Annotated in this window: 56 protein-coding genes, 1 tRNA gene and 2 pseudogenes (1 of these 59 only partly in view); 25 read left to right on the top strand and 34 right to left on the bottom strand. The window is 69.1% G+C overall.

Annotated features, from left to right (window positions below; all coding sequences use genetic code 11):
* From ON30_RS08890 to cobC, 6 genes are all read right to left on the bottom strand, one after another.
* Positions 1–263 carry the start of a bifunctional RNase H/acid phosphatase gene (locus ON30_RS08890; RefSeq protein ID WP_040705708.1) on the bottom strand. It extends 1021 nt beyond the left edge of the window, so only the first 263 of its 1284 coding nucleotides appear in the window; the start codon lies at positions 261–263; the stop codon falls past the left edge of the window.
* Positions 264–288: 25 nt separating this feature from the next.
* Entirely contained in the window at positions 289–1026 is a 738-nt protein-coding gene (locus tag ON30_RS08885) for a zinc ribbon domain-containing protein (RefSeq protein WP_040705707.1), read from the bottom strand.
* A 96-nt stretch (positions 1027–1122) separates the two neighbouring features.
* Positions 1123–1767, bottom strand: coding sequence for a hypothetical protein (locus ON30_RS08880; RefSeq protein WP_040705753.1), 645 nt, complete (start codon positions 1765–1767; stop codon positions 1123–1125).
* Positions 1768–1853: 86 nt separating this feature from the next.
* On the bottom strand, positions 1854–2420 hold the full coding sequence (locus ON30_RS08875; RefSeq protein WP_051029101.1) for a hypothetical protein: 567 nt from the start codon (positions 2418–2420) through the stop codon (positions 1854–1856).
* A 70-nt stretch (positions 2421–2490) separates the two neighbouring features.
* Positions 2491–3615, bottom strand: coding sequence for a Nif3-like dinuclear metal center hexameric protein (locus ON30_RS08870; RefSeq protein ID WP_040705706.1), 1125 nt, complete (start codon positions 3613–3615; stop codon positions 2491–2493).
* Positions 3616–3748: 133 nt separating this feature from the next.
* Entirely contained in the window at positions 3749–4783 is a 1035-nt protein-coding gene (cobC, locus tag ON30_RS08865) for an Rv2231c family histidinol phosphate aminotransferase CobC (RefSeq protein WP_040705705.1), read from the bottom strand.
* 340 nt (positions 4784–5123) lie between these two features.
* Here cobC and ON30_RS08860 point away from each other — a divergent pair, with 340 nt between their 5' ends.
* The gene (locus tag ON30_RS08860) at positions 5124–5615 is read left to right on the top strand and encodes a low molecular weight protein-tyrosine-phosphatase (RefSeq protein ID WP_040705704.1); all 492 of its coding nucleotides are present in this window, start codon (positions 5124–5126) and stop codon (positions 5613–5615) included.
* Positions 5615–6478, top strand: a complete 864-nt coding sequence (locus tag ON30_RS08855; RefSeq protein ID WP_040705703.1) for an SURF1 family cytochrome oxidase biogenesis protein — start codon at positions 5615–5617, stop codon at positions 6476–6478. The genes ON30_RS08860 and ON30_RS08855 overlap by 1 nt, the downstream gene beginning before the upstream one ends.
* A gap of 91 nt (positions 6479–6569) precedes the next feature.
* On the opposite strand, the gene ON30_RS08850 is transcribed toward ON30_RS08855, so the two are convergent.
* Positions 6570–7481 (bottom strand): cobalamin biosynthesis protein, encoded by a 912-nt coding sequence (locus ON30_RS08850; protein WP_051029100.1) that lies wholly within the window; start codon positions 7479–7481, stop codon positions 6570–6572.
* A 230-nt stretch (positions 7482–7711) separates the two neighbouring features.
* Here ON30_RS08850 and sigJ point away from each other — a divergent pair, with 230 nt between their 5' ends.
* Complete coding sequence (sigJ, locus tag ON30_RS08845; RefSeq protein ID WP_051029106.1) at positions 7712–8656, top strand: RNA polymerase sigma factor SigJ; 945 nt, start codon at positions 7712–7714, stop codon at positions 8654–8656.
* A 164-nt stretch (positions 8657–8820) separates the two neighbouring features.
* Here the strand turns inward: sigJ and ald are convergent, their stop codons facing one another.
* Complete coding sequence (gene ald, locus ON30_RS08840; protein ID WP_040705750.1) at positions 8821–9924, bottom strand: alanine dehydrogenase; 1104 nt, start codon at positions 9922–9924, stop codon at positions 8821–8823.
* Between the two features lie 159 nt (positions 9925–10083).
* Between ald and ON30_RS08835 the strand changes: the two genes are divergently transcribed.
* The 3 genes from ON30_RS08835 (at position 10084) to ON30_RS37250 (ending at position 11769) form a co-directional block, all read left to right on the top strand.
* Positions 10084–10599 carry a gamma carbonic anhydrase family protein gene (locus ON30_RS08835; protein WP_040705701.1) on the top strand — a complete coding sequence of 172 codons (516 nt, stop codon included), beginning with the start codon at positions 10084–10086 and terminating at the stop codon, positions 10597–10599.
* A gap of 206 nt (positions 10600–10805) precedes the next feature.
* Positions 10806–10970: a hypothetical protein gene (locus ON30_RS08830; RefSeq protein WP_245553979.1), complete on the top strand. Its 165-nt coding sequence runs from the start codon at positions 10806–10808 to the stop codon at positions 10968–10970.
* A gap of 175 nt (positions 10971–11145) precedes the next feature.
* The gene (locus ON30_RS37250) at positions 11146–11769 is read left to right on the top strand and encodes a TetR/AcrR family transcriptional regulator (protein WP_169334894.1); all 624 of its coding nucleotides are present in this window, start codon (positions 11146–11148) and stop codon (positions 11767–11769) included.
* A gap of 1053 nt (positions 11770–12822) precedes the next feature.
* Here the strand turns inward: ON30_RS37250 and ON30_RS42230 are convergent.
* Positions 12823–13443 (bottom strand): annotated as a pseudogene (locus tag ON30_RS42230) (Eco57I restriction-modification methylase domain-containing protein); the annotation flags it as partial.
* Positions 13444–13623: 180 nt separating this feature from the next.
* Between ON30_RS42230 and ON30_RS08815 the strand changes: the two are divergent.
* Positions 13624–14307, top strand: a complete 684-nt coding sequence (locus ON30_RS08815; RefSeq protein ID WP_040705698.1) for a nitroreductase — start codon at positions 13624–13626, stop codon at positions 14305–14307.
* Between the two features lie 10 nt (positions 14308–14317).
* On the opposite strand, the gene ON30_RS08810 is transcribed toward ON30_RS08815, so the two are convergent.
* The 7 genes from ON30_RS08810 to aceE form a co-directional block, all read right to left on the bottom strand.
* Positions 14318–14782 (bottom strand): winged helix-turn-helix transcriptional regulator, encoded by a 465-nt coding sequence (locus tag ON30_RS08810; RefSeq protein WP_040705697.1) that lies wholly within the window; start codon positions 14780–14782, stop codon positions 14318–14320.
* Between the two features lie 74 nt (positions 14783–14856).
* On the bottom strand, positions 14857–16290 hold the full coding sequence (locus tag ON30_RS08805) for an acyl-CoA carboxylase subunit beta (RefSeq protein ID WP_040705696.1): 1434 nt from the start codon (positions 16288–16290) through the stop codon (positions 14857–14859).
* Positions 16291–16401: 111 nt separating this feature from the next.
* Positions 16402–17652, bottom strand: coding sequence for a KasA/KasB family beta-ketoacyl-ACP synthase (locus tag ON30_RS08800; RefSeq protein ID WP_040705695.1), 1251 nt, complete (start codon positions 17650–17652; stop codon positions 16402–16404).
* 10 nt (positions 17653–17662) lie between these two features.
* A complete protein-coding gene (gene acpM / locus ON30_RS08795) occupies positions 17663–17962 on the bottom strand; it encodes a meromycolate extension acyl carrier protein AcpM (protein ID WP_040705694.1) in 300 nt (99 codons plus the stop codon).
* A gap of 119 nt (positions 17963–18081) precedes the next feature.
* Positions 18082–18996 carry an ACP S-malonyltransferase gene (locus ON30_RS08790; RefSeq protein WP_040705693.1) on the bottom strand — a complete coding sequence of 305 codons (915 nt, stop codon included), beginning with the start codon at positions 18994–18996 and terminating at the stop codon, positions 18082–18084.
* 128 nt (positions 18997–19124) lie between these two features.
* Complete coding sequence (locus tag ON30_RS08785) at positions 19125–20459, bottom strand: PucR family transcriptional regulator (RefSeq protein WP_051029099.1); 1335 nt, start codon at positions 20457–20459, stop codon at positions 19125–19127.
* A gap of 11 nt (positions 20460–20470) precedes the next feature.
* Entirely contained in the window at positions 20471–23272 is a 2802-nt protein-coding gene (gene aceE, locus ON30_RS08780) for a pyruvate dehydrogenase (acetyl-transferring), homodimeric type (protein ID WP_444543691.1), read from the bottom strand.
* Positions 23273–23576: 304 nt separating this feature from the next.
* On the opposite strand from aceE, the gene ON30_RS08775 reads away from it, so the two are divergent.
* The 4 genes from ON30_RS08775 to ON30_RS08760 all read left to right on the top strand — a co-directional run bounded on the left by ON30_RS08775 (position 23577) and on the right by ON30_RS08760 (position 25318).
* Positions 23577–24134 (top strand): Rv2240c family protein, encoded by a 558-nt coding sequence (locus tag ON30_RS08775; RefSeq protein ID WP_040705690.1) that lies wholly within the window; start codon positions 23577–23579, stop codon positions 24132–24134.
* Positions 24135–24252: 118 nt separating this feature from the next.
* Positions 24253–24675, top strand: coding sequence for a DUF3052 domain-containing protein (locus tag ON30_RS08770; RefSeq protein WP_040705689.1), 423 nt, complete (start codon positions 24253–24255; stop codon positions 24673–24675).
* 73 nt (positions 24676–24748) lie between these two features.
* A complete protein-coding gene (locus tag ON30_RS08765) occupies positions 24749–25213 on the top strand; it encodes a peroxiredoxin (protein WP_040705748.1) in 465 nt (154 codons plus the stop codon).
* A 33-nt stretch (positions 25214–25246) separates the two neighbouring features.
* Positions 25247–25318 (top strand) — tRNA-Val (locus tag ON30_RS08760).
* Between the two features lie 120 nt (positions 25319–25438).
* On the opposite strand, the gene ON30_RS08755 is transcribed toward ON30_RS08760, so the two are convergent.
* The gene (locus ON30_RS08755; protein ID WP_083911249.1) at positions 25439–26686 is read right to left on the bottom strand and encodes a tyrosine-type recombinase/integrase; all 1248 of its coding nucleotides are present in this window, start codon (positions 26684–26686) and stop codon (positions 25439–25441) included.
* 232 nt (positions 26687–26918) lie between these two features.
* Here ON30_RS08755 and ON30_RS08750 point away from each other — a divergent pair, with 232 nt between their 5' ends.
* The 6 genes from ON30_RS08750 (at position 26919) to ON30_RS38945 (ending at position 31130) form a co-directional block, all read left to right on the top strand.
* Positions 26919–27137: a helix-turn-helix transcriptional regulator gene (locus ON30_RS08750; protein WP_051029098.1), complete on the top strand. Its 219-nt coding sequence runs from the start codon at positions 26919–26921 to the stop codon at positions 27135–27137.
* 146 nt (positions 27138–27283) lie between these two features.
* Positions 27284–28231, top strand: a complete 948-nt coding sequence (locus tag ON30_RS36005; protein ID WP_051029097.1) for a bifunctional DNA primase/polymerase — start codon at positions 27284–27286, stop codon at positions 28229–28231.
* Positions 28232–28242: 11 nt separating this feature from the next.
* Positions 28243–28914, top strand: a complete 672-nt coding sequence (locus ON30_RS08740) for an AAA family ATPase (RefSeq protein WP_157183668.1) — start codon at positions 28243–28245, stop codon at positions 28912–28914.
* Positions 28915–28951: 37 nt separating this feature from the next.
* The gene (locus ON30_RS08735) at positions 28952–29275 is read left to right on the top strand and encodes a hypothetical protein (protein WP_040705686.1); all 324 of its coding nucleotides are present in this window, start codon (positions 28952–28954) and stop codon (positions 29273–29275) included.
* 263 nt (positions 29276–29538) lie between these two features.
* On the top strand, positions 29539–30585 hold the full coding sequence (locus tag ON30_RS08730; protein WP_157183667.1) for a hypothetical protein: 1047 nt from the start codon (positions 29539–29541) through the stop codon (positions 30583–30585).
* A gap of 383 nt (positions 30586–30968) precedes the next feature.
* Positions 30969–31130, top strand: a complete 162-nt coding sequence (locus ON30_RS38945; protein WP_157183666.1) for a hypothetical protein — start codon at positions 30969–30971, stop codon at positions 31128–31130.
* A gap of 332 nt (positions 31131–31462) precedes the next feature.
* On the opposite strand, the gene ON30_RS08725 is transcribed toward ON30_RS38945, so the two are convergent.
* Positions 31463–31768, bottom strand: coding sequence for a hypothetical protein (locus tag ON30_RS08725; protein ID WP_040705684.1), 306 nt, complete (start codon positions 31766–31768; stop codon positions 31463–31465).
* Positions 31769–31907: 139 nt separating this feature from the next.
* Between ON30_RS08725 and ON30_RS08720 the strand changes: the two genes are divergently transcribed.
* The 6 genes from ON30_RS08720 to ON30_RS08690 all read left to right on the top strand — a co-directional run bounded on the left by ON30_RS08720 (position 31908) and on the right by ON30_RS08690 (position 36345).
* Positions 31908–32177, top strand: coding sequence for a helix-turn-helix domain-containing protein (locus ON30_RS08720; RefSeq protein WP_063719848.1), 270 nt, complete (start codon positions 31908–31910; stop codon positions 32175–32177).
* A gap of 63 nt (positions 32178–32240) precedes the next feature.
* Positions 32241–32645 carry a hypothetical protein gene (locus tag ON30_RS08715; RefSeq protein WP_040705683.1) on the top strand — a complete coding sequence of 135 codons (405 nt, stop codon included), beginning with the start codon at positions 32241–32243 and terminating at the stop codon, positions 32643–32645.
* Positions 32645–33043 carry a hypothetical protein gene (locus ON30_RS08710; protein ID WP_040705682.1) on the top strand — a complete coding sequence of 133 codons (399 nt, stop codon included), beginning with the start codon at positions 32645–32647 and terminating at the stop codon, positions 33041–33043. Before ON30_RS08715 ends, ON30_RS08710 begins: the two co-directional genes overlap by 1 nt.
* A gap of 1283 nt (positions 33044–34326) precedes the next feature.
* Complete coding sequence (locus tag ON30_RS08700; RefSeq protein WP_040705681.1) at positions 34327–34854, top strand: DUF6879 family protein; 528 nt, start codon at positions 34327–34329, stop codon at positions 34852–34854.
* Positions 34851–35687 carry a helix-turn-helix domain-containing protein gene (locus ON30_RS08695; protein ID WP_040705680.1) on the top strand — a complete coding sequence of 279 codons (837 nt, stop codon included), beginning with the start codon at positions 34851–34853 and terminating at the stop codon, positions 35685–35687. The genes ON30_RS08700 and ON30_RS08695 overlap by 4 nt, the downstream gene beginning before the upstream one ends.
* A gap of 166 nt (positions 35688–35853) precedes the next feature.
* Positions 35854–36345, top strand: coding sequence for a preprotein translocase subunit YajC (locus tag ON30_RS08690; RefSeq protein WP_040705679.1), 492 nt, complete (start codon positions 35854–35856; stop codon positions 36343–36345).
* Positions 36346–36467: 122 nt separating this feature from the next.
* Here ON30_RS08690 and ON30_RS08685 read toward each other — a convergent pair.
* Positions 36468–37674: pseudogene (locus ON30_RS08685) on the bottom strand (epoxide hydrolase family protein).
* Positions 37675–37739: 65 nt separating this feature from the next.
* Here ON30_RS08685 and ON30_RS08680 point away from each other — a divergent pair.
* Positions 37740–38306 carry a CGNR zinc finger domain-containing protein gene (locus ON30_RS08680; RefSeq protein ID WP_040705678.1) on the top strand — a complete coding sequence of 189 codons (567 nt, stop codon included), beginning with the start codon at positions 37740–37742 and terminating at the stop codon, positions 38304–38306.
* A 102-nt stretch (positions 38307–38408) separates the two neighbouring features.
* Here the strand turns inward: ON30_RS08680 and ON30_RS08675 are convergent, their stop codons facing one another.
* Genes ON30_RS08675 through ON30_RS38940 form a run of 4 tightly spaced genes read right to left on the bottom strand, consistent with a single transcriptional unit; the run spans position 38409 to position 40694 of the window.
* On the bottom strand, positions 38409–39131 hold the full coding sequence (locus ON30_RS08675) for a hypothetical protein (RefSeq protein WP_040705677.1): 723 nt from the start codon (positions 39129–39131) through the stop codon (positions 38409–38411).
* Positions 39128–39637: a hypothetical protein gene (locus ON30_RS35995; protein ID WP_051029095.1), complete on the bottom strand. Its 510-nt coding sequence runs from the start codon at positions 39635–39637 to the stop codon at positions 39128–39130. The genes ON30_RS08675 and ON30_RS35995 overlap by 4 nt, the downstream gene beginning before the upstream one ends.
* Positions 39634–40374: a hypothetical protein gene (locus tag ON30_RS08665; RefSeq protein WP_040705675.1), complete on the bottom strand. Its 741-nt coding sequence runs from the start codon at positions 40372–40374 to the stop codon at positions 39634–39636. The genes ON30_RS35995 and ON30_RS08665 overlap by 4 nt, the downstream gene beginning before the upstream one ends.
* Entirely contained in the window at positions 40371–40694 is a 324-nt protein-coding gene (locus ON30_RS38940) for a type VII secretion target (RefSeq protein WP_157183665.1), read from the bottom strand. The genes ON30_RS08665 and ON30_RS38940 overlap by 4 nt, the downstream gene beginning before the upstream one ends.
* Positions 40695–41072: 378 nt before the next feature.
* Here ON30_RS38940 and ON30_RS38935 point away from each other — a divergent pair, with 378 nt between their 5' ends.
* A complete protein-coding gene (locus ON30_RS38935; RefSeq protein ID WP_157183664.1) occupies positions 41073–41231 on the top strand; it encodes a hypothetical protein in 159 nt (52 codons plus the stop codon).
* A 134-nt stretch (positions 41232–41365) separates the two neighbouring features.
* Here the strand turns inward: ON30_RS38935 and ON30_RS08655 are convergent, their stop codons facing one another.
* The 11 genes from ON30_RS08655 to ON30_RS08605 all read right to left on the bottom strand — a co-directional run bounded on the left by ON30_RS08655 (position 41366) and on the right by ON30_RS08605 (position 56503).
* Positions 41366–41983: a vWA domain-containing protein gene (locus tag ON30_RS08655; RefSeq protein ID WP_040705672.1), complete on the bottom strand. Its 618-nt coding sequence runs from the start codon at positions 41981–41983 to the stop codon at positions 41366–41368.
* A gap of 52 nt (positions 41984–42035) precedes the next feature.
* Positions 42036–43619 (bottom strand): Hsp70 family protein, encoded by a 1584-nt coding sequence (locus ON30_RS08650; RefSeq protein ID WP_040705669.1) that lies wholly within the window; start codon positions 43617–43619, stop codon positions 42036–42038.
* A gap of 28 nt (positions 43620–43647) precedes the next feature.
* On the bottom strand, positions 43648–43851 hold the full coding sequence (locus ON30_RS08645) for a hypothetical protein (protein WP_040705667.1): 204 nt from the start codon (positions 43849–43851) through the stop codon (positions 43648–43650).
* Positions 43852–43860: 9 nt separating this feature from the next.
* A complete protein-coding gene (locus ON30_RS08640; RefSeq protein WP_040705665.1) occupies positions 43861–45525 on the bottom strand; it encodes a TRAFAC clade GTPase domain-containing protein in 1665 nt (554 codons plus the stop codon).
* Positions 45525–47942, bottom strand: a complete 2418-nt coding sequence (locus tag ON30_RS08635; protein ID WP_040705664.1) for a GAP1-N2 domain-containing protein — start codon at positions 47940–47942, stop codon at positions 45525–45527. The genes ON30_RS08640 and ON30_RS08635 overlap by 1 nt, the downstream gene beginning before the upstream one ends.
* A 1-nt stretch (position 47943) precedes the next feature.
* The gene (locus ON30_RS08630; RefSeq protein ID WP_040705662.1) at positions 47944–49143 is read right to left on the bottom strand and encodes a TRAFAC clade GTPase domain-containing protein; all 1200 of its coding nucleotides are present in this window, start codon (positions 49141–49143) and stop codon (positions 47944–47946) included.
* Positions 49143–51884 (bottom strand): fibronectin type III domain-containing protein, encoded by a 2742-nt coding sequence (locus ON30_RS08625; RefSeq protein WP_040705660.1) that lies wholly within the window; start codon positions 51882–51884, stop codon positions 49143–49145. The genes ON30_RS08630 and ON30_RS08625 overlap by 1 nt, the downstream gene beginning before the upstream one ends.
* Before the next feature lies 1 nt (position 51885).
* On the bottom strand, positions 51886–53487 hold the full coding sequence (locus ON30_RS08620; RefSeq protein WP_040705659.1) for an Hsp70 family protein: 1602 nt from the start codon (positions 53485–53487) through the stop codon (positions 51886–51888).
* 40 nt (positions 53488–53527) lie between these two features.
* The gene (gene grpE, locus ON30_RS38930; protein ID WP_157183663.1) at positions 53528–54172 is read right to left on the bottom strand and encodes a nucleotide exchange factor GrpE; all 645 of its coding nucleotides are present in this window, start codon (positions 54170–54172) and stop codon (positions 53528–53530) included.
* An 865-nt stretch (positions 54173–55037) separates the two neighbouring features.
* Positions 55038–55574, bottom strand: a complete 537-nt coding sequence (locus ON30_RS08610; protein ID WP_040705743.1) for a DUF3145 domain-containing protein — start codon at positions 55572–55574, stop codon at positions 55038–55040.
* Positions 55575–55693: 119 nt separating this feature from the next.
* Positions 55694–56503, bottom strand: a complete 810-nt coding sequence (locus tag ON30_RS08605; protein ID WP_040705655.1) for a serine hydrolase domain-containing protein — start codon at positions 56501–56503, stop codon at positions 55694–55696.
* Positions 56504–56622 lie beyond the last annotated feature (119 nt).

The raw sequence follows: 56622 nt of genomic DNA, 5'->3' as shown, positions 1-56622 counted from the left end.
CAGCGGCCCGACATCTGCTCGACGACCAGCTTGGAATCCATCCGGACCGCCACCGTGCGCGCGCCGAGTTCGGCGGCGGCCTCCAGACCGGCGATCAGGCCGCGGTATTCGGCGACGTTGTTGGTCGCGACGCCGAGGAATTCGCGCCGTTCGGCCAGCACGGCGGTGTGGTCGTCGGCGAAGACGACCGCACCGTACCCGGCGGGCCCCGGATTGCCGCGCGAACCGCCGTCGGCTTCGACGATGACGTGCTCGACTCCCATGCGCCCGCTCAGTTCCGCGAACCGGTCACAGGCCCGACTCCTTGGTGCGCACCAGGATCGCACCGCATTCGGGACAGCGGACGACCGCGTCGGGCGCGGTCTTGGCGATCCGGGCGATCTCGCCGCGATCGAGTTCGATCCGGCACGCGCCGCAGCGGCGGGCCTGCAACAGCGCCGCGCCGACACCGTGCGCGGCGCGCTGACGGTCGTAGACGGCCAGCAGTTCGCCGGGGAACAGCTCGAGCAGTTTCGCGCGGTCGGTGTCGCAGCGGTTCTGCGCGACGTCCAGATCGGCGACCGCCTCACCGCGCAGGCGTTCGGCGTCGGCCAGTTCCCGTTCGGTGTTGCTGAGCAGGGCGCCCGCCCGGTCGTAGTCGGCCGCGCCCGCCTCGCGGCGTTCCATCACCTCGAGCAGTTCGTCCTCGAGCACCGCGCGCCGCCGCTCCAGACTGCCGAGTTCGTGTTGCAGTTCGGTGAGCTGCTTGGCGTTGACCGTCCCCGCGGTGAGCATCCCCCGGTCGCGCTCCTCGCGTTTGCGGACCGCGTCGACCTCGCCCTCGAGTTTCTTGATGTCGCGATCGAGGTCGTCGAGCTGGATCTGCACGCCCACCGCGGCGTCCTTGTGCGCGTTGCGCTCGGCCTCGAGCCGCGCGACCTCCTGCTGTTCGGGAAGTACGGTGCGGCGATGCGCGATCCGCGTCAGCTCGGCGTCGACGCCGGCGAGCTGGAGCAGCTTGGCCTGGATCGGTGGTTCGACATTCAACGCGGGGAGACTCCTGAACGCTGTGGACGGATGGGCAGGCCGCACCGCGAAGGGCGCGGACACCGGCCATCGAGCCTACCCCGCGACCGTGCCGGACTAGCCGCCCGCCGCCCGCGTCTTGATGGCGTCGCGGGAGATGAAGACGTCGTATTCACCGGGGGTGGAGATGACGGCGTTGCCGTAGGCGGAGCGGACGAACGGTTCGGTGAACCAGCGGCCCTCGCGCATGTCGTCGAAGAAGTCGCGGTCCTCGCCGTTGACGAAGATGTGGTTCTGGGTGGTCGCGACGCCGTCCAGGCGCTGCCCATACAGGCGGGTGACCCGGTAGCCGGAGTGGAACCCGAGCGCGTTCACCCACGGTTCCAGTTCGACGATATTGGCCTGCAACACCCACAGATCGCCTTGGACCTGGTAGTTCTTCTTGCTCTCCACGCCGCCTTCGTCGTCGAAGAGGGTGAGTTCGGCCTCGAGTTGGTGATCCTGCCCGCCGACCTCGCGGACCACGACGTGGGCCGCCTTGATCTCCCCGCTCAGGCCCAGGTAGGTCTGCATCAGGGTGGCGATCCACAGCAGTCCGATCGCCACGATCAGCAGGACCAGACCACCCGCCCCGCGGCCGATCAGGACACGCGGTCCCACTTTGCGTACCTTCACCAGCGCCGAGATCAGCAGCGCCACCGCGATCAGGATCAGCAGAATCAGACCGATCTGCACGAACCCGAAGCTCACCGGGTAGTTCATGGGGTAGTTGTACCCGGTTCGCCCGATTCGATTCGACTCGAAATCGCGACACACCGGCAACACGCGCGACGAAACCGATTCCGCGGCTAGAACTTCACCATCGGGGCAGGCCGCAGCGGATGCCGCAGCAGATTCCGGGACGCGACCCGCACCAGCGTCCGATGGAAACCGGCCTCCGGGAACTCGCGGCGCAACGCGCGGTACTCGCGGCGCGGCAGACCGAAACTCACCGCGCCGACGCTGAAGTCGACCGCGTCGGCCTTGCGGAACAGTTCCACCGCCGAGAGCGGGTCACCGGCCGAGCGCAGCTTGTGGTGCTCGTCGATCATGGTGGTGACCAGCGGGATCCGTTCCTCGTGGCCGGTGTCGACCAGCCACTGCCGCGCGCGGGCGACCGAGGGCGGCAGGTAGTCCCAGGTGCCGTCGCTCCAGATGCCCAGGTCGTGGAAGGCCGCGGCCACCACGAACTCCGGGCGGCCGCTGGGCAGATCCTCGTCCGCGCCGCCCGCGCGCAGGTGCAGCAGGTCGGCGACGCGCACCACTCGGATCGCGTGGTGCAGGTAGCCGGTGTGGTCGCCGGCGAGTTGCCCGGACCACTGGTTCAGGATCGCGGCGATACCCGTCGCCGCGTCGTCGTGTGCCGTCGGATCCATCTGGTCCCGCCTTCCCGGAGTGTGGCCACCATCTTCGACCGCCCGGGCCCGCCGCGCGCGTCGGACGCGCTCACCCGAGTCCGCCGAGCGTCCACGGATCGGTGCGCAGCGTCGACACCCTGGTGTCCAGTCCGGGCAGGGCGCGGCGCACCAGCGCCTCGGCCTGACGGCACCACGGGTATTCGGTGGCCCAGTGCGCCGCGTCGATGAGTGCCGGACCGCCCGCGCGCAGGTGTTCGTCGACGGGGTGATGGCGCAGATCCGAGGTGACGTAGGCGTCCACCCCCAGGCGCGCGACCGCGCCCAGATACGAATCGCCCGCGCCGCCGCAGACCGCCACCGTCTCGATCATCCGGTTCGCCTCGCCCGCCGCCCGCACGCCCCACGCGGTGCGGGGCAGGGCCTCGCGCACCCGGACGGTGAACTCGCGCAACGTCTCCGGCCGCGCCAGCGTCCCGACCCGGCCGAGGCCGAGCCCGGACGGCAGCGGCGCGCGCTCGCTGACGTGATAGGCGGGGACCTCGTACGGGTGTGCGGCCAGCAGCGCCGCCCGCACCGCCGTGCGCGCCGAGGGCGGGGCGACGACCTCGATCCGGTCCTCCTCGACGCTGGTCAGGTCACCGACCGTGCCGATCGCCGGCGTCGCGCCGGGCACCGGCCGGAACTGGCCGACGGCGGGAATCCGCAGCGCGCAGTCGCGGTAGTGCCGGTCCGCGCCCGCGCCCGCGGCGAACAGCGCGGCCAGGACCTGCTCGGTGTGCGTCCGCGGCACTTGGACACTCCAGTTGTCCACCGCGGCCGTCGGTTTCGGGTCGATCGGCCCCGTCACGGTGAGACCCAACTCCCCGGCCAGCGCGTCCGACACCCCGGGATCGGCCGAATCGGCGTTGGTGTGCGCCGTGAACAGCGCGCAGCCCGAGCGGATCAACCGGTGCACCAACGCGCCCTTGGGCGTATCCGCCGCCACCGAATCCACCCCGCGCAACAACAGCGGATGGTGCACGACCAGGGCCTGCGCCCGCCAGTCGATCGCCTCCTCGACCACCCGCGCCGTCGCGTCGACGGCGAACAGCACCCGGCTCACCTCGTCGTCCGGATCCCCGCAGACCAGACCCACCGAATCCCACGACTCCGCCAGCTTCGGTGGATAGGCCGCGTCCAGCACCTCGATCACTTCCGCCAGCGACGTCACCATTCGCCTCTCCCTCGCTCCGCACACCCCCACCCGATCCTCCCGCATCAGGCCCCGTGCCGCGTGCGAGGGCTCGACGCGGTGGGCATCGGACCGCGCGCGGCAATCCTGTCGAGGCAGTCGTGTGAGTCGATGCCTACCGGCAGGCGCGCAGCGCGGCGACCAACTGATCGACCTCGGCCTGGCCGCGCACCGCGACGCGTAGGTGGTCGGGGCTCAGACCGGGGAAGGTGTCGGCGCGGCGCACGGCGACCCCGTCGGCGGCCAACTTCGCGCGCACGGTCTCACCGTCGGCCACCCGCAGCAGCAGGAACGGGCCGTGCGCGGGGGTGTGAACCTCGACGCCGATCGCGGTCAGACGCTCGATCATGGCGGTCCGGTCGGCGGCGATCGCGACGGCGCGGGCACGGGATTCGGCGACCGCCGCCGGACTCGCCGTCGCGGCGACGGCTTCCACTTGCAGCGCGCCCAGCGGCCAGTGCGGGCGGCCGTGCGCGAGGCGCGCGAGCAGGTCAGGAGCACCCAGCGCGTATCCGCAGCGCAGTCCGGCCAACGCCCAGGTCTTGGTGAGGCTGCGCAGCACCAGCACGTCGTCGGCGGTGTCGGCGGCCACCGATTCGGGTTCGTCCACGGTGGCGTCGGCGAAGGCTTCGTCGACCACCACGATCCGGCCCGGGCGGCGCAACGCCCGCACGGTCTCCGCAGGGTGCAGCACCGACGTCGGATTCGTCGGATTGCCGAGGACCACCAGATCGGCGGTGTCGGGAACAGCGGACGGGTCGAGCGCGTACGGCGGTTCCAGCACGACCCGCGTGACCGGCACCCCCGCCTCCCGCAACGCCAACTCCGGTTCGGTGAAGGACGGATGGATCACCGCCGCCGCGCGCGAACCCAGCCGAGGCAGCATCGCGAACCCTTCGGCGGCCCCTGCCAGCAACAGCACCTCCTCGGGGGCACGTCCGTGCCGGGCCGCCACCGCCTCGCGCGCGTCCCGTTCCGCCTCGGCCGCCGGATACCGCCCCAACGAGTCCAGGCACGCCGCCAACCGCGCCCGCAACCACGCGGGCGGCCCGTCCCCCTGCACGTTCACCGCGAAATCCAGCATCCCCGCCCCCACCTCCACGTCACCGTGATGGCGCAAGGCGGCGAGGTCGACGGTCTCCGGGAACACGATCGACCACCCTACGGGGCGATACGACGCACTGCCTCCACGGCTCAACCCTGCACAGCCCGGCCCTCCACAGCTCAACCCTGCACAGCTCAACCCTGCACAGCCCAGCCCTGCACAGCCCAGCCCTCCACGGCCCAGCCCTCCACGGCCCAGCCTTCACGGCCCTGCACAGCCCAGCACAGCCCAGCGAGCGTCCGCCCTCACACGCGCACGGCGCTCGCATGCCCTCCCGAGACCGAACGCCCGATTGCGCACCGCGGCACGGACAGCGACGGCGGAGCCCGCGACGCGGCGGGGAAGGTGCACCCGATGTGACGGTGCGAAGGACCGACCGGCCAGAATGGCTGTCGTGGGTGAGCTGCACATATCGTTCGTCTGTACCGGCAACATCTGCCGATCGCCGATGGCCGAGAAGATCTTCGCGCACCGACTCGACGAGGAGGGCCTCGCCGAGCGGGTGCGGGTGAGCAGCGCGGGCACCGGTGACTGGCACGTCGGCTCGGACGCCGACCCGCGCACCACCGCCACCCTGCGCCGCTACGGCTATCCCGTCGGTCACGTCGCCGCCGTCGTCGGACCCGACCACCACGCCGCCGATCTGCTGATCGCGCTGGACCGGGGCCACGACCGCGAACTGGCGAGCCTGGGCGTGCCCGCCGAGCGCAGGCGTTTGCTGCGCAGTTTCGACCCTGCCGCGGACGGCCCGGACGTCCCCGACCCCTACTACGGCGACAGCACCGATTTCGAGCGGGTCCGCGCCCAGATCGAGGCGTCGATGCCGGGCCTGCTGGACTGGGTCCGCGACGCCCTGGCCGTGCGGGGAGCGCGCTGATGCGTCGACTCGGCTTCCTGCTGCGCCCGAGCTGGCTGATCCTGGCCGCGGTGGTGATCGCGTTCGCCTACCTGTGTTTCACGGTGCTGGCCCCCTGGCAGTTGGGCAAGAACAACCGCACCGAGCACCGCAACCAGGCGATCGCCGATTCCGTGCGCGCCGAACCGGTCGACATCCTGAGCGTGCTGAACGGCTCGGACCGCGAGACCGAGTGGCGTCGGGTCACCGCCGAGGGCACTTACGTGCCGAACTCGACCTTGCTGGTCCGGTTGCGTCACCTCGACGGCGCTCCGGGGTACGCGGTCCTGGCCGCGTTCAAGACCGCCGACGGGCACATCCTGCTGGTCGACCGCGGCATGGTCGCCGGCGTCGAGGGCACCGCGCGCCCGCCCGCCGTCGCCGACCCGCCCGGGGGCACGCAACGCCTCGAAGGCCGCGTCCGGATGTCCGAAGGCGTCACGCCCGGCCGCGAACCGGTGAACGAGGACGGCTTCCGGCAGGTCTACTCGATCGACACCACCCAGGCCATGACCGTCCTCGGCATCCCGCTCACCAGCATCCCCGTGGGCGACGGCGGCGGCTACCTGCAACTCGCCGAAGGCCAACCCGGCGCGTTCACCCCCACCCCGCTCCCCCAACTCGACGCGGGCCCCTACCTGTCCTACGGCCTGCAATGGCTCGCGTTCGGCGTCATGGCCCCACTCGGCCTGGGTTACTTCGTCTTCGCCGAACTCCGCGAACGCCGCCGCGAGCGGACCACGGCCGAACCCGGCGCCACGGGCGAACCCCGAGACCCGGCCACGACTCCCCCCGCCACCCCCGAATCCCGACTGGCCGACCGCTACGGCCGCGACCGCTCCTGACGAGCCCCCAGCGAAGCGACCGCTCCGCTACGGAGACTCCGCACTCGACAGCGGCGGAACTGCCGCCGGGACACGCACCGGCACCGCTGTCTCAGCGCCGCCTGATAACGAGGGCCGCGAGCGCGGTGACCAGTACCGCCGCCGCTTGGACGGCCTCCGACAGGCGCACCGCGCGGCGGAGATCGGGGACGGTCGGGGCGGGGCCCTCACCGAGGACGGGTCGCATCTCGACGCCGTGCCGGTAGTCGGTGCGCCCGCCGAGTCGAACCCCGAGCGCCCCGGCCATGCTCGCTTCGACCACGCCCGCATTGGGGCTGGGGTGGGCGGCGGCGTCGCGTCGCCAGGCCCGCAGCGCGTCGGCGGGGCTGCCGCCGACCAGCGGCGCGAGAGCCACGGTCAGCGAACCGGTGAGGCGGGCGGGGAGCAGGTTGGCGACGTCGTCGGTGCGGGCGGCGGCCCAACCGAAGCGCTCGTAGCGTTCGTTCCGGTAGCCGATCATCGCGTCGAGGGTGTTGATCGCGCGGTAGCCGAGCAGCCCCGGCACGCCGGCGAGAGCGCCCCACACCAGCGGCGCGACGGTGGCGTCGGAGGTGTTCTCGGCGAGGGATTCGAGGGCGGCGCGGGCGAGTCCGTCGGCGTCTAGCACCTCCGGGTCGCGACCGCACAGCGACGGCAGCAGCGCGCGGGCGGCGTCCACGTCACCGGCTTCGAGCGCGTCGGCCATCCGCCTGCCGACCTCGGCCAGGGTGTGGCCGCCCAGAACCGTCCAGGTCGCCGCCGCGACGGCGATCGTCCCGCCGCGCCGCGCGAGCATCCCCACCGCGACCACCGAACCCACCGCGAGCACCTCGTGCGCGACCCCGGCACCACGCCGGTCGGCGTAGGTCCGCCGCTCCAGCGCGAGGGCGGCCGACCCGAACCCGGCCACCGGATGACCTCGCCGCGGATCGCCCAGCACCCGGTCGAGCGCGAAGCCGAGCAACAGTCCGACCGCGGTCGACATCCCCTTCGTCACCGGGCGAGAGTAGCGAACGCACCACCCCTGCCCGCACAGACGACCGCCCGTCGACAGACCTCGTCTCGGCCCCGGCGATCACGCCGGGAATGTGCACGGGTGACCGGCGGTAGTACCTGACGAGCCGATGTCACAGTCGACGAACCCGCGTCGTCTACCGTGCGACGACCGAAACCAAGCGGCCCCGGCGCGGGCGGCACGACCGAACGGTGAACGCCATGACCTCCGACCGGCCCGCGGACTCCCCCGACACCGCCGACCTGGCCCGCCGCTTCGAGGAGCACCGCCCCTACCTGCGCCGTCTCGCCTACAGCACGCTCGGCAGTCTCGCCGACGCCGACGACGTCGTGCAGGACGCGTGGCTGCGTCTGGACCGCATGCGCGAACAGGGCCGGGCCGGGGAGATCGACAACCTGCGCGCCTGGCTGACCACCGTGACCGGCAGGCTCGCGCTGGATTCGCTGGGCTCGGCGCGCGCCCGCCGCGAACAGTACGTCGGCGAGTGGCTACCGGAACCGGAGGTGAGTTCGGCCGAGGATCCGGCCGATCGGGTCACCCAGGACGAGCGGGTCACCACGGCGTTGCTGGTGGTGCTGGAATCGCTTTCGCCCGCCGAACGCACCGCCTTCGTGCTCCAGGACGTGTTCGGCATGAGCGGACCCGAGGTCGCCGAAGTCGTCGGCCGCACCCCGGCGGCGGTGCGCCAACTGGCCTCGCGCGCCCGCAAGCGCGTCGAGGACGGCACCCCGCGTTTCCCCGCTTCCCCGGACGAGCAGTCGAAGGTGGTCTCGGCCTTCGCCTTGGCCTGGCGTTCGGGTGATCTGGGCGCGCTACTGAACGTCCTGGACGCCGATGTGGTGTTCACCGCCGACGGCGGCGGCAAGGTTCCCGCGGTGCGCAGGCCGATGCGCGGCGCGGAACTCATCGCCAAGGTCCTGCTCGGCTGGTACGGGACGCCCACGGCGCGCACCGGGTGGGGGCGCGCGGTGCTGGTCAACGGCAGGCCGGGCCTGATCGTGTTCGACGGCGTGCACGCGGGCGTGTTCGATTTCACGGTCGACGCGGGCCGCATCGTCGCGATCAACGTCGTCCGCAATCCGGACAAGCTCCGCGACCTGCCGATCGAGGGCGAGCCGGACTGGTACCTCAACGGCGAATCCTGACCGCCCGGCACCCCTTCCGCCGCCGGATCGACGCCCTCCCGAGCACCTCGGGAGGGCACGGCCTGGTCATGTCTCATCGGGCCATCGGTCGTGCACGGCGCGGACGCTGACCTCACGGCTCCGGCGAATCGGCGTTGGCGTCAAGCATGGCCCGAGCGGCCCCCTCACTCCGCCGCCGCGACCTCCAGACCGTGCGCGGCGGCGACCTGCGCCGACAGCAACCGCCCCGCGTCGGCGGTGAGCCCGTGCGCGAGGTCGGGGTGGCGCGCGCAGGCCGCCCGCCACCCGTCCGCGGCGATGGCGAGCACGTAGGGCAGCGTCGCGCTGGTCAACGCGAGGGTGGAGGTGTGCGGGACCGCGCCGGGCATGTTCGCCACGCAGTAGTACAGCGAATTCGCCACGGGGAAGGTGGGTTCGGCGTGCGTGGTGGGATGGGAGCCCTCGAAGCAGCCGCCTTGGTCGATGGCGATGTCGACCAGCACCGATCCCGGCCGCATCCGTTCGACCAGGTCCAGGGAGACCAGTTTCGGGGCGCGCGCGCCGGGGACCAGTACCGATCCGATGACGAGATCGGCGGCGGTGACGGCGCGCTCGATCTCGGCGGCGGTGGAGGTCAGGGTCACCAGGCGTCCTCGGTAGCGGGCGTCGAGTTCGCGCAGGCGCTGCGGATCGGTGTCGAGCACGGTGACGCGCGCGCCCATGCCGACAGCGACGGTGGCGGCGCTGGCGCCCGCGACTCCGCCGCCGAGGACGACCACGTCGGCGGGTCGCACTCCCGGCACGCCGCCGAGCAGCACACCGCCGCCGCCGAGTGGCGCCATCAGGTGGTAGGCCCCGACCTGGGGGCCGAGCTTGCCCGCGACCTCGCTCATCGGCGCGAGCAGCGGCAGCGATCCGTCGGCGGCGCGCACGGTCTCGTAGGCGATGGCGGTGATGCCCGAGTCGAGTACGGCCTCGGTGCAGGCGCGCGAGGCGGCCAAGTGCAGGTAGGTGAACAGCACCTGCCCGGCGCGCATCCGGTGATATTCGGCGGCGACGGGTTCCTTGACCTTGAGCACCAGGTCGGCCTCGGCCCAGACCTGGTCGGCGAGCGGGACGAGTCGCGCGCCCGCGGCCGCGTAGTCGTCGTCGGCGAACGCAGAGCCCCGGCCCGCGTCGACCTCCACCAGCACTTCGTGTCCGCGCCGCACCAGTTCCCCCGCGCCCGCGGGAGTGAGCGCGACCCGGAACTCCTGCTCTTTGACCTCCCGTGGAACTCCGATCCTCATACCGCCATCGTCGTCCACCCCGGCGGCGTTCGCCACGACGGCGCGCCCGCCCGAGGCATCGGGGCGCGGGCTGAGTCGGCGCACATGACGCAGGGCCGAGTCGGCGCACATGACGCAGGGCTAAGTCGGCGCACATGACGCAGGGCTAAGTTGGTGCCCATGATGATCGAGATCGGCGGAGTCGCGCCGCAAGTCGCCGAGAGCGCATGGATCGCCCCCACGGCCACCGTGATCGGGCGCGCGAGTCTGGGCGAGGAGGTCGGCATCTGGTACGGCGCGGTGGTGCGCGCCGATATCGAGAACATCGTGATCGGCGCGCGGACCAACATCCAGGACGGTTGTGTGCTGCACGCCGATCCGGGCAAACCGTTGACGGTGGGCACGGGTGTCTCGGTGGGACACAACGCGATTCTGCACGGCTGCACCATCGGTGACGATGTGCTGGTCGGCATGGGCGCCACGGTGCTCAACGGCGCGGTGATCGGCGCGGGCAGCCTGATCGCGGCCAACGCGCTGATTCCCGAGGGGGCGCAGATCCCGCCGGGTTCGCTGGTGGCGGGTGTTCCGGGCAAGGTGCGTCGGGAGTTGGGCGAGGCGGAGGTGGACGGAATCCGCTTGAACGCGGCGGTCTACGTGCACAGCCTGTCGGTGCACCGGGACGCCACAGCCGTGTGATACACAGCACACTGAACAAACGTCCAGGTAAGCGGGCTGATACGATTTCGCCTGCGTGCCCGGCGTCCCGGAGGCTCTTGCCGAGACGTTATCGTCCAGCGCTCGCGTTGCCTCGGCAGCGTTCGTGCCGCGGCGAGCCCGTCCCGGGGGTGGCGTGGCGTTGCGCGCAGGCAGGAGGTACCACGGTGTCGTACAGGAATTCGAGTATGCACCGGCCCACGCGGCGGCTCAGCGTGGCGGATATCGCGGCCCAGCCCGGCGGTATCGAGGCGCTGCGGCGTCGCGTCCACGAATTGCGTTCCCGCGGGGTGGATTTCGCGGCCAACGCGATCGAGCGGGAAATGGCCGATCTGGATCTTCCCCACCGGTAGTTCCCCATTCCCTCGGCGATACGCACCCCGCCGGGGGCCGACAAAGTGAGAAGGTTCATACGCCTTTCACTCATCGAATCAGCGGACCGGGGCCGGAACGGCGTTCGGCGATGGAATAATGGCTTCTCACGATCCATCCCACGAACGCAGGCCCACCCGACCGACTGGAGACCCGATGCCCACCGTCCCGTCCATGCTCCAGCGGATCCTGGACAATCCCGTCAGCGACGGTGAGAAGAAACTCCTCGAGAGCGCCCTGTCGGCGTTCCTGGACTTCGGCATCAAGCGCACCAGCATGGGCGAGATCGCGCGCCGCGCCGGCATCAGCCCCGCCACCCTGTACCGACGCTTCGAGTCCAAGAACGATCTGGTCGAGGCGGTCAGCCTGCGGGAGGCCCAGCGCTTCGTCGCCGAGATCGACAAGCGGGTGCAGACCCACGAGAGCACCGAGGATCAACTGGTCGAGATCTTCGTCGCCTTCATCGCCTCGATGGCGAGCAACGAACTGCTGCGCAGACTGCTGCGCACCGAACCCGACCTGATCCTGCCGCGCCTGACCACCGAGGCGGGGCCGATCCTGGCCGTCGGCCGCACCTACCTCGCCGAGAAACTACGCGAACTGCGCGCCGAGGACGACACCTTCGACGCCGATCTGGTCGCCGAGGTCATGGCCCGTCTGGCGATGTCGCTGGCGCTGACCCCCGATGGGCTCATCCCCTTGGACGACGTCGCCGCCGGTCGCGAATTCGCCCGCAACATCCTGCTGCCCATGGTCGCGGTCCGCGACGGGGTGCGCTGACACGGGTTGCACCCCGAACGCGGCGGCCACCAGGTCGTCGAGTTCGGCGGCGGTCGCCGCGTCCGGCGCGCGCCCTTCCATCACTTCGGCCACCAGGGCGACGATCCGGGCCGCGGCGGGCGTGCTCGGATCGGGCAGCGGTAGTCGCGACACGTACTGGGTGATCCACCGCCGTCGCCCCGCGTAGAGGCGGTTGCCGCAGACCGCGTCGTAATAGCGCAGTCCCAGCGCCGAATTCGCCACCCCCATCAGCAGGTGGGCCAAGCGGTCGCCGTCCAGGTCGGCTAGCGAGATCCAATAGCAGTCGCCGTTGACCACCGCCCCGGACCGGTCCAGCGCGAAACGCGGACGTTCGCTGATGTCCGGGAACACCAGTTTGGGCGCCCGCCACAGGTGCGGGCGCTGCGGCACCCAGATCTCGAACCAGTCCCGACCGCTGTCCAGGACGTAGCGTCGCCCTTCCAGCGTCGGCCGGTGCTCGTCCAGATAGGCTGCCGCGCCGGGGAATTCGGCCAGGTCGACGGGTTTGCGCCGGATCGCGCCGGTGTCGTAGGGATAGAGCACCCTGGTGTCGCGGGCGCGGGTGATCCGCCACGGCGCGAGATCGTGATGGGTGATCAGGTCCAGCAGCAGTTCGGGTTCCGGGCTCGGGCGCATCTGGTCCCAGCGGTCGGAGATGAAGACCCGGTCGGCGGTCGTCTTGATCCCCACGCGGATGCGCGCGACGTCGCCGAAGGTCCGCCAAGTGCCCGCCGCCACCCCGGCCAACCATGTGTCGACCGTCGGATTGGACATCCGCCAGGTGTCCTCGGACCGGCGCGGCACGCTCGCGCCCGCGCTCCAGAGCCTGCCGACCTCGACGGCGAAGATCCGCCCGTTGTGCGCGACCCGCCTCTCCGTCGCGCCGGTGAGGGCCTCGAACAGGTCACCGCCGGGAACCTCCGCCGCCGCGCCGGGGATCTCGTAGGCGGAGACGAATCGGCACTCCGGTCGGGCGTCGGTGCGCGTGGCGATGGTGATCGCGGGCAGCACCGCCGCCTCGAACAGGCGGGTGTCGCCGAGATCGTAGAGTTCGACGGGGGCGAGTTCGTCGTGCAGGATGGCGCGGATGTTCGCGCCGGCGCGGGTGGTGAGAAAGCGGTTGGCGCACAGCAGGCCGAGTGTGCCGCCGGGGCGCAGCAACCGCGGCGCGACGGCTACGAAAGGGTGCGTCAGATCGATCCGGCCACGCAGACCGAACTGTTCGGCGAGCAGTCGGGCCGTGGCCCCGCCCAACTGTTGGGTGCGGACGTAGGGCGGGTTGGTGATGATGGCGTCGAAACCGTTGTCGGGCAACGATCGCGCTTCGGCCAGGAAATCCCCCGCGTGCCAGTCCACCTCGATCCCCGCCTGTTCGGCCCGGCCACGCGCCACCGCGAGGGCGGTCTCGTCGAGGTCGAATCCGGTCGGTTCCACCCGCACTCCCGGGAAGCGGGCGCTCACCTCGCGATGCAGGGACAACAGCAACTCACCGTCGCCGCAGGCGGGATCCAGGACACGCAGGGTGCCGGATAAGTCCGGTCGCGGCAGTTGCGCCAACAGGCGTCGCGCGAGGAAACGGGCGAGCACCGGCGGCGTGTAGTGCCTGCCGTGTCGCTTGCGGGCCGCGCGCAGCACCTGGGTCGGGGACCCCATGGCTCGGATTCTGCCGGCCCGCCGACCCGCCCACGGGCTTTTGCGTTTCGCCGCGCGCCCGCGATTCCGGGGTCGGACGACGCTCGCGCGGGACCGCCGTTCTCGCGTCGGTGGTTCCGCGACGGCACCGCCGCGGCTAGTATTCGGTCTCGAAATAGAACCGAACTCGAAGGGCGAACGATGAGCAGCACCGAGACCGCGCAAACCCTGGACGACCTGCTCGACCAGCGCTGGACCTGCCGACAGTTCACCCCCGACCAGGTGCCGCGCGCGACCATCGAGACCCTGTTGCGCCTGGCCCAGCGCACCCCCTCCTGGTGCAACACCCAGCCCTGGCAGGTCGCGATCACCGAAGGCGCGGGCACCGACCGGTTCCGCAAAGCGCTGCTCGACCACGTTCCCACCGCCACCCCCGCCCCGGACTACCCCTTCCCGGCCCGCTACGACGGCGTCTTCCGCGACCGCCGCCGCGAATGCGGGCTGCAACTCTACGATTCCGTCGGCATCGTCAAAGGCGACAACGCGGGCACCATGCGTCAGGCGCTGCGCAATTTCGAGTTGTTCGACGCACCGCACGTCGCGATCGTCACCAGCGAAGCCGACCTCGGCGTCTACGGCGCGGTCGACTGCGGCCTCTACATCGGTACCTTCCTGCTGGCCGCGCAGAGCCTGGGACTCGGCGCGGCGCCGCAGGCCGCACTGGCCTCCTACGCCCCGTTCCTGCGCGACTGGTTCGGCCTGCCCGAACAGCGCAAGGTCGTGGCCGCCATCTCCTTCGGCTACCCCGACACCGACCACCCGGTCAACGGATTCCGCACCGCGCGTGCCGAACTCGACCAGGTCGCCACCTGGCACGTCGACTGAATCGGGCGGGCTAGGAGACCGACTCGCGCGCGAGTAACCCCGGCCCCGGTCGGGGCTCCACCTCGCGCGCGGTCAATTCCGCGCCGCAGCAGTCACAGTCCAGGCGCGCACGCGCCGAACCCGCGCAGTCCCGATGCCGGTACTCCACGGGCGGCCCCTCGGGAGCCATGTAGGCGTCGCCCCACTCCCGGATCGCCATCAGGATCGGATACAGGTCGTGGCCCTTGCGGGTCAGCCGATACTCCTCGTGCGCGCCGACCGCGGCCTTCTGCTTCACCAGGATGCCGTGCTCGATCAACCGATCCAGCCGGTCCTGCAATCGGCCGCGCGAGATCCCCAGCACGTGCTGGAAGGCGTTGAACCGCCGCACCCCCGCGAAGCAGTACTTCAGGATCACCAACGTCCAGCGGTCCCCCAGGATCACCAACGGACGCGTGATCGAACACGGCTCGTCGGCTAGATCCTCGTAACGCATCCCCCGATGCTACCCAGCCACGCGACCGGGCCCCGGGCGAATTCCGCCCGGGGCCCGGCACCGCGGAACTCAGTTCACAGCGGGATGTTCTTGTGGTGGCTGGGCCGCGACGGGGCCGCCGCCAGCGCGGCCGCGATCGTGCTGCGGGTCTTGGCCGGGTCGATCACCTGATCGACCACACCGATCGCCACCGCGCGCTCCACGCCGCCCGCGATCTTCTCGTGCTCGACGGTCAACCGCTCGTGCAACGCCTCGCGCTCGTGTTCCGGCGCCGCCGCGAGCGCCTTCTTGTGCAGGATGCCGACGGCCGCCTTCGCACCCATCACCGCGACCTCGGAACCGGGCCACGCGAACACCGCGGTCGCGCCCAGCGACCTGGCGTTCATCGCGATGTAGGCGCCGCCGTAGATCTTCCTGGTCACCAGGGTCACCCGCGGCACCCTGGCCTCGGCGAAAGCGTGCAGCAGTTTCGCGCCACGCCGCACCACGCCGTCCCACTCCTGACCCACGCCGGGCAGGTAACCGGGCACGTCGGTGACCACGATGAGCGGGATACCGAACGCGTCGCACAACCGCACGAAACGCGCCGCCTTCTCCGCGCTCTGCGAATTCAGGCAGCCGCCCAGCCGCAGCGGATTGTTGGCCAACACACCGACCGTGCGCCCGCCCAGGCGACCCAGACCGGTCACCATGCTGCGCGCGTAACCGCCCTGCAATTCCTCGAAGGTCGACTCACCGTCGACGTTGTCGAGCAACTCGTGCACGATCGGCTTCACGTCGTAGGCGCGCTTGGCCGACTCCGGCAGCATCGCCTTCAGATCGACGTCGCCGTGCTCGGCGGCCAGCAGATCGAATTCGCCTTGTTCGGCGAACATCGACACCAGCCTGCGGGCGCGGTGCATGGCATCGGATTCGCTGTCGGCCACGACGTGGGCCACACCGGACTTCTTTCCGTGGGTCTCCGGGCCGCCGAGAGTGGCCATGTCGACCTGCTCGCCGGTGACGCTGCGGACCACGTCGGGTCCGGTCACGAAGACCCGGCCCTCGGGGGCCATGATCACGATATCGGTCAGCGCGGGACCGTAGGCCGCGCCGCCCGCCGCGAAGCCGAGCACCACCGACAACTGCGGCACCAGACCCGACGCGCGCACCATGGCCTCGAACACCCGGCCCACCGCGTCGAGGGCCTCCACGCCCTCGGCCAGCCGCGCCCCGCCGGAATGCCAGATCCCGACCACGGGCACGCGCGACTCGATGGCGGTGTCGATGGCGTCGACGATGTGCTTGCAGCCCTCCACGCCCATCGCCCCGCCCATCACGGTGGCATCGGAGCAGTAGGCCACGGTGCGCACACCGTCGACCTCGCCGATTGCGGCCAGAACACCGGACTTGTCACGCGGATGCAGCGGAAGCACGGTGCCGGGATCGAAGAACCGCTGGAGCCTGCCCAGCGGATCCCGCGGATCCAGCTCCGTTTCCTGCGAAAACGCGGGAGCCACGATTGTCATCGCGAATTCTCCTCAGAAAGAATGTGGGCCGCCGAACCGCGGCCGGAAAACAACACCGGCGGGGGCCGTTGACCGGCCCCCGCCGGGTTCGTCGTGCAGGCGGTCGAGCGACTACGCGCGACCGAAGGCGAGCGCCACGTTGTGCCCACCGAAACCGAAGGAGTTGTTGATCGCGTACTCGATCTCCTGGCGACGGGCTTCGCCGTGCACCACGTCGAGATCGATGTCGGGATCCTGGTTCTCCAGGTTCAGCGTCGGCGGGACGATGCCGTCCCGGATGCTGAGCACGGTGAGCACCGACTCGAGCGCGCCGACCGCGCCGATCGAGTGGCCCAGCGCCGACTTCGGCGCGTAGACCGAGGCGTGGTTGCCCACGGCCTTGGTGATCGCCCGCGCCTCGGCGATATCGCCGATGGGGGTGGCGGTCGCGTGCGCGTTGATGTGGGTGATGTCCTTGGCCGACAGTCCCGCGGTCTGCATCGCCCGGGTCATGGCGCGTGCCGCGCCGGTGCCCTCGGGGTCGGGAGCGACCAGGTGGTAGCCGTCGGAGGTGATGCCCGCACCCAGCAGGCGTGCGTGGATGTGCGCACCGCGCGCCTTGGCGTGCTCCTCGGTCTCGATGACCATGAGCGCGCCTGCCTCGCCGAAGACGAATCCGTCCCGATCGGAGTCGAACGGACGCGAAGCGCCGCGCGGATCCTCGTTGCGGGTGCTCATCGCACGCATCATCGAGAACGCCGCGATCGGCACGGAGTCGATGAAGCCCTCGACACCGCCGGTGACGACGATGTCGGCGTCACCCATCACGATCATCCGCCACGCGTTGGCGATAGCCTCGGAGCCGGATGAGCATGCCGAGACCGGAGTGACCACTCCCGCCCTGGCCTTCAGTTCGAGACCGACGACGGCCGAAGGACCGTTCGGCATGACCATCTGAACAGCCAGCGGCGAGATCTTGCGATAGCCGCCGTTCTTCAGCTTGTCGACCGAGTCGATCAGGGCGTCGCCGCCGCCGAGCCCGGTGCCGATGGCCACACCCAGTCGGTCCGGATCGACCTCGGGGCTGCCCGCGTTGCGCCAGACCTCGCGACCGAGGATGGTCGCGAGCTGCTCGACATAGGCCATACGCCGACATTCGACCCGGCTGAGCAGGGTGTCCGGCCGAACCTTCAGGTGACCGCCGATGCGGACCGGAAGGTCGTATTCCTCGACGAAGGAATCCTCGAGAACGTCGATACCGCTCTCGCCGTTGAGGAGTCCCTTCCACGTCGCATCGACGTCACCCGCGATCGACGTGGTCGCCGCCAGGCTTGTTACGACGACGTTGGGGAAATTCCCGTTCTTGGTGGAAGGAGTGGTCACTGTTTCGGCCCTACTCGGCGTCGAACTTGGCCTTGAGCTCCGCGGCGGCTTCGCTGTTCTCCGCCTCGAGCTTCTGGATGTAGGAGACAGCGTCGCCGACCGTCTTCAGGCTCGCCAGATCCTCGTCCGGGATCTTCACGCCGTACTTGTCCTCGGTCTGCACCGCGATCTCGACCATGGACAGCGAGTCGATGTCCAGGTCATCGACGAAGGACTTCTCGATCGTCACCTCGGACGGCTCGATGCCCGTCACCTCTTCGATGATCTTGCCGAGCTCCTCGACGATTTGTTCCTGGGTCAGAGCGGCCACGTTGTGGCTCCCTTCTTGTTACTGTGTAGGGCTTTTGTTGTTTTCGGATCGGGGCCGTGGATGGTTACCACGACCCCGCCGCGACCGTGCGGATTCCGCCGCACCGTCGCGGAGGAAAGCTAGCCGGAAGTGAGCAGTCCGGCCAACGCGGGGAGGTCTTCGGGGGTTTTCAGGGCCAGCGTCGGCGTGCCCTTCAGTTCCCGCTTGGCGATGCCGACCAGGGTTCCCGCCGGTGGCAACTCCGCCACCGCCGACACCGCCGCGGCGCGGACGGTCTCGGTGCACAGATCCCATCGGACGGGCCGGGTGACCTGCGCCGCGAGCTTGTCGATCGCGTCCCGACCCGAGGTGACCGGCTGACCGTCGAAGTTCGACAGCAGGGTCCGGTCGGGCTCGTTCGGGGTGATCGCGCCGATGGCTTCGGCCACCGCGTCCTGGGCCGGGGCCATGAACGCGGTGTGGAAAGCGCCCGCGACGGGAAGCGCGCGCACACGCGCTTTCTCCGGCGGCGCGGCCGCCAGTTCCGCCAGGGCCTCGAGCTTGCCCGCGGCCACGATCTGCCCCACCGCGTTGCGGTTGGCGGGAACCAGATCGAGTTCCGCGAGCCGTTCGAGTACGGCGGCCTCATCACCGCCGAGTACGGCGGACATTCCGGTCGGCTCCAGCGCGCACGCCTTGGCCATCTCCGCGCCGCGGAGAGCGGCCAATCGCACCGCGTCGTCGGCGGAGAGAACTCCGGCGACGGCAGCGGCGGCGAACTCACCGACCGAGTGCCCGGCGACGATGGTAGCCGCCGGAAGTGAATTCGGCTCGGTTTCCGCGTACGCCAGCAGCGCGGCGGCGACCACCAGCGGCTGGGTGACGGCCGTGTCGACGATCTCTTCGGCCGTCGCCGTGGTGCCGAGACGAACGAGGTCGAGGCCCGCGGCCTTCGACCAGAGGGCGAGGCGTTCTTTCGCGCCGGGAAGGTCGAGCCAAGGCGCGAGCATGCCGGGTGTCTGGGACCCCTGTCCTGGGGCGAACAACGCGATCACGCCCTTAAGAAAACACTGTGAGGGCCGCCGGGCGAGATGTCGACGCCGATGAAGCTTGGAGACGGGTTTTGTGGGGGTCCCACAAAAGCCCATGTGGGTTGTCCCGATCGACCGATTCCCCGTCGGCGTTACATCCCCTCCGAACCCACGGGGACATGTGGGAGTTCTGAGGCGGATGTTGACGATTCGTTACGAGTTCGTGTCAGACGACCCACTGTCGACGCGATACGGAGCACGTAGGCGTCCCGCGGATTCATCGGATCACGGCCCGTGATCTCGCCGATCCGCTTCAAGCGGTACCGCACCGTATTTGGATGGACGTACAGCTGACGCGCACAGGTCTCCACCGCCCCGCCGCAATCCAGATAGGCGTCGAGGGTGTCCGCGAGGGCCGAACCGGCCGCCGTCAACGGGAGAACAAGGTACTCGTTCAGCGCGTCGATCGCAGCTCGATCGCCGAGCAGCGCGCGTTCGGGCAGCAATTCTGCCGCATGGACCGGGCGCGGCGCACCTCGCCACCCCACCACGGCCTCCATCCCCGCCAGCGCCTCCACCGCGCTGGCGTGCGCGGCGCCCAATGTGCGGGTGGTGGGCCCGATCACCACCGGCCCGTCGGAGAAGACCTCGTTGAGCAGATCGGCCAGGAACGGCGCGACGAAGGCGCTCTCGCCGAGGTTGCCGCTGACCACCATCACCAGTCGCGCCCCCTGCACCACCGCGAGGGCGGCGCGGCCGTGCCGGGCGGCGATCGTGTGCACCGCGCCCACCATCGACACGCCCTGATCGCCGGGCGGGGTGCCCACCAGGACGGTGGCGGGGGCGGTGGCGTCCCAGTTCAGGGTCGCCGCCCGGGAGAGCATGTCCGGGCCGGTGTCACCGCGCACCACGGCGTCGACCACCAGGGCCTCGAGCCTGGTGTCCCACGCGCCGCGCGATTCCGCGGCGCTGGCGTACACCGAGGCGGCCGCGAACCCGAGCTCGCGCCCGTATCGCAGCACCGCCTCGGTGAGCGCCACCAACTGCCGGTCGTTGCGCGCCAGCGCGGGCAGCCACTGCTCGAAGAACTCCATGGCCACGCGGACCATGTCCACGGTCTGGCGCAGCGTGAGCCGCCGCGCCAGGTCCTGCGGGATGACCTGGAACGCGTCCAGGCTGAAGCGGATATCGCTGTCGGGGTCCTGGAGCCACTCCAGGAAGTTCACCACCGCGGTCTGCACCAGCATCTGGACGCCGGCCCGCTGGGCGGCGTCCAGATCGGCGAAGAACGGCAACCGATCCTGCATCGACCCGACCGCCTCGGTGGACAGTCGGCCCGAGAACTGCTTCACACGCTTGAGCAGCGTGTCCGGAAGCGGGTCACGGGTCTGCCGGTTCGGGGAGAGCGCGCCGGTCGGCAGATACACCTCGTGCTCGGAGGAGCCTTCGGAGATCCGACGAGGCCGCGGCGGTTTACGATCCACCATCCAATAGTCCGCTATGCCAGTTCTTCGTCGGTGCTCGCCGCCGACTTCGGCGCGGCGTCCACATCGTCGATGCGGTAGCGGTCGGCCGCTTCGCGCAGCGTGGAGCGCTCGACGCGACCCGCGCGGACCAGCCCTTCCAGCGCCGCGATCGCGATCGACTGCGCGTCGACGTTGAACACGCGCCGGGCCGCGGTCCTGGTGTCGGAGAATCCGAAGCCGTCGGTGCCGAGGGTGACGAAATCGCCCGGCACCCACTTGCGCACCTGGTCCGGCACCGCCCGCATCCAGTCCGTCGCCGCGATGTAGGGGCCGTCGACCCGCGACAGCGCCTCCGTGACATAGGGCTGGGCCACGTCGCCGCTGGGATCGCGCAGCGCCGCGATCTCCTTGGCCAGCGCCTCCTTGCGGAGTTCGCCCCAGGACGTGACCGACCACACATCGGCCTGCACGCCCCAGTCCTCGGCCAGCAGCGCCTGGGCGCGCAGACCGTCGGGCACCGTCACGCCGGAGACCAGGATCTGGGCCCGCACCTCCCCTTCGCCACCGCGCTTGTACAAGTAGATGCCCTTGAGCAGACCGTCGATGTCCAGGTCGGCGGGCTCGGCGGGCTGCTGGTAGGGCTCGTTGTACAGGGTGATGTAGTAGAAGATGTCCTCGCCGCCGAAGGCGTCCTCCGGACGGCGCACCGGTTCGGTGCCGGGCAGCGTGGCCTGGTGCGGCGGCGTGACGCCCCCGCCGTACATCCGGCGCAGGCCGTCGCGCACGATGTGGGCGATCTCGAAGGCGAAGGCCGGGTCGTAGGTGACCACCGCCGGGTTGGTCGAGGCCAGCAGCAGCGAATGCCCGTCGTTGTGTTGCAGGCCCTCACCGGTCAGCGTGGTTCGCCCGGCGGTTGCTCCGAGCACGAAACCGCGCGCGAGCTGATCGGCGGCGGCCCACAGGCCGTCGCCGGTGCGCTGGAAGCCGAACATCGAGTAGAAGATGTAGAGCGGAATCATCGGCTCGCCGTGGGTGGCGTAGGCGGTGCCCGCCGCGGTGAACGAGGCCGTCGAACCGGCCTCGTTGATGCCCTCGTGCAGGATCTGGCCGACGGTGCTCTCTTTGTAGGCAAGCATCAACTCCGCGTCGACCGATGTGTACAACTGGCCGTTGCGGTTGTAGATCTTCAACGAAGGGAACCACGAGTCCATACCGAAGGTCCTGGCCTCGTCCGGGATGATCGGCACGATGCGCTTGCCGATCTCCTTGTCGCGCAGCAGCTCCTTCATCAGCCGCACCAACGCCATCGTGGTGGCCACGTTCTGCTTGCCCGACCCCTTGCGCACCGACTTGTACGCCTCGTCGCCGGGAAGTTGCAGAGGCTTTGCCGCGGTGCGCCGCTCGGGCAGGAATCCGCCCAGCGCCCGACGCCGGTCCAGCATGTACTGGATCTCCTGGGTCTCGGCTCCCGGGTGGTAGTACGGCGGCAGGTACGGGTCCTTCTCCAACTCGGCGTCGGAGATCGGGATGCGCTGCAGGTCGCGGAAGTCCTTGAGATCCTGCAACGTCAGCTTCTTCATCTGGTGCGTGGCGTTGCGGCCCTCGAAGTGCTTGCCGAGGGTGTAGCCCTTGATGGTCTTGGCCAGGATGACCGTCGGCTGCCCCTTGTGGGCCATCGCCGCGGCGTAGGCGGCGTAGACCTTGCGGTAGTCGTGCCCGCCGCGCTTGAGGTTCCAGATCTCCGGATCCGAGAGGTCCTGCACCAGCGCCTTGGTGCGCGGGTCGCGGCCGAAGAAGTGGTCGCGAACGTAGGCGCCGTCGTTGGCCTTGTAGGTCTGGTAGTCGCCGTCGGGGGTGGTGTTCATCAGGTTCACCAGCGCGCCGTCGCGGTCGGCGCCCAGCAGCGCGTCCCACTCCCGGCCCCAGATCACCTTGATGACGTTCCAGCCCGCGCCGCGGAAGAACGCCTCGAGCTCCTGGATGATCTTGCCGTTGCCGCGCACCGGCCCGTCCAGCCGCTGCAAGTTGCAGTTGACGACGAAGGTGAGGTTGTCCAGCCCCTCCAGCGCGGCCACGTGCGCCAGACCACGCGACTCCGGCTCGTCCATCTCACCGTCGCCGAGGAAGGCCCACACGTGCTGATCGGAGGTGTCGGTGATGCCGCGGTCGTGCAGGTAATGGTTGAACCTGGCCTGATAGATGGCATTCATCGGACCCAGGCCCATGGATACCGTCGGGAATTCCCAGAAATTGTTCAGCAATCGCGGATGCGGATACGACGGTAGGCCGTGACCGGGACCGCCGTGGCTGTATTCCTGACGGAATCCGTCGAGCTGGTCGGTACTGAGCCTGCCCTCCAGGAAGGCGCGCGCGTAGATACCGGGCGAGGCGTGCCCCTGGATGAAGATCGAATCGCCGCCGCCGGAATGATCCTTGCCGCGGAAGAAGTGATTGAAGCCAACCTCGTAGAGCGCCGCCGAGGACGCGTAGGTGGAGATGTGACCTCCGACACCGATGCCGGGACGCTGCGCGCGATGCACCATGATCGCGGCGTTCCACCGGATCCAGGCGCGGAAGCGGCGCTCGACCTCCTCGTCGCCCGGGAACCACGGCTCGTTCTCGGTGGGGATCGTGTTGACGTAGTCGGTGGAGGTCAGCGACGGGATGGCGACCCGGCGCTCACCGGCGCGCTCGAGCAGTCGCAACATCAGGTAGCGGGCGCGGCCAGGGCCTTCCCGGTCGAGCATCTCGTCGAAGGACTCCAGCCATTCGCTGGTCTCCTCGGGATCGATGTCGGGCAGGTAGGACGCCACCCCTTCACGGATCACCCTCACCCGGCCTGCCGGTTGCGCGGGCGAACCGTTCGCCGGGGGGACGGAATCGGTGCCAGCGGATTTCGCTGGAGCGGACGAGTGGATCACGTCGGTCAAAGCTGCTCCTCGTACAAGGGGTGGACAAGCTGATGGCTTCTTTTCCCCGGGCGGAGCGCTGGTTGGCGGACCACCCGTTACGAAAGTTCGGGCGCACCTTCCATCCTGGCCGAGAGTGCGTCCCCGGTCATCATGTCAGCAGGAAATCCAGTACGGTTTCCTCCGCAATGGGTTACCCGGTAGTTTTTCCGCACGAGCGGGGAGGACGATGAAGGTGCTGCACCCACGCGGTCTCGGGATGGTGTGCGCGGCCGCTGCGATCGCCACTGGACTGACCGTCGCGGGTTGCGCGGATCGGATCCAAGGAACCGCCGCCCCGAATGCCACCGACCTAGCCTCGTACAAAACCGAAGCCGCCGCATCCTCAGCCGCGGCCACCTCCTCGCGCAAGGCCGCCGAACAGAGCGCCGCCGTCGCCGCCAACTGCGCGCAATTCCCCACCACCAGCGGTGTCGGGGTGAAGGCGTACAACGATTTCGTCGACGCCCACGACTCCAACGCCCCCGACTACGCCGCCAAGCGCGAGACGGCGGCCACCACCCTCGACGACGCCGCCGCCAAGGTCGAAGCCGGCGTCAACTCCGCCGCGGGCGCCCTGCCGCCCGATCTGGCCGCCAAGTTCGGCGAGTACGTCGCCGCGGCCCGGCAACTGGCCGGCGAGACCCGCGCGATGTCCTACACCGCGCCCGTCGGAGCGCTCAACGACGCCAGCAGACGGGTCAACGACGCGCGCAACGCGGTGCGCGACGCCTGTCCCACCCGCTGAGATCGCACAGGTCGCCGCGCGACATCTGGTGGCATTTCGCCCGATCGGCTTGCGCTCGGGCCGATAACCATGTTCGCTTGCAACTACCTATCTGTCGGGAGTTGAGGAGGACACCACCGTGGTCGCCGCGGCGGACGCGCAGAATTACGCTCAGAAGCTTGGCATTACTCACGGCTTGGTCGTCCAGGAACTGGGCTGGGACGAGGACACCGACGACGACCTGCGGGCCGCCGTCGAGGACGCCGCCGGCGGTGAAATGGTGGACGAGGACTCCGATGAAGTCGTCGACGCCGTGTTGCTGTGGTGGCGGGAGGGAGACGGCGATCTGGCCGACGAGTTGATGGAAGTCATCAGCCCGCTCGCCGACGACGGCTTCATCTGGGTCCTCACACCCAAGACCGGTCAGCCTGGCCATGTCGACCCGAGCGAAATCGCCGAAGCCGCCCCAACGGCCGGTCTCACCCAGACCTCCGCGATCGCCCTCGGCGCGTGGATCGGAAGCCGACTCGTACAGCCGAAGGCACCCTCGAAGCAGCGCTGATCTTTTCGCTATGGTTCCACCGGGCGCGGATGTCCACGCCCGGTGGAACCCGACGACGATGGAGGATTCGCGTATGCCGATCGAAGTGGGCACTCTCGCGCCGGATTTCACGCTCAAGGACCAGAACAACCAGGAAGTCTCCCTGTCGGACTTCCGCGGCACGAAGAACGTGCTCATCGTCTTCTACCCGCTCGCCTTCACCGGCATCTGCCAGGGTGAGCTGTGCAAGGTGCGCGACGAGTTGCCGAAGTTCCAGAACGACGACGCCGAGATCCTCGCGATCTCCGTCGGCCCGCCGCCCACCCACAAGATCTGGGCCGCCGAACAGGGCTACACCTTCCCCCTGCTGTCGGATTTCTGGCCGCACGGCGCCGTCGCCCAGGCCTACGGCGTCTTCAACGACAAAACCGGCTTCCCCAACCGCGGCACCTTCGTCGTAGACCGCGAAGGCATCATCCGCTTCGCCGAGATGAACGGCCCCGGAGAGCCCCGTGACCAGGCAGCTTGGGAGAAAGCCCTCGCCGCGCTAGATTCATAAGCCGCACCCGTCGGAAACCCGCCGACGGGGCGCGGGCGTATAGCTCAGCGGTAGAGCACTGGTTTTACACACCAGCGGTCGGGGGTTCGATCCCCTCTGCGCCCACAAGTAAACATGCAGCTCAGGCCGTTTTCAGGACCGGCAATCGGATTCCACCGCCCGGCTGGTCCGCAACCAGTCCGCAGCGCCAGAACTTCACCCCACTTCATGCGCCCTCAGTCCGGGCTAGTCCGTACCGAAAGCGGCGTCGAGAGCCGACCGCGATTGGCGGCGCGCGGCCGGGTAGATGTGGCCGTACAGGTCGCCCGTCAGCTTGATCGAGTGGTGCCCCATCCACTCCTGTATCTGTTTCAGGTCCTCCCCGTTCGTGCGCAGGACCGACGCGAAGCTGTGCCGGAGTGAATGCAGGGTGACCGCGCTGTCCACTCCGGCGAGTTCGGCGGCCGGGGCAAGGACCCGCTTGGCGAAGTTGTTCCGCCGGAGCGGCGTACCCGTGGCCGTGGTGAACACGAACTCGCCGGTGTCGCGCCCGGCGCACAGTTCTTTCAGCGGCTGTTCCAGCCGGGACGGTATGAACACGCGGCGGGTCTTCTTGTTCTTCGGCCGCCCGACGACGAGCTTGCCGCCCACCTCCGACACGGCGGTGTCGATGACGAGTTCGCCCGCGTCGAATTCCACCCTGGACACGCGCAAACCGGCCAACTCGCCGAACCGAAGACCGCACTGTCCGAGCAGACGCAGCGCGAGCCCGTGCGCGCTCGACGGCGCGGCAGGGATACCCCCCTTGAGGTCGGGTGCCGCCTTGCCCGCCTTCATGCGCTGCGCGGCCGTGTGAGCCCGCCAGTCGGCCGCGCGGGCGAGCCGTTCGATCTGCGCGGCGTCCAGGAACACCTTTTCGGCTGGAGCCATCTCCGGGAGGGGTACCTCCTTCGCGGGATTCGTGCGGAGCCGCTTGGATCGGACCGCGAGCGCGAGAATCTGGTGGAGGACCGCGTGGCAGTGTCGGACCGAGGACGCCGACAGGCCGTCTGTCGTCTCGGCAGTGCCGTCCGTGAGCCCACCGACCCACGCAACGATTTCGTCGTGCACGACGTCCTTGAGCGCGACCTTTCCCCATCGGGGTTCCACGTGCCGCGTCCACACCGCCTTGTAGCTGTCGGCCGTCGATGCGGTCTTGCTGGCGTTGCCCGCGAGCCACGCTTTCGCCACCTCCCCCACGGTCGCGGCGGACTTGGCGGGGTCGACCCATTCACCACGGGTGACCGCCGCGTCCTGTTCCTTGAGCCACGCCGTCGCGTCCTTTTTCAGCCGGAACGACTTGCTGTGTTCCTCCCCGTCGCTACCGATGTAGCGGGCCATCCATTGCAAGCCCTTCCCCGCTCGCACAGTGGGTTCGCCGTCGCGGCGCTCCCACCGATTCTCAACGCGCGCACCGGTAATGCGCTTGGTCGGTACGGTCTCACGAAATGTCATGAGGCCAGATTATCAGTCCGCAAAGTTAAGCGGTCATAGGTTCCAAGTGGTGCATGTCACGAAAGTTCCGAAAACGGCCGCCCCCTGCCGTCTGGCGCACCGTTCCCGCAACCCTGCTGTAAACCCTGTCGCGCAGATTCGGCCGTTCCGTCGTATCACACAGTGGCACAGGCAATTTCATCCGGCTACCGTCCGTTCTCATACCAGCCAGGAACGCCACGCAGGAGGCACCATGACCAGCCAGCACACCGCCGGTCGCATCCACTCGGACAGGCTCACACTGCCTGAGGCCGCCGAATATCTCGGTTTCAGCCGGGGCACGCTCTACAACTTCCGCCACTACGGCACCGGCCCGCGCTCGTACAAGATCGGCAACCGCTTGGTGTACGACCGCGCCGACCTCGATCTGTGGATCGCGCAGCAGAAGGCCGCAACGCTCGTCGGCGCGTAGGGGTCCGATCACTTCACAACCGGGGAGCCGCCAACGGCCGGATGCCGTTGCCGCTCAAACCGATTGGAACCCAACACATGCCATCGACAGGAAACGCGACCCCCGCCGGTAGTCGGGGGTCGCGCCAGGAAACAGGAGACCGGGACGTGACCAGTTTCGACGTACAGCGTACAACGAACCTCGGACAGGAGTCCGGCGCGCTGGTCAGTGCGGCCCTGGACTATGCCGCGCAAGGGCTGCGCGTCTTCCCGCTCGCCGAGCGCGGCAAGGCCCCGTTGACCTCGAACGGGTTCAAAGCCGCGACCACCGACCCGGACGTCATCCGGCGGTGGTGGGGCCGGTGGCCGAACGCCAACGTCGGCGGGGGCGTGCCCGCCGGGCATCTCGTCATCGACGCCGACGACCACAAGGTGCCCGGCGCGCTGGAAGCTCTGGAAGACCGTCTAGGCCCGCTGCCTGAGACGCCGACCGTCGAGACCGGCGGGGGCGGTCGTCACTTGTGGTTCACCGTGCCGGACCTCGCGTTTCGCGCGCCGGGCAGGGGGATCGACCTCCGATGCGCGGGCAAGGGCTACGTCGTGATGCCGCCGAGCGTCCACAGCAGCGGCCGACCGTATCTGTGGCGCGGCGGGGAGGACGAGACCGCCGAAGCATCCCCGTTGCCGCCCGCATGGGTGGACGAATTGGCCTCGACCCGTCCCCAATCGTCCCGGACGGGCGAACTCCCCGGTGATCTGCGCGCGATTCTCGACGGCCCGGCCGGGTGGTCGACCGTCGAACGGTTCCTCGACGCCTTGCCGCAAGGCCCGATGGACGCCGAGATGTCCCGTGCGCTCGGATTCCCCACGCTCGCCGATCGGATGCGGACCGGGGCACACGAAACACTGGTCTCGGTGAGCTACCGCGTGGTCGCGACCGGCGTCGAAGGCCATTCCGGCGCGCTGGTGGCGATCGGGCATCTGATCGCAGCGTTCTACACCGAGCAGCACCGGCGGGCCATGTGCGGCGAGCCGTGCCGTTCTGCGGATGCGGCCGAGACCGAGACCGCCCGCGCTCTCATCGGCGCGGTAATGAAGATCGGCGGTCTGTCGTGACGGAATTCGATATGCCCGAGATCGGCCCCGGTTCGCCGTTCGCGCGGTGGAATGATCGCGTGCGCGCTGGGGCCGCCGAGTACGAAACTATAACGGCGACAGTCGATTACGACCCGCTGTCGCAACTGTTGAACTTGGGCAGGCTGCGGACCGAACCGCCACCGGTCCGGGTGTATCTGGAACACAAGGTGTTCGTTGAGGGGCACGTGACCAAGTTGGTCGCCGGGTCTGACACGGGCAAAACGATCTATCTCGCACACCTGGCGCTGAACTGGTCGGCGGGCCGTTCGGCGCTCGATATCGAGGACGGGCACCCGCGTGTGCTCGCGCGCCCGTTGCGGGTGCTCTACATCGACGGGGAGGTCGGGCCGGAGTGGTGGCGTGACTACCTGCACCGGTTCGCCGCGCCGCTGGAATTGCCGAACCTGGGTGTCGTGTCGTTCCCGGAGTGGGCACCGCTGACCACCGATGAAGGCGCGGCCGAGTTCTGGCGACTGTTCGACGCCTTCGGCCCGGACGTGGTGATCCTCGATACCCTCTCGAGCTTCATCGACGGCGACGAGGACTTGAGTACCACGTGGATCGCGTTCGACAACCGGATCACGTTGCCGCTCAAGGCACGGGGGGGTCACGGCGATATTCGCCGACCACACCGGACATGCGGGTGCGCGTGCTCGCGGTAGTTCGGCGAAGCGGTCCAAGCTCGACGCCGAATGGCTCATGGAAGAGAGCCCGCCGAAGTCGAACAGGTTGAAGTTCACCAACCTGAAAGACCGGTTCGGTGCCCTCGATGAGGAATTCCGGCTACGCCGAGTGGACGGCCCGCTCGGTCATATCCGCGTCGGCGGCAAGCTCACCGTGCCCGTGGAGGCCGACGATCTGTCGGACAAGGTGGCCGCCGTGGTGGCCCAGCTCGACGCCTGGAACGTCGCGGTCGGGACCGGTCTGCCCAAGGTGGCCGAACGGCTACGGACCAACGGACACCGGGCCGGAGATGACGTGATCCGCAAGGCCATCGTGTTCCGGCGAAACCGTGATGAGTAGGGCTCGGGACCTGTGCAAAAACCTGTGCGGAACGGGGGTGCTCCGCACAGGTTGCCGCACAGTTTTCCGCATAGGCGCGCACAGGTCCGCACAGGTGACCTGTGCGGAATTAGAGCGCCAGTTCAGACGCCTAAAACCTGTGCGGCGCACAGGTCCGCACAGGTGGGTTTGCCGTGCGCCCCCGCACAGTCCCTCCCTCCCCATAGGGGAGGGACTGGGCACACCCGGCACAGCACAGCAGTACGAGAGAGGAAACCAAGATCATGAGCACCCAGACAGCACCGTGGAACCCCGAGACACCACCGACCGCCGGGGAGCACCCCAGCACGGAGTACGTGCCCGACGACACCCCGGTCACGGCCGAGATGGACGCGCGCCAGTTCGCCGGGGTGCTCGGCACCTTGGGCCTACGGCAGGCCGAGGAAGACCAGCGGGCCGCCGCGCGAGCGGCAGTGCAGACCGAGACGTGGCGGGCCGCGTCGGATGCCTCCGGCGGCAAGGGGGTCGACACCGCGCTACGCGGGCCGCTGGGTGACGCGGTCGCGCAGGTGGTCCGCCTCGACGAGATCGACCGGCAAGCGCGGGCCTTGCGGCACCGGATCGAACAGGAACACGCGGCCGAGTCCGCACGTCTGGCGGAAGGTGCGAGTCTCGCGCGGCTGGACGAACTTCTGGAACCCGCGTGGACGGCGTCGGCGGGTAAGCGGGCCGTGCCCGATATCGTCGGCCCGTGGCTCACCTGGACGCGGGAGCGAGCCAACATGCATGTCCTCGGTGACCAGATGCGCGCCGTTCACGCGCGTCTCACCGAGCAGCACGCGGCCCGGCGTACCGAGAGGGTTCGGGCCTGCCTGGACGAACTCGACGGGATCATTCGCGAGCACCCCGGCGGGGTGCTGGCCGAAGTGGGGCGGGTGTGGGACGTGTTGGCGGGGGCGGGGATCGACCCCGCCGACTCGGCGGAACGGGTGCTGGATACCGCGCCGGGGGTCGCGCAGGACTGGCGGGCCTGGCGGGTGCTGGTCGCTCAGTGGGCCGATATCCAGAGCGTCCGCCGGTGGGTCGCTCGCGCGGCAGTGTGCGGGTTCGACGTCAAGCGGCCCGATGCTCTCGGGTACGGCTCCACCGCCGACACGGCGGCCGACACCGAGCGCGCCGCGTGGACGCACCAGTTCGCGGGCCTGCCGGTAGGGGTCCCCGGTACGGACGCGGCGTTGCGTCTGTGGGTGCGCGGGGGCCGTCCGGCACCGGTAGGGGTCGGCACCCGTACCGAGGACGGTTTCACCCTGGGAACGGGGCTTGCGCGGTGAGCGGCACAGATCGAGGATTCGGCCGGTATCTGACTCCCGAGTACCGGGCTAGGGGTCGCTCCGAGGAAGCGGCGCAGCGGCGCGCGCGGGACCGCGAACAGCGGGACGCCGAGACGGCCCTACGCCGTGCCGCGAGACAGCGCGTCGAGCCACCCACCACACGACGGCTCACACATGAGGGGTCCCTCAACGGGGAGGGGTCCAATCCGAACGGATTCGGCAAGCACCTTTCGGGAGACGCGCCGATCGGACCGAGCGACGCGGCACGACGTGAGGCCGAGAGCGACACGGCCGGACGCGGGTTCGGCCGGTATTTGCGCTGAGCGCGGTTCGTCGCTCAGCGTGGCACACAGAGCCCACTACGGGCAGAGAGAAGGCAGGACATGAACCGTTCCGAGCACATCGAGGCGGCACAGGCGGCCGTCGACAAGGCCGAAACCGAACTGGCTGCCGCGCAGCCACATCTCACGCCGCTTCCGCACGCGCTCGCGTTGCTGGAAGTCTCGCGAGCGCACGCGGCCATCGCGGCGACGCTGACCGAGTAGGCGCAGGTGGGGAGGGGGTGGGAGCCCCCTCCCGGCCTGCGGCCGGACCCCAGCCGCGTACTGCTCTCCGGCGCGACCCCGGCGCGAAACGTACCCCTCACCGGGCCGGATATCGGCCAAAAACGCCTCTGACCTGCGATTATGTGCCCCGCGGCTTCGCGCTCGGCCGGTGCTCCGGGGCCGTCGACCGTCCCGCCCGGCGCAAGTGGCGCACGAGATATGCACGCGCCGTTGCCATTTGGCCTATTTGTAGTCGGACGGCCACCAGATCACGAAGGCGATCACCCCGAGCGGTAGGCCGATCGCGCAGAGGAGACCGAGCGTCGGCGCGCTCACCGGCGAACCCGCTGGACGTCGGCGTGGCGGGGGAAGCTCTCGCGGGGTGCGGCGCATTCGACGTCGGCCGACACCAGCAATCGCACCAGGTCCCACGCGGTCACGTGCGCGCTCGAGGACATCAACACCACCTCAACCCCGGCCGCCTCGACCTGTTCGACCAGGTCGAGCGGTGAGGCGGGATCGGCCCAGCGCACGCCGTACCCCAACCGCCGCGCCAACCGGCGCACCTGCGCGGTGTCCCATTCGGTCGTCGGTGAGCACGGGTCGACCCATCCGAGCGCGTGCTGTTCTCGTGTCATGCGTGCATCCCCTCACGTCTGTGATGAACAGCTATCAGTCTCACTCGAGGATTACGAGAACGCACGGTTTGGGTATCTATTCATGTGGAGATCGGTTGCTCTGTGGACCTATCGGTCTGTACCGCTGCACTCTGGCGCGATGGCGATAGGAGACCTCCAACGCACTGTCGGCGCGAACGTGCGCGCCATCCGAACGGCGCGCGGGTACAGCCAGGAGGCATTCGCCGACGTGATCGGTGTGCACCGGACATACGCCGGGCGACTCGAAAGAGGTCAGCAGAACATCACCCTGCAAGCCGTCGAGCGTCTGGCCGAAGTGATGGGTGTCGACGTCCACGTTCTGCTGTCACCGGACCTCGAGGTGGACGTCACGGTGAAGGTACGCCCGAGAGACCCCCGACACCTTTGACAGCGGCCCTACGCTGAAACCACCGATACCCCACCGGGGTACACCAGTGGGAGGCGGGCAGACATGGGGAGCACCGGGACGGAACTCGCGCAGTTCTACGCCGACAAGGCCGCCGAAGCGGGTGTGATCCTCGAGCACGACGACGCGGTACTGATCGCGCAAGCCGCCGCGACCGTCGACCTCATCGGCGAACTACAGGCCGACCTCGACACCAACGGCGCGATGCTGACCACGGCAGCGGGCACGGTGAAGGTGAATCCCGCGAGCGTGGAAGTCCGGCAACAGCGGCTCGCGCTCTCACGGCTCACGGTGTTGATCGACCGCCGGATACGTGAGGCCGTCACCGGTGGCGCACTACCCGGCGGACAGCACGGGCCGCGCGGTGTCTACGGCGGCACCGGCGAACAGGACCAGCAGCGCGACGCCGCGCGGGCCGTCCGTCGCGGCCGGGGGCGGGTGGCACGGTAATGGCGCGGCTCGCACCGGTCACCGGCCCCGCCGACACCGGGCACCCCGCACGACGTCCCGGCGTACTGACCTTCGCCGACGTCCCGGCCCGCCTACGCCCGAGCGCCTACCCCCGGTGGCTCGCCGAAGTGCCGAGGACCCCGCGCACCGACGACGAGAGAGACGCGGCGTACGGCGGGGAAGATCAGCCGAACCCCTACGATCCGCGCGCACCACTGGCGACGTTGCCGGTTCCGGCGGCGCATTGGCGCGAACAGGTAGCCAGCCAGCGCCACCACGACGCCTATATCGGCTGGCTCGCCGAGCGCGGGTTGCTCTCACCCGCCGGGGTCGCGCCGGTGGCGTGGCGCTGGTCGGCGCTGACGCACTGGGAACGGGTAGGCGCGGTGCCCGCGTAGCCGCCCGGCTGGTCCGCAACCAGTCCGCAGAAACGGACTGAAACCACTTGAAGGCGCATGAAGTCAGGTACACCGACGTGATAGAAACCGCTGGTAGTCGATGAAATCCGGCGATAGCCGATTAGCGGCCATGAAATCCAATTTGCGCAGAACTGGCAATTTACACACCAGCGGTCGGGGGTTCGATCCCCTCTGCGCCCACTCTTTGGCAAATCCGGATCGAGGCTGTGTTCGTACACTCGGCAGGGTGTCGCCTTTGCACGTCTCCGGCCTCCCGGGGGAGTTGCCGGATGGTGGCCGGACGCCGCGGCCTGGAGCGCCGGACTCCGACGGGATTGTCACGGCGGTGTGCCGCATAGCGTGCTACCGGACCACCGGGAGGCCTACCACCCTTCGCCTGCCGCTGGAATTCGTCGGTGAACCACTGTGGCCGGGTCGGCTCGGCTATGGCCGGATGTTTGTCGATCGACGTGTCTCGGCATCGGCGCTTCTGTCTGCTGGATGATCCCGAGGGAGCGTAGGGCCGTCGACGTAGCGGCACCGATGGCAGGTTCCCGCGTTCCCTGTACCTGACGTTCAGTCCGACGACCGTCAACCTGCGCGCCCTACTTGTATCGCATTCCGTAGCACACCGCGCACGGGGCGCAGTACTGGCACTTCGCCCCGTGCATGGCTCCGACGATCATCGTTTCGGCCAGTACACCGCCCACACCAGCACACCGATCGGCAGACAGAGGACGACGATCCATCCGAGCGCGTCCACCGTTCCTCGCCCCTCCGCTGTCGTTGGCATGGTCCCCACGCCGAGGTGTCGCACCGCTCGGCGTGGGGGCTGAAAAGCACGCTAGGCGTGTGGCATTCGCGCCTTCCACAGAAGTGCGCCGAAGTGCGCAAGGGATTGCGTACCCGGCTCTCGGGCTGTGACGATCGACAAGGCACGCATTCCGTGCCACACCATCGGAAGGACCTGACATGCGAGTTCGATTCATCGGCGGAGAATCCGGTGGCGACGGGTCGCCCCGGCTCTACATCACCGATACCGAACCTCCGCGCTATGCGGTACAAGGCCGGCTCACCGACGACCTCGGCACCGTGGAGATTCCGCACAGGTTGCTGTGGTTCACCGAGCCGGGCACCTGTGTGTCGGGGGCTGCGCGATACCGGGCACGGGTCGTTCATGCTGTCGGGTGAGCCCCTCATCGACCCGGAAGCCCTGAACACCATGCGAATCCCGGCTCACGAGACAGCCGTGTTGGTGCCGATCGGTCAGGAGGTGCGCCCGGATGCGCCTGCTTCACGGCGCGAGTGAGCTGCGGCCGGTGTTCGCGACCGCGCACCGGTCCGCATTCCATCTCGAAACGCACGATGATTACGACAGCGAGTCGGAATCCGAATCACTGGCCGTGTTCCGCGCCGACGAGGACACCGACCCCGGCGGCGAATGGTTCTCGGGCTGGACGAATCACGTGGCCGCCACGGTGGCGCGCGGAGTGGCTGTGCGCCGCGCGCGGATCGTCACCGAGCCCCACACCCTCTACACTCGCTATCTGCTCGCACTGAGCCGCCACAACATCGCAGCCGGTGAGGACATCCGCTATCTCGCACGGTCCGATGCCGATCCGTCCGACGCGGCAACCGAGGATTTCTGGCTGTTCGATGAACACGCGGTGGCCTTCTCGCTGTTCGATGCGCGCGGGGTCTGGGTCGGCGCGGCGCTGACCGACGAAACCGTGATCGTCGCGCACGCGGTCACCGTCCGTGACCGGGTGTGGTCGGCGGCGATCCCGTTCGGAGAGTACGCCGCCCGATGAACGGAGCGGCACGGGCGAAAACAGCTCTTGGAGTACGGCTTCGCGAGCTTCGCAGAGATGCCGGGTTGGATGGGCGACAACTCAGCACCGCAGCCGAATGGCACTGGTCCAAGACATCCCGGATCGAGAACGGTAAGCAGATGCCGAGCGAGAACGACTTGGCGGTGTGGTGCCGTATCTGTGAGACGCCCCAGGCGTTGCCCGATCTCGTTGCCGCACTGCGCAATGTCCGTGCTCAATGGGCGGAGTGGCGGCGGATCACGGCGACGGGCCACACCCGCCGCCAACAGCGCGGCCGCGAGATCGAATCCGAGACGCGAGCACTCCGCATCTACAACCCGACCATCGTTCCCGGACTACTCCAGACCGAGGAGTACGCCCGCGCGGTGCTCACGCAATGCATCGGGTTCCTCGGCACGCCCGACGATCTGGACACCGCCGTGGCGGCGCGCATGGCGCGACAGAACATCCTGCGGAACGGCGGTACGCGGGTGGCCGTACTGCTCCACGAAGCTGTGCTTCACACCATGCTCGGCGATGACGACGTGATGGCTGGACAGCTGCGTCATCTGCTCGACGCGGCATTCGGGAATCCCCGGCTGTCCTTCGCCGTGGTGCCACTGCGCGCGCCGTTCGTCTACCTCTCCGGCAGCTTCCACCTGTTCGACCGTCGGCAAGTCCTCATCGAGACCGCCAGCGCGGAACTCAGCATCACGGCACCGAGCGAGCTGGGGTTGTACGAGCGGCTCTGGGCGGGCCTGTGCGGCCATGCCGTTCACAGCGACGCCGCCCGATCGCTGATCGCGACAGCATTGGAGCGGCGCTCCGAATAGGCGCACCGTTCACCATGTCCACTTCCTCACGGCGCAGCCCGCCGACACCGCGGTGCACCGATCGAGAAATCGCATTCTTGGACAGTGTCACACCAGGTTTGCGCCGGAAGGTGCATGGCGTCTACATCTGCACACCGACAGAGAGCACATCACCAGCACGGGAGGAATGCTCATGAAGGACCCTTTCCATCCGCAGTCCGAAATCCCGCAGGCCCGGTTTCGTCCCGGCGACCAGGTGCGTGTCATGGCATCGAATCTGTACGGGACGGTGGCAGAACTGAAGGACGAACAGATCATCATCGATATCGACAGCGACTCGTTCGACCTCAGGTGCAGTCACGACGAACTCGAACTCGTCGACGCCACTTTCGGAGAATTCAACGCAGCGTTGATCGATCACATGCGAGTGGATTTCACCGCCGACCGGCGCTCGATAGCGGAGATCGCCGCCGAAGCCGGGATGCAGGCGGACTCGCTCACATCCGTGCTCGAGGGCCGGTCCACGCTGGACGTCAGCCACATGATCGTGCTGGCGGAGATTCTCGGCACCAACGCCTCGACCTGGTTCCGCCGGGCCGAAGGGGTTGTCGCGCTGGAGGAGATCGCGGGCTCCATGAAGTCGCTGCCTACGAACACAACTCGAGGCTCGAATCCTTGATCCTCCTGGGCGAACAGTTGGAGCGATTCGGCAGCTGACACGATGTGATCACCGACGCATGTAGGTGGTGGGCACGCCGACGCTTCGCCGTGCCCACCACCGCGCACGGCCCAACCCCATGCTCACCGGTCGGCGGCCAGTACCGCGGACAAGCCCGCTCGTAGGTCTTGGACGAAATAGGCGGGGACTTCCAGGGATGGGAAATGTCCGCCGTGTTCGGGCACGTTCCAGCGGACGAGGTGGCGGTAGCGCTGTTCGGCCCACGGGCGTGGGCACTTCTCGGTGTCGCGAGGATACATGGTGATCGCGGAGGGGACGTCGACGCGGAGTTCGGGGTCGAGGGCGGCGTGGCTCTCGTGGTAGAGGCGGGCGGCCGAGGCGCCGGTGCGGGTCAGCCAGTACAGGGTGACGTCGTCGAGGATTCGGTCTCCGGAGATCGTCTCGAACGGGGCTGTCCTCGGTGTCGCTCCATTCCGCGAATTTGTCGAGGAGCCAGGCGAGCAGGCCGACCGGTGAGTCGACCAGCGAGTACCCGATGGTCTGCGGCCCGGTGGCCTGTTGTTTCGCGTAGGCCGCGCGACGGTGCCAGAAGTCGCGGGTCCGTTCGGCCCAGTCGCGCTCGACCGCCGTCAGTCCGTCCGTGGTCACTCCGGGCGGGGCTTGCGCGAAGGTCGTGTGGATGCCGAGCACGTGTGCCGGGAATCGGCCGGCGAGAACCGTGGTGACGCTGCCGCCCCAATCGCCGCCGTGGGCGGTGAATTCGCGATAGCCGAGCCGGCGCATGAGTTCGACCCATGCGGCCGCGATCTTTTCGATTCCCCATCCGGCGACGGCGGGCTTGTCGCTGTATCCGTAGCCCGGCAGTGACGGGACCACGACGTGGAAGGCCGGTGCGTCCGGATCTTTCGGGTCCGCCAATTCGCCCACGACGTCGATGAATTCGACGATACTGCCCGGCCAACCGTGCGTCGCGAGCAACGGGACCGCGTCGGGGCGCGTGGATCGGCGGTGCAGGAAGTGGATTCCGACGCCGTCGATGACGGTGCGGAATTGGCCGAGGCGATCGAGATGTCGCTCGAAGCAACGCCAGTCGTAGTCGGTGCGCCAGTAGTCCACGACCGCTCGGAGATCGGCGAGCGGAACGCCTTGTGCCCATCGGTCCGCCCCTCGGGCGGAGCGCGGAACGGTTTCGGGTTCCGGCAGTCGCGCGGCGTCCGGTCGTGCGCGCAAGTCATCGAGATCGGCATCGGTCGCGCGTGCTTCGAAAGGGGCGGACCTCGTCGAGGTCGGGAGCGGACATGCAACCTCCTGGTCGTCATGGAGTCGGATCGAGAACCAGCTAAGACGGTTCTAACACGGGCCGGCCTCCATGAGCAACCGGCTATGCTGGTTCCATGCCCGCCGAATTCCCCGACTTCCGCCTCGGCACCGTGCTGGCGACGAGCTTCACGGGAACCTTGTCGGAACGGCACGGCGATCCGGTGGAACGCATTCCCACGCCGCGACGACTTCTCGACTGGCTCGCCGTCTACGGCCTGACCGTAGACACCTGCACCACGGCCCAGCTCGAATCGGCCCGGGAATTGCGGGAAGCGATCCACCTCGCCGCGACGGCGGCGGCGACCAAAGACGCGCTCCCGCTCTCCGCCGTCCAGATCCTCAACGACCGCAGCGCGCACGGGCGGGCGGCGGCCGTTCTGACACCGGACGGCGTTCGCCACTGGCGACTCGGCCCGTATACCGGCATAGCGGATGCCCTCGGTGTGATCGCCGAGGACGCGATCGGCATCATCGCGGGCGAACGGGACGGGCGACTGGCCCTGTGCGCCTCACCGACCTGTCGGGCCGCGTTCTTCGACACCAGTCGCAGTCGCACCCGCCGGTGGTGCGATATGAACACGTGCGGGAATCGCGAGAAGAAGGCGCGCTTCCTCGCCAATCAGAGCCGGAACAACCACTGATCCGCCGACCCCGCCGCGCGGAACTCGACCGACACCTCATATCGGCCCGATGTCGGCGGCGGGCGGGTGCGGCGGCGCATGGAAGTCGGGGTGTGGCGAAAGTCAGGGCGAGTCGGGCTTGTCGAGGGTGATGCGGCCCAGCGCCGCGCGGAACTCAGGGTGCGCGACGATGAATACGAAGCGCTCGTCGTAGATCGGGCGGAAGGTGGCTCGCCGAGAGCTCTTGCCCAGCAGCAGAATCAGCGCCACCAGACCCACTGGGAACGCGCCGGGGAACAGTCCGAGTGCCAGGGGCGGAACGAGGGCGTCGAGATCGGCGACGGCGGCGATCACCAAGGCGACGAGATCGATGACCATCAGCACCGCCAGCGCCAGCGCGAGGAGGCGGTAGCGGCGCGAGATGCGGTGGCAGCGGTCGCATGTCGGCCACTCCCCCGCCAGGATCGTGGACACGGGAGCCGTCGGTCTCGGTCGCAGCAGCACCACTTTGGCCAGATCCCGTTCGAAGGCGGTGCGGTGGTAGCGGGGATGGATATCGGTGTCGTAGAAGCAGGTTCGGGTGGTTTCGCGGGTGAGGGCCGGTTGCCCGTGGGGCGCGCAGACGTCGGGCAGCGGTTGGGCGATTTCGAGTTCGAGCGGTTCGACGCGCAACGGCCGCGAACTCTTCAGCCACAACGCATCTGTGCGGGGCAGCGGTTCGCGGCAGCGGCGCAGTCGGACCGTCGCATCGCTCTCGGCGGTGTCGGGCTGCTGGTAGGTGGCCGGTTCGCCGGGTTCCGGCGGGGTGCCGCTGTTGGGGCGATAACGTTCGCCGATGCGCCTCACCGCAACCACCCCCGCTGGTTGCGGTCCCGGAAGTACCGGTCGTCCTCGTCGTCCTCGTCAGGGGTGACGACGCGGTCCCGGTTCGGTTTGCGGGTGCCCGCGACCACCGGACTCGTGGACGGGTCGGGAGCGCCGGGGACAGGTGCGGCGACCGGGGGCTTCGGGGTTTCGGAAACCGGTTCCGCGGGTGGGGTTTCGGGCTCCTGGTTCCGGTAGCTCTCCAGGATCGCCTCGCCGAGTGCGGCTTTGCGTTCGATCTCCTCGGTCGACAGCGCCGTGGCCCGTTCGACCGCGGGCGGGACGGCCGCGTCGGTGAGGCGAGCGAACGCGTCGCTGCGCATCAGGTCACGGATACTGCCCTGGCCGCGCATGATCTCCCCCAGTTGCGCTTTCAGGTCGGGGTCGACGTCGGGACTGTCGGCGATGATCTTCATCGCCTTCGCCAGATGGCGGGACATGCCGACATCACCGCCCGCGAGGTCGAGCATCGGTTCGTCGCGGTTCATCCGAAGACCCCGGGATGGTCGTAGCTGCCGCCGCCGAGGCTGGGCATCTGGAATTCCATCGCGGTGCCGAGCAGTCCGGTGATCGTGCCGAGCAGGGCCTGGGAGGCCGCGAGCAGGGTCCCCAGGTGCTTGATCGTCTTGGCGACGTTGCTGAGCATGACCAGCAGGATCGCGTTGCAGACTGCCTCGAGCGCCGCGGCGGCGGCCGCGCCGACCCCCGTGACCGCCGCCGCCGCGGCCGCCGCCTGGGTCAACGCCCACTGGGCGGCCCGGTCACCGAGTTCGAATATCAGCGCCTGCACCGTCTGCGCGACGCCGAACGAGGCCCAGGCGAACGCGGCGGTCGCGTTGGCGATCTTGTAGAGCGGTTCGACCTGCGCGTCGACGGCTTCGTTCAGTGTCGCGAAGAAGTCCTGGGCACTGGTTGCCGCATTGCCCTGCCAGGAGGTTTCCAGATCCTTCATGGCCGCTTCGACGGCGTCGCTGTAGGCGGTGTTGTATTCGGCGAGATGTTCGATCGCCTTGGCGGATTCGAGCAGCTTCTGCCAGTCGCCGCCGAAGTAGTTCTGCACCGTCTCGATCGGGTCGAACCCGGTCAGCGAGATGATCAGGTTCAGGTAATAGGAGACGCTGACGGCGTTTCCGAGAATGAAATCCACCACGCTCGCGCCCGTCGACCATCCCTCGGCATCGGGCGTGACGAGTTTCGCGGTCGGGTCGTTCGCGGTGTCGGTCATTTGCCGCCCTCCGCCGAATACGTCCGGTCCAGGGCTTCGGCGCGGGTGCGGTCGAGGTTCCGGTACATCGTCGCCGCCTTCGTCAATTCGGCGGCGGCCCCACTGGTGCGCGTGCCGAGTCGGGTGTAGTTCGCCGCGAATTCGTCACAGGCTTCCTGGAGCACGCCGATCAACGGTTTCAGGACCACACCCGCGTTGCCCTCGAGATCCAGGTTCCGCTTCGCGTAGTCGACCGCTTTCGCACTGCCGGCACCGAGATCGGACAGAATGCCCGCCGCCTCGGCGAGGTCGTCCGGCACGACGTTGAATTGATAGCTCATGACGATGATTCCTGTCGGTCCGCCGAGTGCGAGACATTCCGACCTCTGCGCGTCACCGGTCCAGCCGACAATCACCCACCGCCGTGGTGTCCCCCCTCGTGAGTCGACGTCAGCATACGCCCCGGCCGGATGGTTGCCGAGGCGAGTGCATTCCTCGTTACTGACGACTCGACGAGAATTACTCCACCGTCGGACAGTCGGACCGAAACACGATCGAGCGAGTTCCATGTCGGCATCGTTGAGCAGTGGACGAGTTGATCGAGCGAGTGGACGAATCCGACCGAGTAGTCGGTGTCGTGTACCGGGATGAACAGGGCGACCGGCGATGGTTTGGGAGGCCGCGGGCGCTCGAGCTGCCGTCCTCGGTGAGGAGGTGTCGTGGAACTCCTGACGCGGCACGACGGGACGTTCGAGGCGGTGGTGGAGGATTCCGGGCATTGGCGGGATCTGTCGCGCGAACGGATGCTGGATTTGCGGTTGATCAAGAACGAACTCGGCGCGTTGGTACTCATCGCGGAGTCCGCCGCGATGAGATAGCCGGAGATGCAGCGGTGGTTGTCGATCCGGGACGGGCTGCCCTGAGGCGAATCGCGCGAGGAACTGCGCAGGCTGACCGGGCAGGAACCATGTGACGCGCAGGAGATCGTTGGAAAGTACGCGCGCGACGGGGTTCAGCGGGATCTGCGGCCCAGGCCCTTGGCCATCAAGGCGATGGACGAGGTGATGGTTTCGGGGGTGGCGGTGTGGGGGGTGTCCTTGGTTTCGGTGGAGATCTCGTCGAGGGCGCGGGCGGCTTGGTCGCCGAGGCCGACGGTGAGGATGCGGAGGTTGTCGGCGCGCAGGACGGCGGCGGATTCGATGGCGCGGGTCCGGTCGCCGAGGTCGCCGTCGCCGAAGATGACCACGACGCGGTCGGTGGTGACGGGGCGTTCGCGCAGCCACTTGTGGCAGGCGCGCAGGGTGGGGGTGATGTCGTTGCCGCCGCTGCAGGTCGCGCCGTCGAGGAACGCGGTGAGTTTGCGTTCGTCGCGGGTGGGCGGCAGGGTGTCGCCGATGTCGTGGTGCCACAGGACGATGCCGACGTGGTAGTGGGCGCGCAGGGCGTCGCGGACGAAACGGTGGCCGCCTTCGACGGCTTTTGTGAGGCGGGTGCCGCACATCGACCCGCTGATGTCGATGCACAGGATTACGGTGCCGCCGAAGCGTTCTTGGATCTTGGGCAGATAGGGGCCGACCGGGTGTTGGGTCAGTCCTTCCGCGCCGAAGCTGCGGCGGATCCAGGTGTTCACGGTCGGCCTTTCGAGGGACGGGTCGGGGTTGCCGGATCGAGCGGCCTGCGGTTCACCATTGGATGCGCGTGCCCGCCACGACGGAGCGCTGCCGGTCGGCGTCGGCGGCGTCGATGACGCCTTCGATACAGGACTCGAGGGTGAGCGTGCGGCCGCTCTTCGGTTCCACCGCGACGCAGGTGATCCGGCCGTCGCTGCCCACGGACAAGGCGATGTCGATGGGTGATCCGGCTTTCAGGTCGGGCACGTCGACCAGTTCGCCGTCCAGGACGCGGCGGTTGTGCTCGAGGTCGGGCGAGGCGGTCGCGCCCGCCTGTTCGTAGACCTCGACGCGGATGCGGTCCTGGCCGTCGAGGATGGTGGCGAAGCGGTGTTCGGCGCCGGTGACGGGCAGCGCGGTATTGGCTTCGACCAAGTGGTGCACGATGCGGCGTTCGCCCGCGGGGTCGCGGCTGTCGTGGATGAGGATGCCGAGGGCTCTGGGCAGGACGGTGCGCACGGGGCGCAGCGCGAGGGCGCGGCGGGCGGCGGGGGTGGTCGGGGCGGGCAGCAGGGGGCGGTCGCCGCGGGCGGCCAGCAGGCTCTGGGCGTGCAGGGCCGCGCCTTTCGCGACGGCCAAGTCGGGTTCGGTGAGGCAGACCTCGACGGCGAAGTGGCGGCCCAGCGCCGCGCCGATCATCGGCATGCGGGTGGCGCCGCCGACCAGGACGATGCGGTCGAGTGCGCCGCTGCCGCGTCGGCGGGCGGCCTCGATGGCGCGGTCGGCGACGGCGACGCAGTTCTCGACCAGGTGCGCGGTGGCCCGCTCGAAGTCGGCGCGGGTGAGTTCGACGGTGTGGCGGCGGCCACGGTATTCGAGGACGCAGGAGGCCGAGAGCCGCTGACTGAGAGCGATTTTGGTCTTGTCGGCGGCGGCGGTGAGCTGTTCCTGGAAGTTCTCGTCGTCGGTGGGATCGTCGTCCTCGTCCAGTTCGGCGGCGGCGGCGGTGAAGCGTTCGAGGAGCAGGGCGGCCAGGCGTTCGGACCAGTCGACCCCGCCCAGATGCGATTCGCCCTCGGTGACGAGGACTTCGGGCCCTTCGGGACGGATGCGCAGCACGGTGGTGTCGAAGGTGCCGCCGCCGAGGTCGAAGACCAGGACGGTGCCGTCGATCGCGGTGTCGACGCCGTAGAAGGCGGCGGCCGCGACGGGTTCGGCGACCAGGTCGAGCAGGTCGATGCCCGCGAGCGCGGCGGCCTGCGCGGTCGCCTCGCGTTCGGTGATGCCGAAGTAGGCGGGCACGGTGACCACGGCGGCCACTGCTCCGCGCGGGCGACGCAGGGCGGCGGCGGCGTTGTCGGCGAGGGCTTTGAGGATGAGCGCCGAGATGGTCTCGGGGGTGTAGGTGACGCCGTCGAATTCCAGCGTGTGGTCGGTACCCATGAATCGTTTGATGTGGGCGACCATCCGTTCCGGTTCGACGATGCCCGCGCTGCGGGCGTCCTCGCCGATGAGGACTTCGCCGGTGTCGAACCAGACGATCGAGGGCGTGGTGGGGCGACCCGCGGGATCGGGGATCACCGCGGGCAGTCCGGAGTCGTCGACGTGGGCGACGACCGAGAAGGTGGTGCCGAGATCGATGCCGACCGCGTTCACGAAAACTCCTGTGTCGGTGCTGGTTCGGTCATTCCCAGGGGTAAGGGAGCGCGGTGGACAGGGCGAAGAAGCCGTCGGTGCAGGTCTGCACCGAGTCGAGGAAGACCTCCCGAGCGGAATCGCCGGTGCCGTAGAGCAGCGCCGCGAGGACGAACGCGGTGACGCTCACGCCTACGACGGTGAGCAGGGCCGCGCGCAGCGCGGTGTAGGTGCGGGGCAGGGACGGGTTCACGGCGGGGTCCTATCGGGAGGCGGTGCGCACGGGTCTGCGCGGGACGGCGGTGTCGGGCAGCAGCGACACGCCGACCTGACGGGTCAGCCAGTCCAGGACGTGCACGGGGTGTTCCGGGTTGGTGACCGGCCTGCCCATCGCGTCGGTCAGGAAGTAGCGCACGCGGGCGAAGTCCTGACGCGCGCGGGTGGTGACGTTGTCCAGGCCCTGCGCGACCAGCCAGTCGTGGATGCTCTGTTCGTCGCCCGCGTCGAGTCCGTCGGCGAAGCCGAGCCTGCGCAGGTCGTCTGCCTTGGTGACGACGATGCCGAGGCCGCGGCGCGAGGTGCGCAATCCGTTGGAGCGCAATTGTTCCACGGTCGCGGAGTAGGAGTCCTCCGGGCTGTCGACGCCGACGACGAGGCCGACCGCGGCGGGATCGGGGACCGCGGCGCGCATTTCGGCGGTGGAGAACGGATCGATCACGAACAGCAGGGTTTCCGCGGAGTGCAGGTAGCGCAGCTCCACGGCGCCTTCGCTGGTGGTGAAGCGTTCGCCCGCGGCGTCGAGCAGGTGCAGTTCGACCGCGCGCCGCTTCGGCGGTTCCACCAGCACCCCGAGCGCTTCGGGATTCTCGTCCACGGGCGTCTTGAGCGTGGGCGCGCCGGATTCGATCAGGTCGCGGGCGCGTTGCAGCCGGTCGGCCGAATTGCGGCTCAGCGCGGTCAGTTTCGTGCCGGTGCCCGCGACGCCGAGGTGCAGGCCGACGATCGCGGCGAACAGCAGCCTGGTCTTGCCGACGCCGACCGACCCGAAGGTGGGGATCTGGATGGTCTGGCGACTGCCGGTGCCCTCGGGGAGGTTGTGATCGCAGCTCGGGCAGATGATGTTGCGGCGCAACGCCCATCCGGAGGCGCGCGTCACGGTGGTGGGCAGGACCGCCGAGCATTCGCAGCGCCGGAACAGCACACCGAGTCGACCGGGTCGCAGGTCACGGTGCACGTGGGTGCAGTTCGAGCACTTGTAGCTCGGCAGCGGGGTCAGCTGGTAGCAGGACACGCAGCGCACCGACAGCCGGAAGATCTTGCGCACCGCGAGGTCGAATCCGCGCAGCGCCCCGATGGCGACGAACTGGACCAGCCACACCAGCCCCAGGAAGCCGACGCAGATCGCGGTCAGCACCGCGTAGGCGATCAGGAAGGCCGCCACGAACGCCAGGTAGGGCACCAGGCCCAGCAACAGGAACGTCACCACCGCGGCGATGGTCTTCTTGCCCGACCCGAGTTTGCGGGTGGTCTCGACCAGGAACTGGCCTGCGGCCCGCACGGCGTCCTCGATGTCGCGCCTGGCCTGGAACGGCGCGTAGCGCGGCCACGCCCGGTCCCAGCCGAAGTGTCGGGACTCGCCGCGCGGCGGCCGGTCGAAGAAGCCGTGGTCGGCGACGTCGGCCGGCGTCAAGGTGCGCGCCGGGCGCTGGGCGGCGGTGGCCACGCAGCGCGTGAGGACGACGATCGCGGCGATCAGGCCCGCCACGATCGCGACGGCGACCCCGATCGGGTAGTAGATCATGATCAGCACCGCGAAGACCTTGAGCAGCGTGGCCGCCACGATCCACAGGACGAAGAAGACGGCGGTGACGACGATGACGCCGACGATCAGCGCGCCCGCGATGGCGACGCCGGGATTGTCGTCCATCAGCGACCTCCTCGTTCCTGCTTCCGTGCACGCCGGAAGACGTTGAGATGTTTCTGGTAGCCCGGCACGGCCGAGTCGAAGCGTTGGAGCAGCGCGGACCAGCCCGGCCGGAACCGGGGGTCGAGGCTGCGCTCGATCTCGACCGCGCGCTTCTTGTCGGCCCCGGCCCATTCCTCGAACGCAGCCCACATGCGGGTGCGCACCCAGGCGGGCACGGCCTCGGCGTAGTAGAGGTAGACGAACTGCTCGGCGAAAGTGGCGTGGTATTCGCGCAGGTAGTAGGCGGTGCTGCGGTAGAAGACCTCGGGCAGGTCGGCGGTGTGCCAGAAGTCGAGAAAACTTCCGACGCCCGCCACGTCCTCTTGCAGCAGCAGCAGATCCACGATTTCGCGCCGATGCAGTTCCAGGACGCGCCGGTCGATCCGGCGCAGCGTCGGGATGATCGGGTTGCGGGCGTCGTCGCGGTGGCCCTCGAGGGTGTCGAGCAGACCGGGCATGGTCCCCCGATCCCGCACCAACCGCGCCAGTTCCACGGGCAGGGGGTCGACACCGGCCAGTTGGTCGAGCAGCGCGGTCCCGCCGTCGCGGATCTCCTCGCCGACGGCTTCGTCGACGACCCGCTCGAAGCCCGGATCATCGAGGTCACGCGGCCGGACCGCGACCCAGGTGAGGACCAGTTCCGGGTCGAGTCGTTGCGTGGCGGGGAAGAACAGCGACCAGTTCGGCTCGGCGATCCGCCGCAGATGGTCGGCCAGCAATGCCCCGCGACGGCCGCGCGGCGCGCTGTGCACGATCCGGGCGGTCAGGGCGGATTCCAGCGCGGGCGGCATGGCTCGCGCGCGTGTTCCGTCGGCGCGCAACCAATCCCAGTCGCCGGCGAGGACCGCGGCGCGCGCGGCTTCGTCCCGGCCGGCGATGCGCGCGTCGAGGCGCTGCCACAGCAGCGGTTCGAGTTCGGCGAAGAAGGCCAGCGCGCGAGGGTCGGCGACCGCGCCGGGCTGGGCGGACCAGTGCTCGACCAGGCGCTGTCCGGCTTCGCGCACCGCGGGAAACCCCACCCCGCAGTTGACGGCGGTGACCACGGTGAACAGGGCGGGAAGCGAACCCGTCCGCGCGCCCGCCAACGTCTCGGTGAGCAATTGTTCGGCCCGCGAACGGGATTCGGAATCGAGCCAGCGCGCGCGGCCTGACCCGGTCGCGGCGACGGCGTGCGCCCAGCGCACCGCGTAGCGGTCCGGGTCCAGACGCGCGCCTTCCAGCAGCGCGAGGGTGAGCATCTCGGCGAGGTCGTGGTGGTTGTGGCGGCGCAACACGACCGCGGCGCGGTGCAGCGGCGCGGGATCGTCGGACTCGCCCGGCCGCACCGACAGCAGCGCCTCGGCGAGGGTGCGGCCGTAGTCCTCCAGGTCGTCGGGTTCGCGCTCGGCCAGCGTCGCGAGCACCTCGGCCAGCAGGGGCGGGTCGGCGGGCGGCCGGGAGCGGTCCCCGAGACAGGCGAGGGAGACGGCGGTGATCGTGGTCGCCGCCGACCCGAGGTGCGGTTCCCAGCGGCGACCGATCTCGATCGCGTCGAGCGCGTCGAAGACGTCGTGCTCGAGGAACCAGCGGGCATAGGTGCGGGCCGAATCGGACGGGGTGATCGCCGAGGTGGCCGAGGTCCGCAGGTCGACCCCGTTGAGCGAGGACGGCAGCGAGGTGATCGCGCCCACGGACCTGGTGGTGGCCGGATCGAAGACGGCGACCGCGAGATCGTCGGCCAGCGGGCTGTCGGTGAAGATGCGGAACGACAGACCGAGTGCGTCGCGCGGGTCGAGGAACAGGCTGCCCAGCGCGAGCCAGCGCGCCGCCACGCGCACGTCGTCGGCGGCGACCAGGAGTTTGCGCGGTTCGGCGGCCACCGCCTGCTCGAAGGCGGTGAGCAGGCGCGGCAGGAATTCCTCGACGCCGTCGTGTTCGCGCGCCATCGCGTGCAGCGCCTGCGGTTGATAGTCCTCGGCGACCAGCAGCGGCGCGCTGACCGGCGCGAGTTCGGTGGAAGTGTGCGCGGCCGAGGACCAGGCGTCGGCGCCGAAGAGTTGCGCGGGCCGCATCGGACGGATGTCCTCGGCGTCCGCGGTGACCAGGCAGTGCGTGAGCTGATTGCCCTCGCGCCCACGGGAATCCGTGCCGAGGTAGCGTCCGACCGCGAGGTAGTGCAGGTCGCGCACCCGGCGATAGGCGAACGACAGCGGGTAGTCGGCGACGGGGGCGCGCGCCGCCATCAGGTCCGCGCCGGGCCGGTAGAGCATGTGCGCGACGACGGCCTGTTCCATCTCCGGGCTGACCCCGGAACTCTCGGCCTGGAACTGCATGCCTTCGCGGCCGTGCACCGACGTCTCGACGCGGCATTCGGTGTAGAGCAGCGAATCGAAGGCCATCTCAACGCCCCTTCTTCATCCCGATGATGCCCTTGTCGGCCATCAGCCACAGCAGCGGTTCGCTCACCCGGTGCGGTCGCACGCCGTGGCCGTCGGTGCGGCCCGCGCGGTAGTCGGGTTCGGCGCCCAGCGAGGAGACCGCGAACAGTCGGAACCGCTCGTAGTTGAGTTCGAGGTGACGCAGGATGTCGTCGCCGCCCCACCCGTCGATGAGGCCCGCGACGTGCTGGTGGATGTCGCGGGAGTCGGCGTCGTCGAAGAACGGGACGCCCGGCGACGGCCGCCGGATCGGGCTGTCGGGCGGGATCTGATCGTAGAAGGCGTCGATCTTGGAGACCGCGACCGCCAGCGGCCGGGTGATCTTGCGGTTGTGCTTGACGCCGTCGACCTCGCGCAGCATCTCGGTGACATTGGACAGCACCTGCACCGGATGGTCGGGGTCGAACTTCCCGTCCACCCCGCGGTCGACGGCGCGTTCGGCGTTGCCCGCGATCTGGAACGGGTCGATGACCACGATCAGGCCGTCGGTGGCGGCGAGATACTGCTGGTCCTTGGTCTCGTCGGTGGTCTCCAGGGCCTCACCGGCGGTGTCGTAGAACGACAGCGCCGTGGAGACGATGCGTTTCGGGCCGACCGGCGAGGCGTGTTCCTGCTGCCAGTCGATCACCACCGGCGTCCTGGCCCGGCTGTCCGAGCGGCCGGTCAGACCGGGGACGTTGCCCTCGTCCATACCCCGCCGCCAGCGGCGCACGTCCTCGATCATCGGCGATTCGCCGACGAAATAGGTGGCCGCGCCGAACCGTCGCCGTGTGGGCGCTTGCAGTTCGCTGACCAGCACCGTCAAGTAGACGGTCTTGCCGGAGGCCCGGGTGCCGACCATGCCGAACATCGGACTGCCCGAACCGAACGCCGAGGGCAGCACCGACCGGCAGGCCGGGCACACCCTGGTCCCCGAATCGCCGTCGCAGTCGGGGCAGCGGGCGCGCTGACCGGAGCGGAAGATCCGGTGCGGGGAAGTGAACGACGACAGCACCGGCGTGTTGTCCTTGAGTTCGCGGACGCGCTGCGGGTCGGGTTTCTTCTCGCAGTTGCTCTTTCCGGGCGCGGACCGTCCGGAGCAGCGGAACATGATGTCGTTCAGTTTGATCCGGTAGTAGCAGTACGGGCACGCGGACTTCCCGTTGAACAGCGCGATGCCCATCAGCGGCCTTTCAGAGTGTCGGACGGTGGATCGGTGAGGGTGAGGACGTCGGGTTTCGCGGCGAAGCAGCGCACCCAGAACGGTTTGGGCAGCTTCGGCAGATCCACCTCGACGATCTGCGGTTCGGGGGCCGGGATGTCCAGATCGACGCGCTGAACCACGGTTTCGGGTGTGGCCCGCTGCGGCAGGTAGGCCCCGGCGAACAGGTGGACCGCGACGGCGACCCCGCGCACCGGCCGATCCGCGGTGAACTCGATCCGCAGCGGACCGCGGCCGACGAGCTTGCGCGGCCAGAGGAGGCGGTAGCGGGCCGACTGCGAACTGCCCGCCAGCTCCAGCACGATCTCGGGCGAATGCCATTGACCCTGCGCGGATTCCAGCACGCTGGCCAGCCGGATGGTGGCCGCGCCCGCGCCGACGGTCAACCGCATGCCGCCGTCGCGGACGTATTCGGGCCTGCTGACCCGGGTGCTTCCGGTGCGGCCGCCCGCGGTCCAGTTCGCGCGCACCCGGTAGTCGGCGCGCGGCCACTCCCAACTGACCACCGCGACCTCGCCGAACCGCTCCACCCGCGGATCGCCGACCGGCTCGCAGATCGCCAACGAGGTCGACGCGCCGATGAGCGCGGTCCGGTGGTCGAGGGTGACCGCGACGTAGTGGCGCAGCCCGGCGGGCACCGACGCGGACAACCGCACCCGCGTGCCCAGGCGGCGCACGGTGCCCTGCAAGCGGGAGCCGCCGGAAGACGCCAGCGAGGCGTGGTCGACGCGCGAGCCCGACGCCCAGCCCGGCGCGCTGGGAAACTGCCAGATCTCGACCTCGTGACCGACCAGCGCCGTCCACTCGGCGACCACGTCGGTGCGCTCGCCGCCGAATCCCTCGGGAGTGATCTCGAGGGCTTGCACCGGACTGGCCGCCAGCCGCGGCACCGCGCTGACCCGCACCGGCGCGGAGGTCAGCGTCGATGCCCCGCCGTGGTATTCGGCGATCAACTCGAAGGTGTAGGTCTGCGAGGTGCGCAGCCCGGTCGAGGTGACGATATCGGTGCCGGTCACCGGCACGGCCGTGCGGCGGCCGTCGGGATCGGTGCGCGTCACCGTGATCCGCGCGGCTTCGCGCGGGGTGGTCCAGCGCACGGTGACGCTGGTCGGGTCACTGCTCACCACGACGTCGGCGACCGGCGGCAACAGCGTGATCGTCGCGGTCGTCAGCGGCGAGGGCTCCCCGCCGCGCCGGGCCGCCACCGCGTACCAGATCTGTTCCGCCACCGATGGGTTCGGGTCCACCGCCTCCGTCGCGCCCGCCCCCGCGATCACCGTGCCGTCGCGGATGTCGCGCGGCGCGGAACCGGCTTTGCGGACCACCACGTAGGTGGTGTCCTCGTCGGCCCCGGGACTGGCCGCCCACAGCGCCCGCACGGCCCGACCGGCCCCCGCGGCGGAGTCGGCGGCGACCAGCGACAGCGTCGGCGGGGCCGCCGGGGGCAGCGAGGCGACCAGCCTGCCCAGCGACTCGTCGTCGGCGGCCATCGCGAAGGCGCGGCTGAGCAGTTCGGTGGCGACCGCCACCCGACCGGCCCGCAACGCCTGGTCGGCCTCCGCGCGCCACGCGGTGACCTGCTCCTCGTTCTTCGTCAGCGCCCGTTCCGCGTCGGCCAACTCCGGGGTCCCGGCGTGCGTCTTGCCGGTCGACAGCCCGTTGAACAACGTTCGCGCGGAACGCAACTGGTTGTCCGCGAGCAGGTCGAGCACCCGCTGGGGCGTTTCGCCGCCCGCGTGCACGCTCGAGGCGTCCACGCAGTACATGACCACGCGCGCGGCCTCGGTGCGGTCCAGGCCGCGCTCCACCAACTTCTGGATCGCGAACAGGACGATGCCGCCCTGCAAGGACTCGCGCGCCACCTCGACCAGCTGAACCAATGTCAGCGCGGTGACGTCCTCGCCCTTGCCGTGCGCCTCGTTCAGCGCGTGCAGCAGCTTCTTGACGGCCTCCACCTCGGTGCCCGCCCGCTTGTCGCAGGCGTGCAACGCCTCCTTGATGGTCGCGGCCGTCGGCGCGCGCAACCCCGGCGCGGCGAATCCGCCCAGCAGACGGAACTCCTCGGGCGGCTTCTCGTAGAAGACCGCGTCCAGGTAGGTGCGCAGACCGGTGGTCGCGCCCCACTCCCGGCGCACCGGCTGCGGGATCTCGAGAGTCGGCGGCGTGAACTCCTCCACCAGCCGCAGATCCGGCGCGGACCGCACCATCGCGCTCAGCTCCGCGTCCGACAGTCGCGCGGTGATGCTGTTGGTCGAGGCCGCCGCCCGGATCCGGTCCAGGGTGATCACCCCGAAATCGCGGTACTGGTGCACCAGCATCGCCGCGAGGTCGTCCAGCACCGCCCGCGACTGCTCCACCCGACGCGCCTGCCATTTCGCCCAGAACGCCGCGGTGGTCAGATCCGAATGTTTGGCGCCCAACGCCGTGTCCAGATCACCGCAGAACTTGGCGACCTCCTTGACGCTGCCGCCCAGCTTGTTCTTGTTCCACCACGCGCGGACCTCCCTGATCCGTCCCGCCACGGCGGCGTCGTCCATCCCCGGCTCGATCGCGTAGACCATCGCCAGATCGATCGTGGACGGATACCGCGCGCCGCGGCGCAACTCGGCGATCCCGTTGGTCAGATCGCCCAGATGCGCCTTGCGCAGCGGGATGAGAACGTCGGCCTTGTACTTGGCCGCGTCCAGCTTGCTCTCGGGCAACTCACGTCTCCAGGGTCAGCTGCGAGATGGTCTGCTTGGCCGCCTCGACGTCCTCGTCCTGGAGCACCGCCACCTTGACCTCGACCTTGAGCCGCTTGCCGGAGACAGGCTCGAACGCCTCGAGGTGCGCCAGGCCCTCGGCGTCGATGGTCAGGTGGATATCGATCGGCGAACTGCGCGGCAGCGGCGGCAGATCGGTGATCCGCGCGCCGCCGTCGGGAGTGATCTCCCGGTTGTCCCCCGGCAGTTCGGATTCGATCTCCCCGCCCTGCTCGAAAACCTCCAACGACACCGCCGTCTGGTTGTCCTGGAAGGTGCCCGCCCGGATGGTCTCGCTCAACGGCAACTTGTCGTTCTTGTGCGCGATGAACCCCACGTACATCTCCGGGCTGTCGGCCTTGCCGCGCGCGAACTGGATGCCCACGCCCCTGGGCAGCACATTGCTGATCCGGCGGGTCTCCACCGGCTGACCGCCCGGACCCAGCCGCGGGATATCGGGAGTCGAACGCGACGAGGTGCCCGCCGCGGCCACCCGCGAATCCTCCGGCAACTGCGCGTAGATCGCCGCGCCCTTGGCCACCGACATGTTCGGGTCGGCCAACCGCGAATCCCAGCCGAAACGGTCCTTCAGCATCGCCGCCACCACGGGCATCTGCGAGGACCCGCCCACCAGCAGCACCTCATCGATCGCCAGCGCCGGATTCTTCGCCTTCGCCGCCTCCACGGTGCGGCCGACGATCTCCAAGGTCTGGTTCAGCAGACCGCTGGTCAGCTCCTCGAACTCCGTGCGGGTCAGCTCGATCTTCGCGCGGTGATCGCCGTGCTTGAGCGAGATGACGGCCTTCTCCTTGTGCGACAACGAGATCTTGGCCCGCTCCACCTGCTCGTAGAGGAACTGGGCGAAATAGTCGTCGTCCAGCGGATCCTCGGCCACACCGGTCTCGTCGATGAAGCGCTGGTTCACGTGGGCCACCACCCGCTCGTCCCAGTGCGCGCCGCCGAGTTGGCGGTTGCCGTCGATCGCGACGACGTCCAGTGCCTCCGGGGAGATCTCCAGGATCGTGGTGTCGAAGGTGCCGCCGCCGAGGTCGTAGATGAACACCGTCTTGCGCTCGTCGCGCAACTTCACCCCGTAGGCCAGCGCCGCCGCCACCGGTTCGGTGACGATGCCGACCACGTCCAGACCCGCGATCTCGCCCGCCTGCCGGGTCGCCTCGCGTTCGCGCACACCGAAGTACGCGGGCACCGTGATGACGACCTGCTCCACCGTCACCCCGGTGGCCTCCTCGGCGCTGCTCGCCAACTTCTGCAGGATCAGCGCCGAGATCGACTCGGGCGTGTACTCCTTGCCGTCGAAATCGAGGCGGTACTCCTCGCCCATGTGCAGCTTGACCAGCGTGACGACCCGGTCGGCTTCCACCTTCGCCGCGTTCTTCGCCTCCTGGCCGACCACGACGTGCCCGGAACCGGGCTCGAAATACACCGCCGACGGTGTGGTCGCCGAACCGTCGGCGTTGTTGATCACGATCGGCTGGCCGAATTCGTCGATGCGGGCGATGACGGAATACGTGGTCCCCAGATCGATCCCGAAAATTTCAGTCATGACAGAGTCTCGTCCTCGAGGTGCGCGGTGAGTGGAATGGTCAGGCCCGGGGGAAATTCCACACCGAGACCTTGGCGTAGACGATCGGCTTCTCCGACGACACGTCGCGGAAACCCTGGTGGAAAACTTCTTTGACGCGCCGATGATCGGCTTCCACCGTGGTGTCGACCGCCTTCGTCGGCTGATGGATCCGGCGGTCGAACGCGTCGCCCACCTCGACACCCAGCGAGCCGACGCCGAGCCCGTCCAACGATTCCTCGATCCGGTAGGCGTAATCCTCGAAATCCCGCGCGATCGACGTCGCCGTCGCCGGTTCGTGTTTCTCGCGAACCCGCCGAATACTCCGATGCGCCTCGCCGTGCAATTCGGCCAACGCTTTGACCACCGGACGCAGACTCGCCCGCAGCAGATCACTCTCGAGTTCGGCGATCCGCTCGTGCATCTTCTTGTTGATCGCCTCCAATTTCTCGGCGTGCTCGTGGAAGCGGCGCACTTCCTCGATCAGGTTGCGCAGCGCCTCGTCCGAAGCGGAGGTCGAATCCCGCACCGTGGCAGCGGAGTCCGCCATCGGATCATCGGCGTGCGCCGGTGTGGCGCCCGAGGTGGGATCGCCGACCGGCGGAATCCGCGACCCGGCGACATCGGTCACCGGAACGGGCGTCGCGGCGACGTCGGTGGTCGGCATTCCGCCGGTGGTGGCGGCATCATCGACCTGTTCCGCCGTCCCCGGACCGGCGAAATCACCGGCGGAACGCCACGCGGAGCCTTCAGGCCACGGCGCGCCTGCCAGCGGATCGCCGCTCGCGGCAGTCGAATCCCGGCCCGATCGAGCGGCCGAATGAGAGTGCTCGGTGGTCGCGGTCGAATACGCGGCAGGTGAATGCGCGCCCGAGGGGGGCGGGTAATTGTCGCGGTCGACGAAATACGCGCCCGGTTCGGCGCGATATCCCGGGGACGTGGCGGAACGGGAGCGGTCGTCCGGATATTCGTTCGGGGAAATCGATTCTGGTGCGCCGTGATTCGATTCTCCCGCGACCGATCGCGTGGTGGGCGCTCTCCGGAATTGCTCCGAGGCGTGATCATCCGGCGTCGTCACTTCAACCCTCTCATTCGCGATTGTCGTCACCCCCGGGCGACTCGACCATTTCCGGGCGATCCGCGGCTGGAGTTTCCGGATCGTCAGGTCTCACAACATCTTCCACGAACCCCTCGGCGGCGCAACCGAGCATTCCCGCGGGCGTCGTGACCCGAGCAGATGACTGGTCGTTTGTTCAGAATTGGCGTTACCGAGAGGTGGCCGACGAAATCACGGTACGTACGACGTAAGAGTCGCGCCGATCCTGCGACGATGCGATCAGCAGCCGGAATTTTTCCGAATCGGAGCCCGATCGGCGGGAGTGCGGCCGAGCCGGCACCGCGTTACGCGTGCACGGCGCGCCGCGCGAGACACGCAGATAATTCAGTCGTTTGAATGAATTCGAAATCGTTACCCCGACAACGGGGTTCGCACGCTCGAATCGGTCCGTACGGACCGGTCGGCAAGGGGCGGCTCAGCCGACGTCGCGACGCAGCCAGGTCACCTCGGCGCCGATCTGGTCGACGCCCGAGCGGAACAGTTCCAGATCCTCGTCCCAGGGCGTGCCCAGGGCGCGGTCGATCTCCTCGGCGAGGTCGTAGCCGGTGCGCTTGCCGAGTTCGCGGGAAGCCTGGAGCATGGCGCGCAGGCGCATCTCCCCCAGGGTGACGTCGCCCGCCGCGGAGGTGGAGCCGTGCCAGAGTCCCAGGCTGGGCACGAAGCTGTAGCGTTCGCCGTCCACGCCGTCACTGGGGTCCTCGGTGACCTCGAAGCGCAACACGGGCCAGGAGCGCAAGGATTGGGCAATGCGGGCGGCGGTGCCGACCGGTCCGATCCAGTCGCTGGTTGCGCGCAGTTGGCCGTCGGCGGGTTGGGTGGTCCAGCGCAGCTTCGCCGGGGAGCCGAGGGCCGAGGTGAGTGCCCACTCGACATGCGGGCACAGCGCGGCCGGCGACGAGTGGATCCACACCACACCCGCCGTCGCATCCGCGAACTGACTCGATGCGCGCACCACTAACACCTCCAGCTTCGACGAGGAACGTCTTCCCCAACGACCCATCGAGAGCTGGCGTTGCCCGAGTGTACTGGAGTGCCCGGTGTTACGGGTGTTACTTACCGAGTGTGTCGTGTTCAGCGTGTCGTCTCGGCGACGATGTCGTCGCTGAGGGCGGGCCACGCCGTTCGCGCCCAGTCGCCGAAATTCTCGTCCGCCAACGCGATGCTCGCCACCCCAATGGCCGGATCCACCCACAGAAATGTGCCCGATTGACCGAAATGGCCATAGGTACGAGGCGAATTCGAGGTTCCCGTCCAGTGCGGGGTCTTGCCGTCACGGATCTCGAAACCCAGGCCCCAGTCGTTGGGGCGCTGCGACCCGTAGCCGGGCAGCACGCCGCCCAGCCCGGGAAACTGCACCAAGGTGGCCGCGGCGTGGGTCTGCTCGGAGATCAGGCGGGGAGCCAGGAGTTCGGCGGCGAATCGGGCCAGGTCGGCGGCGGTGGAGCGGGCCGCGTGCCCCGCCGGGCCCGTCAGCGTGGAATCGGCCATGCCGAGCGGGACGAAGACCGCGTCGCGCAGATACTCCCCGAAGGCGATGCCGGTCTGTTCGGCGACGAAGGCCGCCAGGATCTCGAAGCCCGCGCTCGAGTAGATCCGCTTGGCCCCCGGTTCGGCGAGCACGTCGGTGGTGTCGAAGGCGATGCCGGAGGTGTGCGCGAGCAGGTGCCGCACGGTCGCGCCGGGCGGGCCCGCGGGCTGGTCGAGTTCGATCGCGCCTTCCTCGACCGCGACCAGCACCGCGTAGGCAACCAGCGGTTTGGTCACCGAGGCCAGCGGGAAGACGCGCGCGACGTCGCCCGCGGTGCTCGTCCCGGCGGCGGTGACGACCGCGGCCGCCGCGTGACGGACCGGCCACGCGCTGATCTGCTCGAGTGAACGCACACCGCGAGCCTACGAGACGCCCGCCCGCGCACGACATCCGGAGGAGCACCCCGGCACCCCGGCACCCCGGCACCCCGGCACCCCGGCACCCCGGCACCCCGGCACCCCGGCACCCCGGC

The sequence above is a fragment of the Nocardia takedensis NBRC 100417 genome, from assembly GCF_000308695.1.
Taxonomy (GTDB): domain Bacteria; phylum Actinomycetota; class Actinomycetes; order Mycobacteriales; family Mycobacteriaceae; genus Nocardia; species Nocardia takedensis.
This window is presented reverse-complemented; position numbering and strand designations above follow the sequence as displayed.

Coding starts and splice junctions, on each gene's coding strand:
- ON30_RS08880 (WP_040705753.1), bottom strand. CDS start 1,767: ATGAACTACCCGGTGAGCTTCGGGTTCGTGCAGATCGGTCTGATTCTG.
- ON30_RS08875 (WP_051029101.1), bottom strand. CDS start 2,420: ATGGATCCGACGGCACACGACGACGCGGCGACGGGTATCGCCGCGATC.
- ON30_RS08870 (WP_040705706.1), bottom strand. CDS start 3,615: ATGGTGACGTCGCTGGCGGAAGTGATCGAGGTGCTGGACGCGGCCTAT.
- ON30_RS08860 (WP_040705704.1), top strand. CDS start 5,124: ATGGCTGTCGTGGGTGAGCTGCACATATCGTTCGTCTGTACCGGCAAC.
- ON30_RS08855 (WP_040705703.1), top strand. CDS start 5,615: ATGCGTCGACTCGGCTTCCTGCTGCGCCCGAGCTGGCTGATCCTGGCC.
- ON30_RS08850 (WP_051029100.1), bottom strand. CDS start 7,481: ATGTCGACCGCGGTCGGACTGTTGCTCGGCTTCGCGCTCGACCGGGTG.
- sigJ (WP_051029106.1), top strand. CDS start 7,712: ATGACCTCCGACCGGCCCGCGGACTCCCCCGACACCGCCGACCTGGCC.
- ald (WP_040705750.1), bottom strand. CDS start 9,924: ATGAGGATCGGAGTTCCACGGGAGGTCAAAGAGCAGGAGTTCCGGGTC.
- ON30_RS08835 (WP_040705701.1), top strand. CDS start 10,084: ATGATGATCGAGATCGGCGGAGTCGCGCCGCAAGTCGCCGAGAGCGCA.
- ON30_RS08830 (WP_245553979.1), top strand. CDS start 10,806: ATGCACCGGCCCACGCGGCGGCTCAGCGTGGCGGATATCGCGGCCCAG.
- ON30_RS37250 (WP_169334894.1), top strand. CDS start 11,146: ATGCCCACCGTCCCGTCCATGCTCCAGCGGATCCTGGACAATCCCGTC.
- ON30_RS08815 (WP_040705698.1), top strand. CDS start 13,624: ATGAGCAGCACCGAGACCGCGCAAACCCTGGACGACCTGCTCGACCAG.
- ON30_RS08810 (WP_040705697.1), bottom strand. CDS start 14,782: ATGCGTTACGAGGATCTAGCCGACGAGCCGTGTTCGATCACGCGTCCG.
- ON30_RS08805 (WP_040705696.1), bottom strand. CDS start 16,290: ATGACAATCGTGGCTCCCGCGTTTTCGCAGGAAACGGAGCTGGATCCG.
- ON30_RS08785 (WP_051029099.1), bottom strand. CDS start 20,459: ATGGTGGATCGTAAACCGCCGCGGCCTCGTCGGATCTCCGAAGGCTCC.
- ON30_RS08775 (WP_040705690.1), top strand. CDS start 23,577: ATGAAGGTGCTGCACCCACGCGGTCTCGGGATGGTGTGCGCGGCCGCT.
- ON30_RS08765 (WP_040705748.1), top strand. CDS start 24,749: ATGCCGATCGAAGTGGGCACTCTCGCGCCGGATTTCACGCTCAAGGAC.
- ON30_RS08755 (WP_083911249.1), bottom strand. CDS start 26,686: ATGACATTTCGTGAGACCGTACCGACCAAGCGCATTACCGGTGCGCGC.
- ON30_RS08750 (WP_051029098.1), top strand. CDS start 26,919: ATGACCAGCCAGCACACCGCCGGTCGCATCCACTCGGACAGGCTCACA.
- ON30_RS08740 (WP_157183668.1), top strand. CDS start 28,243: ATGCCCGAGATCGGCCCCGGTTCGCCGTTCGCGCGGTGGAATGATCGC.
- ON30_RS08735 (WP_040705686.1), top strand. CDS start 28,952: ATGGAAGAGAGCCCGCCGAAGTCGAACAGGTTGAAGTTCACCAACCTG.
- ON30_RS08730 (WP_157183667.1), top strand. CDS start 29,539: ATGAGCACCCAGACAGCACCGTGGAACCCCGAGACACCACCGACCGCC.
- ON30_RS38945 (WP_157183666.1), top strand. CDS start 30,969: ATGAACCGTTCCGAGCACATCGAGGCGGCACAGGCGGCCGTCGACAAG.
- ON30_RS08725 (WP_040705684.1), bottom strand. CDS start 31,768: ATGACACGAGAACAGCACGCGCTCGGATGGGTCGACCCGTGCTCACCG.
- ON30_RS08720 (WP_063719848.1), top strand. CDS start 31,908: ATGGCGATAGGAGACCTCCAACGCACTGTCGGCGCGAACGTGCGCGCC.
- ON30_RS08715 (WP_040705683.1), top strand. CDS start 32,241: ATGGGGAGCACCGGGACGGAACTCGCGCAGTTCTACGCCGACAAGGCC.
- ON30_RS08710 (WP_040705682.1), top strand. CDS start 32,645: ATGGCGCGGCTCGCACCGGTCACCGGCCCCGCCGACACCGGGCACCCC.
- ON30_RS08700 (WP_040705681.1), top strand. CDS start 34,327: ATGCGCCTGCTTCACGGCGCGAGTGAGCTGCGGCCGGTGTTCGCGACC.
- ON30_RS08695 (WP_040705680.1), top strand. CDS start 34,851: ATGAACGGAGCGGCACGGGCGAAAACAGCTCTTGGAGTACGGCTTCGC.
- ON30_RS08690 (WP_040705679.1), top strand. CDS start 35,854: ATGCTCATGAAGGACCCTTTCCATCCGCAGTCCGAAATCCCGCAGGCC.
- ON30_RS08680 (WP_040705678.1), top strand. CDS start 37,740: ATGCCCGCCGAATTCCCCGACTTCCGCCTCGGCACCGTGCTGGCGACG.
- ON30_RS35995 (WP_051029095.1), bottom strand. CDS start 39,637: ATGAACCGCGACGAACCGATGCTCGACCTCGCGGGCGGTGATGTCGGC.
- ON30_RS08665 (WP_040705675.1), bottom strand. CDS start 40,374: ATGACCGACACCGCGAACGACCCGACCGCGAAACTCGTCACGCCCGAT.
- ON30_RS38940 (WP_157183665.1), bottom strand. CDS start 40,694: ATGAGCTATCAATTCAACGTCGTGCCGGACGACCTCGCCGAGGCGGCG.
- ON30_RS08640 (WP_040705665.1), bottom strand. CDS start 45,525: ATGGACGACAATCCCGGCGTCGCCATCGCGGGCGCGCTGATCGTCGGC.
- ON30_RS08635 (WP_040705664.1), bottom strand. CDS start 47,942: ATGGCCTTCGATTCGCTGCTCTACACCGAATGCCGCGTCGAGACGTCG.
- ON30_RS08630 (WP_040705662.1), bottom strand. CDS start 49,143: ATGGGCATCGCGCTGTTCAACGGGAAGTCCGCGTGCCCGTACTGCTAC.
- ON30_RS08620 (WP_040705659.1), bottom strand. CDS start 53,487: ATGACTGAAATTTTCGGGATCGATCTGGGGACCACGTATTCCGTCATC.
- grpE (WP_157183663.1), bottom strand. CDS start 54,172: ATGCCGACCACCGACGTCGCCGCGACGCCCGTTCCGGTGACCGATGTC.